This window comes from Streptomyces sp. RPA4-2, from assembly GCF_012273515.2.
Lineage (GTDB): Bacteria > Actinomycetota > Actinomycetes > Streptomycetales > Streptomycetaceae > Streptomyces > Streptomyces kaempferi.
The window spans coordinates 3326302-3383972 of sequence record NZ_CP050975.2 but is presented as its reverse complement, the minus strand read 5'-3'; the positions used below and the strand labels follow the sequence as shown (position 1 = coordinate 3383972).

At 72.4% G+C, this 57671-nt stretch carries 46 protein-coding genes and 4 pseudogenes (1 of these 50 running past the window's edge); 21 read left to right on the top strand and 29 right to left on the bottom strand.

Annotated elements, in window-relative coordinates; all coding sequences use genetic code 11:
- Positions 1–79 precede the first annotated feature (79 nt).
- Complete coding sequence (locus HEP85_RS14630; protein ID WP_168528159.1) at positions 80–1063, top strand: methyltransferase domain-containing protein; 984 nt, start codon at positions 80–82, stop codon at positions 1061–1063.
- Between the two features lie 176 nt (positions 1064–1239).
- Here the strand turns inward: HEP85_RS14630 and HEP85_RS14625 are convergent, their stop codons facing one another.
- The 14 genes from HEP85_RS14625 to HEP85_RS14560 all read right to left on the bottom strand — a co-directional run bounded on the left by HEP85_RS14625 (position 1240) and on the right by HEP85_RS14560 (position 20963).
- Positions 1240–2550, bottom strand: a complete 1311-nt coding sequence (locus tag HEP85_RS14625; RefSeq protein WP_356014442.1) for an FHA domain-containing protein — start codon at positions 2548–2550, stop codon at positions 1240–1242.
- Between the two features lie 73 nt (positions 2551–2623).
- A complete protein-coding gene (locus tag HEP85_RS14620) occupies positions 2624–3970 on the bottom strand; it encodes a VWA domain-containing protein (protein WP_168528158.1) in 1347 nt (448 codons plus the stop codon).
- Positions 3971–4108: 138 nt separating this feature from the next.
- Entirely contained in the window at positions 4109–5635 is a 1527-nt protein-coding gene (locus HEP85_RS14615) for a PP2C family serine/threonine-protein phosphatase (RefSeq protein ID WP_168533625.1), read from the bottom strand.
- A gap of 2 nt (positions 5636–5637) precedes the next feature.
- Complete coding sequence (locus HEP85_RS14610) at positions 5638–8208, bottom strand: tetratricopeptide repeat protein (RefSeq protein WP_329287913.1); 2571 nt, start codon at positions 8206–8208, stop codon at positions 5638–5640.
- Positions 8209–8227: 19 nt separating this feature from the next.
- A complete protein-coding gene (locus HEP85_RS14605) occupies positions 8228–9553 on the bottom strand; it encodes a hypothetical protein (RefSeq protein ID WP_168528157.1) in 1326 nt (441 codons plus the stop codon).
- A 114-nt stretch (positions 9554–9667) separates the two neighbouring features.
- Positions 9668–10684, bottom strand: coding sequence for a glutamate ABC transporter substrate-binding protein (locus HEP85_RS14600; RefSeq protein WP_168528156.1), 1017 nt, complete (start codon positions 10682–10684; stop codon positions 9668–9670).
- A gap of 14 nt (positions 10685–10698) precedes the next feature.
- Positions 10699–12153: a hypothetical protein gene (locus HEP85_RS14595; RefSeq protein WP_211117964.1), complete on the bottom strand. Its 1455-nt coding sequence runs from the start codon at positions 12151–12153 to the stop codon at positions 10699–10701.
- A gap of 882 nt (positions 12154–13035) precedes the next feature.
- Positions 13036–14049, bottom strand: coding sequence for an N-acetylglucosamine kinase (locus HEP85_RS14590; RefSeq protein ID WP_168528154.1), 1014 nt, complete (start codon positions 14047–14049; stop codon positions 13036–13038).
- A complete protein-coding gene (locus HEP85_RS14585) occupies positions 14046–15311 on the bottom strand; it encodes a 6-phospho-beta-glucosidase (RefSeq protein ID WP_168528153.1) in 1266 nt (421 codons plus the stop codon). The genes HEP85_RS14590 and HEP85_RS14585 overlap by 4 nt, the downstream gene beginning before the upstream one ends.
- 2 nt (positions 15312–15313) lie before the next feature.
- The gene (locus tag HEP85_RS14580; RefSeq protein ID WP_329294847.1) at positions 15314–16210 is read right to left on the bottom strand and encodes a carbohydrate ABC transporter permease; all 897 of its coding nucleotides are present in this window, start codon (positions 16208–16210) and stop codon (positions 15314–15316) included.
- Positions 16211–16230: 20 nt separating this feature from the next.
- Positions 16231–17175, bottom strand: a complete 945-nt coding sequence (locus tag HEP85_RS14575) for a carbohydrate ABC transporter permease (protein WP_168528152.1) — start codon at positions 17173–17175, stop codon at positions 16231–16233.
- 14 nt (positions 17176–17189) lie between these two features.
- Entirely contained in the window at positions 17190–18527 is a 1338-nt protein-coding gene (locus HEP85_RS14570; RefSeq protein WP_168528151.1) for an ABC transporter substrate-binding protein, read from the bottom strand.
- A 67-nt stretch (positions 18528–18594) separates the two neighbouring features.
- The gene (locus HEP85_RS14565) at positions 18595–19806 is read right to left on the bottom strand and encodes an ROK family transcriptional regulator (protein WP_168528150.1); all 1212 of its coding nucleotides are present in this window, start codon (positions 19804–19806) and stop codon (positions 18595–18597) included.
- 320 nt (positions 19807–20126) lie between these two features.
- Positions 20127–20963: a hypothetical protein gene (locus tag HEP85_RS14560; RefSeq protein WP_168528149.1), complete on the bottom strand. Its 837-nt coding sequence runs from the start codon at positions 20961–20963 to the stop codon at positions 20127–20129.
- Positions 20964–21447: 484 nt separating this feature from the next.
- Here HEP85_RS14560 and HEP85_RS14555 point away from each other — a divergent pair, with 484 nt between their 5' ends.
- From HEP85_RS14555 to HEP85_RS14540, 4 genes are all read left to right on the top strand, one after another.
- On the top strand, positions 21448–22023 hold the full coding sequence (locus tag HEP85_RS14555; RefSeq protein ID WP_168528148.1) for a hypothetical protein: 576 nt from the start codon (positions 21448–21450) through the stop codon (positions 22021–22023).
- A complete protein-coding gene (locus tag HEP85_RS14550) occupies positions 22016–22324 on the top strand; it encodes a hypothetical protein (protein WP_168528147.1) in 309 nt (102 codons plus the stop codon). Before HEP85_RS14555 ends, HEP85_RS14550 begins: the two co-directional genes overlap by 8 nt.
- Positions 22325–22540: 216 nt before the next feature.
- Positions 22541–22894, top strand: a complete 354-nt coding sequence (locus HEP85_RS14545; RefSeq protein WP_168528146.1) for a hypothetical protein — start codon at positions 22541–22543, stop codon at positions 22892–22894.
- The gene (locus HEP85_RS14540; RefSeq protein WP_168528145.1) at positions 22887–23138 is read left to right on the top strand and encodes a hypothetical protein; all 252 of its coding nucleotides are present in this window, start codon (positions 22887–22889) and stop codon (positions 23136–23138) included. Before HEP85_RS14545 ends, HEP85_RS14540 begins: the two co-directional genes overlap by 8 nt.
- Before the next feature lie 89 nt (positions 23139–23227).
- Here HEP85_RS14540 and HEP85_RS14535 read toward each other — a convergent pair whose 3' ends face one another.
- Complete coding sequence (locus HEP85_RS14535) at positions 23228–24337, bottom strand: mechanosensitive ion channel family protein (protein ID WP_329287905.1); 1110 nt, start codon at positions 24335–24337, stop codon at positions 23228–23230.
- A gap of 272 nt (positions 24338–24609) precedes the next feature.
- On the opposite strand from HEP85_RS14535, the gene HEP85_RS14530 reads away from it, so the two are divergent.
- Positions 24610–25146: an HNH endonuclease gene (locus HEP85_RS14530; protein ID WP_148014005.1), complete on the top strand. Its 537-nt coding sequence runs from the start codon at positions 24610–24612 to the stop codon at positions 25144–25146.
- A 63-nt stretch (positions 25147–25209) separates the two neighbouring features.
- Here HEP85_RS14530 and HEP85_RS14525 read toward each other — a convergent pair whose 3' ends face one another.
- The 6 genes and pseudogenes from HEP85_RS14525 to HEP85_RS14500 all read right to left on the bottom strand — a co-directional run bounded on the left by HEP85_RS14525 (position 25210) and on the right by HEP85_RS14500 (position 29939).
- Entirely contained in the window at positions 25210–25836 is a 627-nt protein-coding gene (locus HEP85_RS14525) for a hypothetical protein (protein ID WP_369657717.1), read from the bottom strand.
- On the bottom strand, positions 25833–26930 hold the full coding sequence (locus tag HEP85_RS14520) for a hypothetical protein (RefSeq protein ID WP_369657716.1): 1098 nt from the start codon (positions 26928–26930) through the stop codon (positions 25833–25835). Before HEP85_RS14520 ends, HEP85_RS14525 begins: the two co-directional genes overlap by 4 nt.
- 633 nt (positions 26931–27563) lie before the next feature.
- A complete protein-coding gene (locus tag HEP85_RS14515; RefSeq protein WP_168533621.1) occupies positions 27564–28316 on the bottom strand; it encodes an ABC transporter ATP-binding protein in 753 nt (250 codons plus the stop codon).
- A gap of 68 nt (positions 28317–28384) precedes the next feature.
- Positions 28385–29257, bottom strand: coding sequence for a zf-HC2 domain-containing protein (locus HEP85_RS14510; RefSeq protein WP_369658169.1), 873 nt, complete (start codon positions 29255–29257; stop codon positions 28385–28387).
- A gap of 2 nt (positions 29258–29259) precedes the next feature.
- Positions 29260–29328 (bottom strand): annotated as a pseudogene (locus HEP85_RS14505) (hypothetical protein); the annotation flags it as partial.
- A complete protein-coding gene (locus HEP85_RS14500) occupies positions 29325–29939 on the bottom strand; it encodes an RNA polymerase sigma factor (RefSeq protein WP_168528143.1) in 615 nt (204 codons plus the stop codon). The pseudogene HEP85_RS14505 and the gene HEP85_RS14500, both read right to left, overlap by 4 nt.
- 177 nt (positions 29940–30116) lie before the next feature.
- Between HEP85_RS14500 and HEP85_RS14495 the strand changes: the two genes are divergently transcribed.
- The 3 genes and pseudogenes from HEP85_RS14495 (at position 30117) to HEP85_RS14485 (ending at position 32806) form a co-directional block, all read left to right on the top strand.
- Complete coding sequence (locus tag HEP85_RS14495; RefSeq protein ID WP_168528142.1) at positions 30117–30392, top strand: hypothetical protein; 276 nt, start codon at positions 30117–30119, stop codon at positions 30390–30392.
- Positions 30393–32463, top strand: a pseudogene (gene malQ, locus HEP85_RS14490) (4-alpha-glucanotransferase).
- Between the two features lie 103 nt (positions 32464–32566).
- Positions 32567–32806 carry a hypothetical protein gene (locus tag HEP85_RS14485; RefSeq protein ID WP_168528140.1) on the top strand — a complete coding sequence of 80 codons (240 nt, stop codon included), beginning with the start codon at positions 32567–32569 and terminating at the stop codon, positions 32804–32806.
- Between the two features lie 224 nt (positions 32807–33030).
- On the opposite strand, the gene HEP85_RS14480 is transcribed toward HEP85_RS14485, so the two are convergent.
- On the bottom strand, positions 33031–33666 hold the full coding sequence (locus tag HEP85_RS14480; RefSeq protein WP_168528139.1) for a TetR family transcriptional regulator: 636 nt from the start codon (positions 33664–33666) through the stop codon (positions 33031–33033).
- A gap of 190 nt (positions 33667–33856) precedes the next feature.
- On the opposite strand from HEP85_RS14480, the gene HEP85_RS14475 reads away from it, so the two are divergent.
- The 4 genes and pseudogenes from HEP85_RS14475 (at position 33857) to HEP85_RS14460 (ending at position 37962) form a co-directional block, all read left to right on the top strand.
- A complete protein-coding gene (locus HEP85_RS14475; RefSeq protein WP_365224033.1) occupies positions 33857–35326 on the top strand; it encodes an FAD-dependent monooxygenase in 1470 nt (489 codons plus the stop codon).
- A 31-nt stretch (positions 35327–35357) separates the two neighbouring features.
- Positions 35358–35939, top strand: a pseudogene (locus HEP85_RS14470) (hypothetical protein); the annotation flags it as partial.
- Positions 35940–35970: 31 nt separating this feature from the next.
- A complete protein-coding gene (locus HEP85_RS14465; RefSeq protein ID WP_365224035.1) occupies positions 35971–36981 on the top strand; it encodes a sigma-70 family RNA polymerase sigma factor in 1011 nt (336 codons plus the stop codon).
- Between the two features lie 204 nt (positions 36982–37185).
- Positions 37186–37962 carry an SDR family NAD(P)-dependent oxidoreductase gene (locus tag HEP85_RS14460; RefSeq protein ID WP_168528137.1) on the top strand — a complete coding sequence of 259 codons (777 nt, stop codon included), beginning with the start codon at positions 37186–37188 and terminating at the stop codon, positions 37960–37962.
- Here the strand turns inward: HEP85_RS14460 and HEP85_RS14455 are convergent.
- Both HEP85_RS14455 and HEP85_RS14450 read right to left on the bottom strand, forming a co-directional pair.
- A complete protein-coding gene (locus HEP85_RS14455; protein WP_168533619.1) occupies positions 37937–39052 on the bottom strand; it encodes a hypothetical protein in 1116 nt (371 codons plus the stop codon). The two genes, HEP85_RS14460 and HEP85_RS14455, sit on opposite strands and share 26 nt — an antisense overlap.
- 119 nt (positions 39053–39171) lie before the next feature.
- Positions 39172–40569 (bottom strand): ThiF family adenylyltransferase, encoded by a 1398-nt coding sequence (locus HEP85_RS14450; protein ID WP_248001928.1) that lies wholly within the window; start codon positions 40567–40569, stop codon positions 39172–39174.
- A gap of 372 nt (positions 40570–40941) precedes the next feature.
- Between HEP85_RS14450 and HEP85_RS14445 the strand changes: the two genes are divergently transcribed.
- Positions 40942–42210 carry a M14 family zinc carboxypeptidase gene (locus tag HEP85_RS14445; protein WP_168528136.1) on the top strand — a complete coding sequence of 423 codons (1269 nt, stop codon included), beginning with the start codon at positions 40942–40944 and terminating at the stop codon, positions 42208–42210.
- A gap of 105 nt (positions 42211–42315) precedes the next feature.
- On the opposite strand, the gene pepN is transcribed toward HEP85_RS14445, so the two are convergent.
- Positions 42316–44886 (bottom strand): aminopeptidase N, encoded by a 2571-nt coding sequence (gene pepN / locus HEP85_RS14440; RefSeq protein ID WP_168528135.1) that lies wholly within the window; start codon positions 44884–44886, stop codon positions 42316–42318.
- A gap of 113 nt (positions 44887–44999) precedes the next feature.
- On the opposite strand from pepN, the gene HEP85_RS14435 reads away from it, so the two are divergent.
- A complete protein-coding gene (locus tag HEP85_RS14435; RefSeq protein ID WP_329287894.1) occupies positions 45000–45482 on the top strand; it encodes a DUF1203 domain-containing protein in 483 nt (160 codons plus the stop codon).
- Between the two features lie 173 nt (positions 45483–45655).
- Here the strand turns inward: HEP85_RS14435 and HEP85_RS14430 are convergent, their stop codons facing one another.
- Positions 45656–46672, bottom strand: a complete 1017-nt coding sequence (locus HEP85_RS14430; RefSeq protein ID WP_168528134.1) for an aspartate-semialdehyde dehydrogenase — start codon at positions 46670–46672, stop codon at positions 45656–45658.
- 302 nt (positions 46673–46974) lie between these two features.
- Here HEP85_RS14430 and HEP85_RS14425 point away from each other — a divergent pair, with 302 nt between their 5' ends.
- Both HEP85_RS14425 and HEP85_RS14420 read left to right on the top strand, forming a co-directional pair.
- Positions 46975–47496, top strand: a complete 522-nt coding sequence (locus HEP85_RS14425) for an RNA polymerase sigma factor (protein WP_168528133.1) — start codon at positions 46975–46977, stop codon at positions 47494–47496.
- A gap of 1 nt (position 47497) precedes the next feature.
- Positions 47498–48247, top strand: coding sequence for a hypothetical protein (locus HEP85_RS14420; protein WP_168528132.1), 750 nt, complete (start codon positions 47498–47500; stop codon positions 48245–48247).
- Positions 48248–48350: 103 nt separating this feature from the next.
- On the opposite strand, the gene HEP85_RS14415 is transcribed toward HEP85_RS14420, so the two are convergent.
- Both HEP85_RS14415 and HEP85_RS14410 read right to left on the bottom strand, forming a co-directional pair.
- Positions 48351–51662, bottom strand: a complete 3312-nt coding sequence (locus tag HEP85_RS14415) for a S8 family serine peptidase (protein WP_168528131.1) — start codon at positions 51660–51662, stop codon at positions 48351–48353.
- Positions 51663–51905: 243 nt separating this feature from the next.
- Positions 51906–52466, bottom strand: coding sequence for a CGNR zinc finger domain-containing protein (locus HEP85_RS14410; RefSeq protein ID WP_168528130.1), 561 nt, complete (start codon positions 52464–52466; stop codon positions 51906–51908).
- 130 nt (positions 52467–52596) lie between these two features.
- On the opposite strand from HEP85_RS14410, the gene HEP85_RS14405 reads away from it, so the two are divergent.
- From HEP85_RS14405 to HEP85_RS14390, 4 genes are all read left to right on the top strand, one after another.
- On the top strand, positions 52597–53058 hold the full coding sequence (locus tag HEP85_RS14405; RefSeq protein WP_168528129.1) for a VOC family protein: 462 nt from the start codon (positions 52597–52599) through the stop codon (positions 53056–53058).
- Between the two features lie 12 nt (positions 53059–53070).
- A complete protein-coding gene (locus HEP85_RS14400) occupies positions 53071–53949 on the top strand; it encodes a pyridoxamine 5'-phosphate oxidase family protein (protein ID WP_329287890.1) in 879 nt (292 codons plus the stop codon).
- A gap of 9 nt (positions 53950–53958) precedes the next feature.
- Entirely contained in the window at positions 53959–54471 is a 513-nt protein-coding gene (locus HEP85_RS14395; protein WP_168528128.1) for an NUDIX hydrolase, read from the top strand.
- Between the two features lie 200 nt (positions 54472–54671).
- Positions 54672–56444 (top strand): TIGR03767 family metallophosphoesterase, encoded by a 1773-nt coding sequence (locus tag HEP85_RS14390; protein WP_369657715.1) that lies wholly within the window; start codon positions 54672–54674, stop codon positions 56442–56444.
- Positions 56445–56619: 175 nt separating this feature from the next.
- Here HEP85_RS14390 and HEP85_RS14385 read toward each other — a convergent pair.
- Positions 56620–57671, bottom strand: a pseudogene (locus tag HEP85_RS14385) (hypothetical protein) (it continues 3 nt past the right edge of the window).

The window sequence follows — 57671 nt, the reverse complement described above, 5'->3', positions numbered from 1 at the left end:
GGCGCCCGCCAGGTCCGCGGACCCCCGATCAGCCCGGCCGGCACTCGCCTCCCGGCCCTCCCGGCAGCACAGTGGAGGTATGGGCGCGCACACACTCGACAAGGATCTGGACGACCTCGCCACCTCGGCGCGGGCCGCGCTGGTACGCGTGATCGAGGCCAGCGGGGCCTGGGACGCCGACCCGGTCTGGCGGGAGGCCTTCCAGGAGATCCCGCGCCACCTCTTCGTGCCCTACTACTACGTCGGTGCCTCGGACGGCTTCGAGCGGGTGTGGTGCGAGGACCCCGACCCCGGACAGCGGGAGCGCTGGCTGCGTGGCGCCTACGCGGACACCGCGCTGGCCACCAGGGTCCGGGACGCCGAGCTGCTCTCCTCCAGCAGCCAGCCGTCGCTGATGGCGATGATGCTGACCGCGCTGGAGATACGGGACGGGGACGCCGTACTGGAGATCGGCGCCGGGACCGGCTACAACGCGGCGCTGCTCGCCCACCGTCTCGGTGACGGCCTGGTGACCACGGTCGACCTCGACCCGGAGATCACCGAGTCCGCACGGCAGCACCTGGACACCGTCGGCAGGCATCCCACCGTCGTCACCGGCGACGGCACCCGCGGGGTTCCCGAGCGGGCCCCGTTCGACCGGATCATGGCGACCTGCACGCTGACCTCGATCCCGCGCCCCTGGCTGGCGCAGTGCCGTCCGGGTGCGGTCATTCTCACACCGCTGGCCACCGGCCTGATCGCGCTGCGGGTCCGGGACGCCGGGTACGCCGAGGGGCGCTTCCTGCACACGCCCGCCTATTTCGTCCCCCTGCGCGGCGACACCCGCCCCGACGACCCGGAGCCGCAGCACCTGGGCGGGCTGCCGCGCCGGGCCCGCGGCGACGAACTGTTCCGGTTCCTGCTGACGCTCACGGCGGGCAGCCTCGATCCCTACGAGGCGTTCACGCTGTGGGAGCGCGAGCGGCGGCCGGTGCGCGAGCGGTACGGGATCACGGTCAGCGGCGCGGACGCGTGGGCGTGGCTGGACGACCCCGAGGGGCCGCACGCCTGGCCGCTGCCGTAGAGCCCCGGAAACCGCCGCACAGGCGGGGGAGAGGCCCTGGCAGGCGCTCCGGAGTGGCTCCGGCAGGTGCCGGAGCGGTGGCTCCGGCAGGCGCACCGGAGTGAGCCCGTACGGGCACCCGGAACGACGAAGTACGCGTACGGGAGGACCCCCCGCACGCGTACGGGACGCGCCGCTCAGCCGAGCCTGATGGTGATCGTCGTCCAGGCGCCGACGTGCACCCGGTCGCCGTCCTGAAGGGGGACGGGTACGAAGGGCTGGATGGGCTCCTCGCCGCCGTTGACCGTGGTGCCGTTCGTCGAGTTCTGGTCGACGACCGCCCAGCTGCCGTCCGGCTGCTGGACCAGGACCGCGTGCTGGTGCGAGACCCCCGGGTCCTCCGGGGGCACCGCGAGGTCGACGTCGGGGGTGTCGCCGGTGGAGTGCCTGCGGCGGCCGATCGTCAGCTGGTTGCCGGTGAGCGGGCGCTGCTGCTCAGGGGAGTACGCGGGCAGGTTCAGGCCCGCGGCCTCGGGGCCGGAGCGCTGCATCATCGCCATGAAGTACTCGCGGTCGGGGCCGATCGTCACGGTCCAGGACAAGGGCTGCCGCTGCTGCTGGTAGCCGACGCCGGGAGGCGCCTGGGTCGCGCCCGGCTGCGGGTATCCGTAGCCGCCGCCCTGACCGGGGCCGGGACCGCCGGGGCGGCCGCCGGGACCGCCCTGGCCACCGGCCGGCGGGGAGATCACCCAGTCGTCGTCACCGCCGCCGAAGGGCGGGCCGCCGAGCCCCTGCTGCCCCTGCTGCCCCTGCTGCGGGAACGCGGGCGCGGCCGGCTGCTGCGTGAAGGCCTGTGGGGCACCGGGACCGCCGGACGTGGGCCCGGGCGGCGGTCCCTGACGGGAGGGGTCGGCACCGAAGCCGCCGTGACCACCGTGACCGCCCGGACCACCGGAGGGGCCGGGAGGGCCGCCCTGGCGCGACGGATCGCCGCGGAAACCGGAGGGGTCCCCCCCGTATGGCGGAATCGGTTCCGCAGGTCGGTTCATCTGCGAGGGCCGCGAGCTCTGGTAGTCGAACGCGTCGTGACCGGGGCCACCGCCGGGACCGGCAGGACCGCCGGGCTGTCCCGGACCGCCCGGCTGCCCCGGGCCGGACTGCTGGAACCGCAGCGCCGGATTGGGCAGTCCGGGCGCGGGCGCCTGCGGACGCGGCGCCGCCGGGGTGTACGAGGTCGCCGTGTTCGTCAGGAAGTTCCACCGGCACTCCTCGCAGAACGGCGCGCCGCCCTCACGGGGCGTGCGGCACTGCGGGCAGAGCTCCGGCTCGGCACCGGGCACGGTGGAGAGGTGCGGGCGTCCGCCGGGACCGGGCGGCGAACCCGGCGTCGGATAGCCGTATCCGGCCGGCGGTGGTGGGGGCGGAGGCACGGCACCGGCCATGCGGTGACCGCAGACCTCGCACCAGTCGTCGGAACCCGACTGGTGTCCGTTCGGGCAGGTCGGCATGTCGGCGCTTCCCCCTCTCCTCTTCCGGTCGTTCTGACCGGATTTCTCCGGCTCCCCACGGGAGCCGGGCTCGCTACTTCTTTACACGAACAGTCTTTGTGGACCGTGTCTCGAGCGTCATTTCGTCGGCCTCTTCGACCTTTGCCTTCAATCTGACAGTACCTGCCGCGGCGTCGACCACGTCCACCACCTTCGCAAGCAGTTTCGCAGTATCGGCGTTGCCGGACACATTCGCGAGCTGAACGGCGCGGCCCAGCTTGGCCGTTGCGCCGTCGACATCTCCCGATTTGCGAAGATCGAGCCCCTGTTGGATGACTTGTGCCAGTTCCGCCTGACCTGTGTAGTGCGCGACCTGCGAGTTGATCCTCGTCGAGGCCACCATGTCGTCGGTCCACACCGCCCGTACGAGACCCTGCGCGCCGAGGTTCTGCGCGCTCCCGTCGCCCTGCGGGATCACCAGCGAGACCCGGGCGGCCAGCATCTCCTGGCCGACCCCGGCCAGCGGGACCTCGACGCACACGTGGTAGTCGCGGGACTCGTCGCCCCAGGAACCCGTGGGATAGTCGCCGGCGCGGGGGCCTACCTCGGTACGACGGCCGGTCAGTTCCGCGACGGTGGGGGCGACTTGCTTGACGAACTTGATCGCCGTACCGACGGGCGTCCACAGCCGCAGCGAGACGTCCGCGACCTCCTTGCCCATCGCCGTCTCCATCATGTGCGTGAAGTCGGCGGACAGGGCGGCGGGGTCGGCGACGATGTCGGCGGTGCCGAGCAGCGCCGAGGCGATCCCCGTGACCTCCTTGACCTCCCAGTCGGTGCCCACTCCACGCGCGTCACAGGTGAACCGTCCGGCGCAGGAGTCCAGCGCGGCCTTCAGATCCTCCGGCGACTCGTGTTCGTTGCGGCCGTCGGTGAGCAGGATGCCGTGCCTGATCGACACCTCCGCCGAGGACAGCAGCCGGTCGGCGAGGCGCAGCCAGGTGCCGATCGCCGTACCACCGCCCGCGGTCAGCCTGCGCAGCGACTGTTTGGCCTGCTCGCGGGTGGTCGCGTCGGCCACCGCGAGCCGTCCGGAGCCCGGGTAGACCTCCTTGGCGACGTGGGTGCCGCCGATGACCGCGAAGTGCACACCGTCGCGCAGGGTGTCGATCGCGGCGGCCGTCGCGTCCCGCGCGTTGCGCATCTTGGTCTGCGGGTAGTCCATCGAGCCCGAGCAGTCGACCATGATCGCCACGGCCGCGTCCGGGCTCTGCCCCGCGGTGTACAGGTGGGGCGCGCCGACCGCGCTCCCCACGGTGCCGCCGCCGGTGGCGCTCACCGTGACGATCGCGTTGACCTCACGGCCGTTCTCGGGCAGGTACTCGTTCTGGTACACGTCGACCGAGAACTGCGGCACGTTCGACTTCGAGAAATTGGCCATGCCTTCTTCGTCCCCCTCAAGGCCTCCGGTGGTTGACGGAGGTGATGACTGTCCGCGGACCGGTCCCCTCCGGTCCGAGGCCGACCCCGTCGGAGTCGTTGACGCCGTCGGCGTCGTCGCTCGCGCGTCTTCGCGGCCTCAGGCCGATCCTGCCCCCTGCGACGGCGCGGGGAACGGCACGACGGCCACTGTTACGTTGTCGTGGCCCCCGCCGTCCAGGGCGTGGCCGACCATCACCTGGGCGCTGTGCAGCGGCCGTTCGGCGGCGTCGAGCGGGACGACCTCGGCCATCTCCTCCGCCGCCTCGGCGTAGTTCCACAGTCCGTCGGTGCACACCACGACCACCCCCGGCCGGTCCGGCTTGAAGGACGCGGTGTGCGGCTCCAGTTCGTACGCGTCCGCGCCGAGCCAGCCCGTGATGGCGTGGGCGCGCTCGTCGGCGTACGCCTGCGCCTCGCTCATCAGGCCGGCGGCGACCATCTGCGCCGCCCAGGAGTCGTCCTCGGTGAGCCGGGCCGGGGGCGAACTCCGGTCGACGGGGACCCAGTAGGCGCGGCTGTCACCGACCCAGCCGACGATCAGCAGGGCGGGGGTGACGACGGCGCCGACCAGGGTGCAGGCGGGCGCGTTCTGGTGCGGGGCGTGTTCGTCCTGGGCGGGAGGCGCCTCGGCCAGGGAGTTGACGGCCTCCGCGGCGGCGACGATCGCCTCGTGCATGGCCTGCTGCGGGTGGGTGCCCAGGGGCAGTGCCGCGAGGAGCGCCTCGGCGGCCACGCGGGACGCGGCGAGCGAGGCCTCGTCGGGGCGGGTCGCCGAGGAGACGCCGTCGCAGACGATCGCGACGACGGCGGGGGAGCCGTCGGGCAGCGCGGTCGAGGAGATCGCGAAGGCGTCCTCGTTGCGGTGGTGGCGCAGACCGCGGTCGCTGACCGCGGCGACGGCGGTCAACTCCTGCTCCATGTGGTCGCGTTCGCGTGGCTGGGCGTGACCGCAGTTCTCGCAGTAGCCGTCGCTGTCGACGTGGCCCGAACGGCAGGCGACGCAGAGTTTGGTGCCGGCGGGGGGCGTGCCGAGGTCCGCGGTCCGCGGATCGGCGAGGGGCCCGGCGGGGGCTTCGGCCGGGGCGCTTACCGGGGGAGCCAGCGGGTACTCGTCGGGCTCCGGGGGCCGGTCGAAGCGCACACCGGCGGGCTGAGCACCGGCGGGTTGAGGACCGGCCGGTTGCGCACCGGCGGGTTGAGGACCGGCCGGTTGCGCACCGGCGGGCTGAGAACCGGCAGGTTGAGGACCGGCCGGTTGCGCACCGGCGGACTGGATGCCCGGCGCCGGGGGCTGTGGGCCCGCGGATCCCGGCTGTCCGTGCCCGTGCCCGTGTTCGTGCGGGAGTTCGGAGCCACCCGAGTCGGTTCCCTGGATGTCGGCGGCCCGGTGCACGGGCGTGCCGGAGCTCGTCGGCTCGGGCGCGACGGGCCAGTCCACGGAGGCGACGGCCGAAGGCGGACGCGCCGGCGTGCCGTTCATGGTGATCGTGGGGTGGTCCTCGGGCGGTGCGGGCACCGCGGACAGGTCGAACCCGCACGCACCGCAGAAGCGGTCACCCGCCTCCAGGGGCTCCTCACAACTGGGGCACCGCGAAAGGGCCGTCGGCTGGGGCATCTGGGACATCATCACACCCACGTCCGGGGGCGGTAACGGTTGGCACGTTCCACCAGGTCGATCCTCTCCTCGCCGCCCCGCGCGAGCCGGGCCAGCGTGCGGTACGAGCGCTCCAGACCGAAGCGGAGACCGCGCTCGTCCAGCTCACTGCCGAGCAGCACCCGTCCGCCACCGGAGTGCGGGACGGAACCCTGGCTACCGGAGAGTACCCAGTCCAGGGCGCAGCCGAGGACTTCCGTCGACAACTGCTCGCGTCGCACGGCGTCCAGACCGTATCCGTCCAGCGCCTCGACCTGGCCCGCGGCGGCGGTCAGATCGTCCAGGAACGGCGCCGCCGCGGCCTCCTCGGCGAGCCGCTGCCGCAGCCGCGCCCGTACGGCCGCGACCCGCGCCGCCGTGTAGTGGATCGACGACTCCGGTACGGACTCCAGCGTGCGTACGGAGCCACGGCGGTCGCCCGCCGCGAGCTGGACGCGGGCCAGGCCGAACGCCGAGCTGACATGACTGGGGTCGGTCGTCCACACCAGGCGGTAGTACTCGGCGGCGTTGTCCAGCTGCCCCAGCACCTCCGCGCACAGTCCGAGGGCCAGCTTCGGCGCGGGCTCGCCGGGGAAGGCGTCGTAGATCGCGTCGAAGGACAGCGCCGCGATCTCGTGCTCCCCCGTCGCCAGCGCCGCGACGCCCCGGTACCAGACCACCCGCCAGTCGTCCGGATGGTCCGCCTCCAGGGCTTCCAGCGCCCCGGCCGCACCGGTCGGCTCACCCATCTCCAGCCGGGCCCGCAGTTCACGCAGACGCAGCTCCAGGGAACCGGTGGGAGCCGCCTGCAGCGCGGTGATCAGCTCGCTGGGCGCGGACGCCATCAGGCCCGCGAGGAAGCCCGCGTTGGGGTCGCCCGGGTCGACCAGGGGGACCGGCAGCGCGAGGGCCGTGGCGGCGGCGTTCAACGGCTTGACCAGGGTCGCCGGAGCGGGGGCCGGGGCCGTCAGGAGCGCGGGCGTACCGTCGACGCCCGGTGTGCCGGTCCGCGGTGCCGGCACGCCCTTTCTCCGTCTCACCGGGACCAGCCGCGCCCCCAGCCGCGACACGTCCCCGTCCAGCTTCCCGAACAGCTCCGTGTCCGTGAGCTTGAGCTCCGGCCCGAACAGCGTGGACAGGGCGGGGCGGGCGCGCCCCGTCTGGAGGGACACGACCTCCCTGAGCACCCCCGTCAGCTGCTCCGCCATCTCCTGCGCCGAGGCGAACCGGCGGACCGGGTCGGGATCGGTGGCACGGACCAGCAGCCGGTAGAACGACTCGTACTGGCGGAAGACCTCGATGGTGTCCGGGTCCGGCAGGGAGTCCACGAAGACGTTCGTGTACCCCTGGAAGTCGAAGGTGAGGACGGCGAGCGTGCGCGCGACGGTGTACAGGTCGGAGGCGACCGACGGGCCGACCTCGGCCACCTCCGGCGCCTGGTAGCCCACCGTGCCGTAGATGGCCGACTCCTCGTCGTCCATCCTGCGCACCGCGCCCATGTCGATCAGCTTGAGCTGGTCCTCGGTCTGGATCGCGTTGTCGACCTTGAAGTCGCAGTACAGCAGGTTGCGGCTGTGCAGGTGCCCGAGCGCCTCCAGGGCCTCGATCCCGTACGCGCAGGCCTGCTCCACCGGCAGCGGATCACGCTTCCCGTCCGCCGTCCGGCGTCCGTTGGCGATCTCCTTGAGGGACTTGCCGCCGACGTACTCCATCACGATGTACCCGTCCAGCGACCCGGTCCGCTGGTCCAGGTGCTCGACGAAGTTGTAGATCCGCACGATGTTGGAGTGTTCGATCTCCGCGAGGAAGCGCCGCTCGGAGATCGCCGCCTCCATCGCGTCCTGGTCGCCCGTGTCCAGCAGGCCCTTGAGGACCACCCACCGGTCGGAGACCGCGCGGTCGACGGCCAGGTAGACCCAGCCGAGGCCGCCGTGCGCGAGACAGCCCGCCACCTCGTACTGGCCGTGCACGATGTCGGCCGCCTGCAGCTTCGGCACGAACGAGTACGGGTGACCGCACTTGGTGCAGAACCCCTCGGTGCGCCCGGTCCGCTCGCCCCGCGAACGCCCCACCGGCGCACCGCAGTCGGAGCGCGAGCAGAACCGCTTGCGCTCGGGCACCTCCGGGTTCTCCAGGACCATCGCGCGCGGGTCCGGCCGCGGCACGTCCGGAACCTGCACGAGACCGGCGCCGAGCCGGCCGCGTCCACTGGAACCGGTGGTCGAACCGGAGCTGCGCACCGACACCGAGCGGCCGGTCGAGGTGCCCGACACCGAGCGCGACAGCCGGCCGGAGACCGAACGCCGGGACTGCGAGGAACGTGACGACGTACGGGAGCTGGCCGGCGAACCGGAGCGGGCGCTGCGGCTGCCGGACCCGCGCGAACCCCGCCCGCCGGCCGTGATCCCGGTCGGGGGCGAGCCCACCATGCCGGTCGCCGAGACGACCGGTGCCAGACCGCACGTGTCGCAGTACAGCTCGCCGTCGCCCATGTCCTCGTACGACCCCGGGCAACCGGGTCGCTGGCACGTGCGCCGCTCCTCGCCCTCAGGCTGTTCATTCATCCCGCATCACCTTCAACGCTCACGCCTGGGGCCCTCTCCGGTCGGTGGGCCCGCCCTGCTCCGGCACCCGCGGGCTCAACAGATCGGCCGCCGCGCGCTGATAGCGCAGCACCGCGTCCTCAGCGACGCGCAGATCGCAGGGCGCGCTCCACAGCATGCGCCGCGCCGCGTCGTAGCGCTCGATGAGGAACGGATCCTCCGCGAGGCCGTGCCGTGCCACCTTCGCCTTGTACGCGTCGAGGCGGCCGCGCAGTTCCGCGCGGATCGCCAGCGGCGCGGTGACCGCCGTCAACGACTCGCGGGCCCGCAGCAGTTCGTCCTCGGCCTTCTCCTCCAGGGCCTCCAGAAGGGGCGAGAGACGGTGCCACTGGGCGTGTCTGCGGTACTCCGCGGCCGTCGCCAACTGCTCCTGCAGCACCGTCGGCGGGCCGCTGACGGCGGGGACCTCGGACGCGGCGATCTTCGCCAGCACCTCACCGCGGGCGCTTCGCGCCTCCGCGAGGGTGCGGTCGGCACGGCTGAGCAGGTCGCGCAGCCGCACCAGTCGGGCCTCCGCGTCCTGCCGGACGGTGAGCACCGCGTCGATCTCCCGGCGCACGTCCTCCAGGGCGCGCGCCTCGCGGTCGTACGTCGTCGTGTCCGGGCGGCCGCCGCCGGGCGCCGAACTGCCCTGCGCGGGCACCCAGAAGGCCAGGGGGTCGGAGATGACGCGTTCGCGCAGGGTGGTCAGCGTCCGGGTGATCCGTTCCAGATCGTCGCCCGACGGGTGCTCACCGGGGCGCACGCCCACGGAGTGCGCGAGCTGGCGGGTGCGCTGGAGTTCCGCGGCCAGTAAATCGATCCGGGCGGGCAGCGCGGACCAGACGGCGTCCGCGGTCACGACCATGTCGAGCGACGACGCGTACAACTCGTTCATCCGCTCGACCAGGGCGGCCAGCGAGAACCGCTCGCTGAGCCGGCCCGCCCCGGACAGCGTCGGGGCGTTCGCCGTCGCGGTGGCCGAACCGGCGATCGTGACGCTCGCGCCGCGCAGCAGCTCGGTCAGCTCGACCAGGTCCTCACGGCTCGACCAGCGCCGCCGCGAACGGATGTCGCGGGCGGAGCGCAGCGCGTCCGTGTACGCGTCGAAGTACGCCCACAGCAGCGTGATCGACGCGTTCGCGGTCGTCCAGCGCTCCTTGGTCGTGCCCGTGAGCTCGGCGCCTTCGAGGAGTCTGCGGCCCGCGTGGTCCTGCAGGGCGAGGAGCGAGGTCTCGATGGCCTCGTGCTCCGCGCCGAGCCGCGCCAGCGCACGGTCCACCTCGTCCCGGTCCATCACCGGCTCGGGGGGTCCCGTGACGCCCATCGATCACCTCTCGCTCTCGGTCGTGTCCCGCGCGCCCGTCCGGTGCGCCGGGGTAACTCTCCAGTCGTATCAGCTCGGTCGCCCCCGCGGCTCGCCTCGAGGTGTCCGCCGGTGTCACGTCGTGGGTGGCTTCGACGACGGCGAGTCCGCGCCCAGGGTCGGGGACAGCCACTTGTCGTACGAGGCCTGCCAGCCACCGCTCTTGACGTAGTCCACCAGCACCTGGTTGACCCGGCGTACCAGATCCTCCGCGCCCCGCTTCATCGCCACGCCGTAGTACTCGGTGGTGAAGGTGCTGCCCTTCAGCTCGACCGTCGGGTCCTGCGCGGCCTGGCTCGCGGCGAGCGCGCCGTCGGTCACCACGGCGTCGACCTGGCCGAGCTGCAGCCTTACCAGGCAGTCGAGTTGGTTCGGCACGGTGGTGGAGATGTCGGCGGAGGAGGCGAGCTTGCCCACCTTCTGGTCGGCGGCCAGCTTCTCGTGGGCCGTGGATCCCGACGCGGTGCAGATCCGCTGCTTCGCCAGTGACGCGTCGTAGCCCTCGATGGCCGACGCCTTCGGGGCCAGTACCTGCTGGCCGGTGACGAAGTAGGGGGCGGAGAACGCGACGTCCTTCAGCCGGGCACAGTTGATCGTCATGGTGCGGACCACCATGTCGACCTGGCCGTTCTTGATCGCCGGGACGCGCTGGTTGGTGGGGATGGCGTGGAACCGGACCGCGGCCGGGCTGCCGAGGATCTCCTTGGCGATCTCGTGCGCGAGATCGATGTCGAAGCCCTCCAGGTCACTGCTCTTCTTCGTGCTGTTCGGATCGCGGTAGCCCCAGCGGTAGCTGTTCTGGTCGACGCCGACCGACAGATAGCCGCGCTCCTTGATGGCTGTGATCGCGTCGCCGCTCTCGTCACCGGACGGGGCCGGGCTCTTGTCCTGGGCGGTGCTGTCGGTGCACGCGTCGGCCTTCGCCTGGGTGGCCCGCGCCACTCCCTGGCCGCCGATGCCCGCACCGCCCTCCCCACGGGCGGTGTTCAGCGGCAGGAGCAGGGCGAAGACGGTGGTGACGACCAGGGCGAGGGCCATCGCTCCCACGCCGCCCCAGCCCTTCAGACTCGCCCTCAGGCGCCGTGCGGTCATCGCCGATCCCCCTTTCACCGGTACTCCGAAAGCCTGCGCCCGATGCCCAGCAGCGCGCCCGCGGCGGCCAGCACCGCGAGGGCCGCCGCGCCGGCCGGCAGGCCGGTCATCGCGCCCAGGCCGTCGCCCGCCGCCCGCTTGAACTCGCTCTCCTCGTGCGTCAGTGCCAGCGCCAGGTTGGTGTCGACGCCGTCGAAGCACTCGCCCGTCGCGCCCTTGGCGCCTATGACCTTGTCCAGCGCGCCCTGGTAGTTGCCGTCGTCGTCGGCCTTGCGGGCGTCCAGGTGACGGGCCTTCCAGACCTTCATGTTGCCGGTCGCCGCGGTCACGGGGGTCTCGCCCGCCTTGTCGTCGGCGAGGTCCGCCGCCAGGGCCAGACCTTTGGTGAGCGTCTTCATGTCCTGCTGGAAGTCGTAGTCGTACCGGTCCACGACCTCGGTGGGCGACACCTCCTTGGTCTCGGCACCGCGGCTGACCAGCGTCAGGTTCTCGTTGCCCCGGGCGTTCAGTGACGCGATCCGGGCGTCGTGCAGGACGTTCAGCGAACGGACGCCGTGGTCGTACGAGGCGTTCAGCTCGGCCCGGGCCACGGTGTGGCCGACCACGAGCCAGAGCAGGACGACCGTCGAGGCGGCGGTCGCGGCGACCATGCCCTGGTTCAGGACCCGGTTCGTGTGCCGGTACTGGCGGTGCTGGGCCCAGGCGAGTCCCGCCAGCACCAGCACGCCGAGGCCGATGGCCGCCCACGGGTACGGTTTGGCGTCCGCGTAGTCGGCGCTCAGCCGCGTGTTCTCCCGTTCGTAGAGGTCCTTGGCGGCCGGGAGCATCTCCCCCTGCATCTTCTCGTTCGCGTACCGCAGATAGGCGCCGCCCAGCGGGTAGCCCAGGCGGTTGTTGGCACGGGCCCGCTCGACCAGGCCCTTGTACTCGGGCAGCAGTTGGTTGAGCCGCGTGATGGTGTGCGCGGAGGGGGAGCCGGGGTCGGAACTGGCGGCGGCGGTGATCAGGCCCTGGGCCGCCGTCCGGATGTCCTTCTCGTACCGGTCGCGGGAGGCAGCCGTCTCCTGGCCACCCGCCAGGAAGCCGCTGGAGGCCGCGGTGTTGGCGTCCGCGAGGGAGCGGTAGATGTCCGCCGCGCCGGCGCTCAGCGGCTGACTGCTGTGCAGCACGTCATCCGCGGCCGCCGAACGCTCCGTCGTCTGCCAGGCCGTGACCGCGCCGAACGCGACGACCAGCAGGGCGAGTACGGCGCCGATGATACGGAGCCTGCCCGGCTCCGTCGTCGCCGCGGCGCGCAGCCGGTCGACGCCCTCGGCCCAGGCCGTGCGGCGCGCGGGCATCGCGTCCGGGCCCGTCACAGGCGGTCTCCCCGGCGGTGCGGGGGAGCCGGACTGCGGCGGGACGGCCGGCACCGTGGTCGCGGCCGTGGGCCGTGGTGGTGCCGTGCTGCCTTGCGGCGGGTGTGTCACGTGACCTCCCCCATGGTCATCCGTCGGTCACCGTCCCCCGCGCGCGCGGGAGCGCGAGGGGAGGTGCACGGCCGCAAGTATCGCCGCCGGGGCCGACATCCGCACAGGCCTTGACTGGATCTTGTTCGGATTACGACGGGGCGCTCCGCGGGATCCCCTGACCATGAATACGCGTTCGGTATCCGTTCGGTTCCCTTGCCGCTGGTGGCCGTACCTGGGGCTCCGCCCCGGACCCCGCCAAGGGGCTGCCGCCCCCTGGACCCCCGCATCGCCCGAAGGGCTCGTCCTCAAACGCCGGACGGGCTGGAGATGCGGGCCCGCGCTGAAAGGCTGACGCGTGAGGCCTGGCGCCTGACGGCTGAGGCGTGCCGCCTGACGGCTGGCGCCTGAGGCCTGAGGCCTGAGGCCTGAGGCCTGAGGCCTGAGGCCTGATGTCTGACGGCTGAGGCCTGGGGCCTGGGGCCTGACGCCTGACGGCTGAGGCCTGAGGCGTGACGCCTGACGGCTGGGGCCTGAGGCCTGGGGCCTGAGGCCTGAGGCCTGAGGCCTGAGGCCTGAGGCGTGACGCCTGACGCCTGAGGCCTGGCGTTGAAAGCCGACAGCCGACAGCCGACAGCCGACCGCCGACGGCCTGACTGCAAGGCCGGCAGACGGGCTGCGAGGCCGACGGCCGGACCGGAACTGTCCAGCGCCGGCCCGCATCTCCAGCCCGTCCGGCGTTTGAGGACGAGGCCCTTGAGGCCGAACGGAGGTCTGGGGGCGGAGCCCCCAGGTATGTGCCGAGCGCAGGCCCACATCCTCCAGCCCGTCCGGCGCTTGAGGACGAGGCCGTTCAGGCCGATGCGGGGGTCCGGGGGCGGCAGCCCCCGGGGGCGGGTGACCTCAGGAACCCTCGTAGAACCCCCGTACGCGGGCGTGGGCCTCGCCCGCCGCACCGATGTGATCCAGACCCAGCAGCGCGGCGCCGAGCACGGGGCGGGCCGTGACCACCTGGGGGACGGCCTTGGGGGCCCGCTCGGAGAGCAGTTCGCGGATGCGGTCGTCGAGTTGGGGATGGCGCGCGGCGAGAATGCTGCCGCCGAGCAGGACGGGAGCCTCCTCGTCCATGAGGTCCAGCCGCGCCAGCGCCACCGTCGCCATCGCGACGACCTCGTCGGCGAGCCGGTCGACGAGCGCACGGGCCACCGGATCCCCGTCCACGGCCGTGGCGAACAGCACCGGCGTCAGCTCGTGCCGCCGCGCCTGTCCGATGTGTTCGAGGTGCAGCGCCTCGATCAGCGCGTACATGGAGTCGAGCCCGAAGTGGCCGGGCAGCGTGCGGGTCAGCGCGGTCGGACCGCCGCGTCCGTCCTCGGCCCGCGCCGCGTGCCACAGCGCCTCCTCGGCCATCCCCCAACCCCCGCCCCAGTCCCCGGAGATGCGGCCCAGCGCGGGGAAGCGGGCGGTACGGCCGTCGGGCAGCATGCCGACGCAGTTGATACCGGCGCCGCACACCACGGCGACCCCGCGCGGCTCCGCGATCCCCGCGCGCAGGATCGCGAACGTGTCGTTGCGCACCTCCACGCCGGCGCCCCACGCACGCGCCCGCAGCGCGTCCGCCAACTGCTCTTCCTCCACCGGGAGATCGGCGTTGGCCAGACACGCCGAGACATGGGCGACCGAGTCGATCCCGGCGTCGGCGAAGGCCCGGCCGACCGCTTCGGCGAGCGCGTCCACGGCCACGTCGACACCGACCGTCGGCGGCCGGAACCCGCCGCCGCGCGCGGTGGCGAGCACCGTGCCGTCGGCCGCGACCACCGCGACGTCGGTCTTGCTGTTCCCCGCGTCGATGGCGAGCACCGGACCCACGGGGCCGGACCCGGAGGCCGTCCCGGCTTCGGATCCCGATGAGGTCATGCCCACGCGAGGTGCTCCCGGTTGTGCGCGATCAGCTGGTCGGTCAGCGCGTCGGCGTACGCGTACTGGCCGACCAGGGGGTGGCTGAGGAGGGCCCGGAAGACCCGGTCGCGGCCGCCGCGCAGGGCGGCCTCCAGCGCCAGGTCCTCGTACGCGGTGACGTTGGCCATCAGCCCGGCGTACAGCGGGTCCACCGGCTGCACCGGCATGGGTGTAGGCCCGTGCGGACCGACCGCCGCCTGCACCTCGATGACGGCGTCGTCCGGCAGGAACGGCAGCGTGCCCTTGTTGTACGTGTTCACCACCTGGTACGGACTGCCGCCCCCGCCGAGCAGCGCGGCCGCGAGATCGACGGCCGCCTCCGAGTAGTAGGCGCCGCCCCGCTTGGCGAGCAGCGCCGGCTTCTCGTCGAGGGACGGGTCGCCGTACATCTTCAGCAGTTCCCGTTCCATCTCGGCGACTTCGGCGGCCCGCGACGGCTTGGTGCGCAGCTCTCGCACGACCTCGTCGTGGGCGTAGAAGTAGCGCAGGTAGTAGGACGGGACGACGCCCAGCCGGTCGATGATGTCGCGCGGCAGGCGCAGGTCGTCGGCGAGGGCGTCGCCGTGCTCGGCGAGCAGCTTCGGCAGCACGTTGTCGCCCTCGGGGCCACCCAGGCGCACACCGGTTTCCCAGGTGAGGTGGTTGAGGCCCACATGGTCCAGATGGACGTCCGCCGGCGCGACGCCGAGCATCGCGGCGAACCTGCGCTGGAATCCGATCGCCACGTTGCACAGCCCGACGGCCCGGTGTCCGGCCTGGAGCAGGGCGCGGGTGACGATCCCGACGGGGTTGGTGAAGTCGATGATCCAGGCGTTCGGGTTGGCGCGGCGGACGCGCTCGGCGATGTCCAGCACCACCGGCACCGTGCGCAGCGCCTTGGCCAGGCCGCCCGCGCCCGTCGTCTCCTGGCCGACGCAACCGCACTCCAGGGGCCAGGTCTCGTCCTGCTCGCGGGCCGCCTGGCCGCCGACGCGCAGCTGGAGCAGTACGGCGTCGGCGCCCTCGACGCCCGCGTCCAGGTCGTCGGTGGTGACGATCCGGCCGGGGTGCCCCTGCTTGGCGAAGATGCGCCGGGCGAGGCCGCCCACCAGCTCCAGCCGTTCGGGGGCCGGGTCGACGAGGACCAGCTCCTCGACGGGCAGGGTGTCCCGCAACCGGGCGAAGCCGTCGATGAGTTCAGGGGTGTAGGTGGAGCCCCCGCCCACTACTGCCAGTTTCATAGTCAGCCCTTCACTCCGGTGAGCGTGACGCCCTCGACGAACGCCTTCTGCGCGAAGAAGAACACGAGGATCACGGGGGCCATGACCAGTACGGTCGCGGCCATGGTGAGATTCCAGTCGGTGTGGTGCGCGCCCTTGAACGATTCGAGGCCGTAGGACAGGGTCCAGGCGCCGGGGTTCTCGGAGGCGTAGATCTGCGGCCCGAAGTAGTCGTTCCAGGCGTAGAAGAACTGGAACAGGGCCACGGCGGCGATCCCGGGCCGTGCCATCGGCAGGACGATCTTCAGCAGGGTCCGCAGGTCCCCGCAGCCGTCGACCTTCGCCGCGTCGAGGTACTCGTTCGGGATGGTCATCAGGAACTGCCGCAGCAGGAAGATGGAGAAGGCGTCGCCGAACGCCATCGGGATGATCAGCGGCCAGAGGGTCCCGGACAGGTCCAGCTGCTTCGCCCAGAACAGGTACATCGGGATGATGACGACCTGGGGCGGCAGCATCATCATCGAGATGACCAGCATCAGCGACAGGTTCCGGCCGCGGAAGCGGAACTTGGCGAGCGCGTAGGCGACGGGGATCGACGACACGACGGTCAGGACGGTGCCGGCGCCGGCGTACAGCAGGGTGTTCTTCCACCAGGTGAGGAAGCCCGGGGTGTCGAAGACCTTCTTGTAGTTGCCCCACTCCCAGGTGTGCGGGATCAGGTCGCGGCTGAGCGCCTGGGTGTCGCTCATCAGCGAGGTGAGGAAGACGAACACGAAGGGGAGGACGAAGAAGAGGGCGGCCGCGACGCCGAGCGCGTGGACCGCGATCCACTCCAGGAGCGTCCTGCGGCGGGCGGTGCGTTCGGCGGGGGAGACGGTTCTTGTCCGCGGCTCCGCCGGCCGGTCGAGCACTCGGGACACCTGAGGTGCTTGGGTCATGGTCAGTCACCTGCCTGGATGAGACCGCCCCGGCGCCGCATCAGGAACGCGGTGAACACCATGGACAGGGCGAACAGCACGAGCGCGACCACACAGGCGGAGCCGTAGTCGAAGCGCTGGAAGCCGAGGTTGTAGACGAGCTGGGGCAGGGTGAGCGTCGACTTGTCGGGGTAGCCGGGTTCGAACTGCGTACCGGCGCCCTGGATGACGCCCGAGGCGACCTTCCCGGCGATGAGCGGTTGTGTGTAGTACTGCATGGTCTGGATCACGCCGGTGACCACCGCGAACATCACGATCGGCGAGATGTTCGGCAGCGTCACGTAGCGGAACCGCTGCCAGGCCGACGCGCCGTCCAGCTCCGCCGCCTCGTACTGCTCGGTGGGTACGTCGAGCAGCGCGGCCATGAAGATGACCATCAGGTCGCCGATGCCCCACAGGGCGAGCAGCGTGAGGGCGGGCTTGGACCAGCTGGGGTCGTTGAACCAGCCGGGCGCCGGGACGCCGACCTTCTCCAGGATCGAGTTGACCGGCCCCGTACCGGGGTTGAGGAGGAAGGCGAAGGCCATCGTGGCGGCGACGGGCGGCGCGAGGTAGGGCAGGTAGAAGAGGGTGCGGAAGACCCCCGTAGCCGTCTTGATCTTCGTGATGAGGAGTCCGACGCCGAGTCCGAAGACGACCCGCAGGCTCACCATGACCAGGACCAGCCACAGGGTGTTGCGCAGCGCGGGCCAGAACAGCGGGTAGTGCTGGAAGACGTAGGACCAGTTCTTCGTCCCGCTCCACGTCGGCGGTTTGAAGCCGTCGTAGTGCATGAACGAGAAGTAGACGGTGGAGAGCAGCGGGTAGGCGAAGAAGACCGCGAAGCCGATCAGCCAGGGCGACATGAAGGCGGCGGTTCTCAGGGCCGCCCGGCGTCGCTTGGCGCGCAGGGTGTAGGTGGCGCTCATGTCCGTACTGCTTCCTACTTCGCCTGCGCGATGTCCGTGTCGATCTGTGCGGCGGTCTTCTGGAGACCTGCCTTCAGATCCTTGGCCTTGCCGCTCTCGTAGTCGTATCCGAACTGCTGGATCGTCACGAGGTAGGTGCCGCCGTTGATGGACGCGGGGGTCGTCGTCGAGTTCGGGTTCGAGGCGATGTCCAGGAAGGTCTTGAAGCGCGGGTCGTACTTCAGCTTCGGGGACTTGAGCGCCGCGAGCGTGGAGGGGACGTTGTGGATGGCGTTGGCGAAGCCGACGACGGCGTCCGTGTCCGTGGTCATGTATTTGACCAGTTCCCAGGCGGCGTTCTGCTTCTTGCTGGTGGCCGCGATGCCCGCGATGGTGCCGGTGATGTAGCCCTTGCCGTACTGGTCGGCCTGGTCGTCGGGGACGGGGAGCGGGGCGACACCGATCTCGAAGCCGGGCTTGGCCTCCTCGGCCATGCCGAGCCGCCACTCGCCGTCCAGCTGCATGGCGACCTGACCGGTGTGGAAGGGGTGCTTGGGGCCCCATTCGTCACCGAGCTTGGACCGGTACTTCTCCAGCTTCTGGTAGCCGCCGAGTTCGTCGACGAGCTTCTTCTGGAGGGTGAACCCGGCCTCGAAAGCGGGGTCCTTGGCGATGCTGGACTTGCCGCTCTCGTCGAAGTACGTGGGGGAGAACTGGCCGAAGTAGTGCTCGGTGGTCGACTCCCAGCCGTGGTAGTTCGGCATGAACCCGAGCTGGGAGTAGGAGTCGCCCTTGGCGACGGTCAACTTCTTGGCGTCGGACTCGAATTCGGACCAGGTCTTCGGGGGAGTGGTGATCCCGGCCTTCTTGAACGCGGTCTTGTTGTAGTAGAGCCCGTACGCGTCACCGAGCAGCGGCACGGTGCAGCGGTTGCCGTCGAACTGGGTGTACTCGTTCATCGCCTTCGGGAAGGTCGTCGTCGCGTCGATACCGGCCTTCTTGAAGAAGGGATTGAGATCGACGAGCGCGCCCGAGGAGCAGAACTTGCCCACGTTGTTGGTGGTGAACGAGGAGATCACGTCGGGCGCCTTGTCACCGCCGGAACGCAGCGCCTGGTTGATCTTGTCGTCGGTCATGTTGGCGACGATGTTGACGTGGATGTTCGGGTGCGTCTTCTCGAACCCCGCGACCAGGGTCTTCACGCCCTGGACCTCGCCCGGCGCGCTCCAGGCGTGCCAGAAGTTGATCGTCGTCTCCTTGGAGGCGTCGTCGTTCGCGCTGGAGTCCGACTGGCCGGTACAGGCGCTGGTGAGCAGGGCGAGGGACGCGGAAGCGGCGAGTGCGGTGGCGACTTTCCTGGATATTCCGGGCATGGCGGTGTCTCCCTAGGGCAGGGCCGGGGCGGTGGTGTGGGCGGACGGGCGAGTGGGTCGAGGGGGTTCAGCGGGAGGTGTCGAACACCTCGTCGCGGGTGGCCGCCAGCGCGCTCTCCAACGCGCCGCGCAGCACGGGGTGTTCGTGTACGTCGCCGACCACGAGGCGCGGGCGGGACGCGGCCAGCTCCTCCAGCTCGGCCTGCACCAGGGCGCGCAGCGGTTCGCCGCCGGCGGTGAGCGAGGAGCCGCTGAGGACGACGAGTTCGGGGTCGAGCACGGAGACGAGTGAGGCGAGACCGGTGGCCAGGCCGGTCGCGTAGGTCTCCAGGAGCCTGCGGTGCGGGCCTTCGTCGCGGGTGGCGGCCTGGGCGACGAGGGCGGCGGCCACCTCGGTGGACGACCCGGCGGGAATCGGCTGGACGCCCAGCTCGCGGGCGAGTTTCGGGAGGGCCTGGGAACCGGCGAGTTCCTGGTAGCCGCCGCTGTTGGCCTTGGTCACCTGCCGTACGAGGGGTGCGCCGGGCACGGGCAGGAAGCCGACCTCGCCGGCGCCGCCGGTCCAGCCGCGGTGCAGCCGTCCGCCGAGCACGAGGGCGGCGCCCAGGCCCCCCTCGTTCCACAGCAGGACGAAGTCCTCGTGTCCGCGCGCCGCGCCGAGCCGCTGTTCGGCGATGGCGACGAGGTTCACGTCGTTCTCGTACTCGACCGGCATGGGCAGCGCGGCCGCGAGCTCGTCCAGGAGGCTCGGGGAGTGCCAGCCGGGCAGGTGGGAGGCGTACCGCAGCCGTCCGGTGTTGGGGTCGAAGGCGCCGGGTGTGCCGATGACGAGGCGGTGGACGTCGCCGCGGGCCAGCCCCGCCTCCTTCACCGCGCCGTCGAGGGCGTCGGTGACCTGGCGTACGACGGGCTGCGCGGGGCGCCGGCCGGGCGTCGGCAGCTCGTACTCACCCACGGTCCGGCCCGTCACGTCCGCGACGGCGGCGAGGATGCGCTCGGGGGTGACGTCCAGGCCGGCCGCGTGGGCGGCGACCGGATTCACCGCGTACAGCTGGGCGTTGGGGCCCGGCCGCCCCTCGCTGGTGCCGGTGGCGAGCACCAGCCCGGCCGCTTCCAGGCGGGCGAGGAGCTGGGAGGCGGTGGGCTTGGACAGCCCGGTCAGCTTTCCTATCCTGGTCCGCGAGAGCGGCCCGTGGGCGAGCAGCAGATCGAGGGCGGCGCGGTCGTTCATGGCGCGCAGGACGCGTGGGGTGCCCGGCGTACCGGCGGATCCTGCCATGTTGTCGACACCTGCCTTTCGACTGCCCAGTCGCTCAGCTTCCCAGGGTGGCCTCGGGGAAGTCCACTGCAAGATCATTGTTAGGAAGGTTTCCTATTGGTGGGAGGACCGTAGGCCGCAGGTCGCGGGGGCGTCAAGAGAAACCGCCCCCGAGGCAACAGAGTCGTTACCTACGAGGGCGGAGACCGGGGCTTTCTCGCTCGGCCGAGCCGGGGGCGGCGGGGGCGAAGCCCTGCCATCGGGGAAGGCCCACCCGGTGGGGGACGAATCCGTGCGCCGCGAGGGCGACTTGAGGTGAGTCGGGGAGGACCCGTCCTCGGTTACTTCACGTCGACGTAGTCGCCCGTGGCCGTGGCGGTGCCCGTGGTGGTCGTGCCCGCGAACAGGTAGCGGTACGTGCCGTCGGCCGAGGCCTTGACCGTGGTGGTGAGGGCGCCCGCCGTGCCCGAGGTCACCGTCCTGACCGTCTTGTAGGCGGTGGCGCCCTTGGCCTTGAACTGGAGGGTGACCGGCCGGCCCGCGTAGCCGGAGTACTTGGTGGTCTCCCAGTCGGCGCGGGTCAGGGCGCCCTTGACGGTGAGGGTCTTGCCCTTCTTCACCGGCTCGGGGGTGGCGTTGGTGGTGAGCTTGGCGGCGCGCTTGACCTGTGTGGTGCCGAGACCGCCCCACATGTCGTAGCCGTAGGTGAAGCTGATGTGGTCGTCGGAGTCGTCGTTGTCCGCGGTGCTGCGGCCGTAGAAGCCGGCCACCTTCCAGGTGCCGGCGTCCGCCGCGTCGTAGAGGTAGTCCTGGGGTGCGACGGCGATGACCTCGGCGCAGGACTGCGTGACCGTCGTGGCGGTCGTGGAGGTGGTGGTGCAGCTCGGGGCGTCGTCCGGCCCCATCTCGTTCCGCGGCTTGGAGAGCGACGATCCGCGGTACAGGGTGATGCCCGCGACGCTCGTCCTGCCGTCGATGACGAGGTCGACCGGGTGGGTCAGGGTGTACGTGACGGGAACCTTCACCGTGCTGGTGGTGCCGACGACGATCGCCTTGCCGTTGTTGACCACCACATGGGAGAAGGTGAGATCCGGCGTGGCGGCCGACGCGGACGGCACGGCCAGGGCGGACAGGGCCAAGGCACCGGAAACTGCGGCGCCGATGGCGAACTTGCGCATGGATTCCCCACATTCGAAGCGGCCCCCTGGGCGTGGAGCTCCAGAACAAGGGCCCGCTGTCGGGGCGACAGTAGACGCCCACCGGATGTGGCCGAAATATGGGGGGCCTGTGAAGGAGAGTTGACGCCGAGGGCGCCCTTCAGGCCCGTCACGGCTTCGTCACGATCGGCAGACGCGCAGGTGGGAGGGGGTGCGCGGCTTTGGGATGATCTGTGCCGTCGGGAACGGTGACGCGACATCCGAGGCGGATGGTGACGGCGTCGATATCCGGCCACCTTCACAGATTCCTGCTCGTAGGATCCGGCCCCATGAGAGCGAACCGTTCGGCGCGGGGCGGGGTGGCGGCCCGTGAGGCCGTGGCAATCACCGGGTCCTGTGGGGGTGAGCGCCACGGGTGTCCTACGGCCGCGCGTTCCGTGACCTCCCGCGTCGGGGCGGCCGCGGGCGCACCGACGCGCCCCCTGGTCCGCCGGGGGGTTCGCTCATGAGGATCGCGAACCTGCTGATGGCCTGCTGGCGCGCGGCCGCGGTCAGGTGCGTGTCGCTGGCGCTCACCATGACGTTCATCGACTTGGTGAACGACGGTTTCACCTGGGATTCCGTGAGCGGGGAACTGGTCTTCAGTCCTTTGACGTGGGGGATCCTCACGTTCGCGGTGGCGGTCGTCGGGGTGTGGTCGCTGCGGCGGCGGGCCGGTACGGCCGGGATTCCGCTCTCCGTCGAGGCGCTGGACGGCCGGCAGACGCACGTACTGCGCCCGGTGCCGGTCTCGGACGGGTGGCAGGAGCGGGTCCGCGAAAGACTGGCGGCATCGGAGCGGGCGTTCCTCGTCGCCGAGAAGGGCCACGAGGGGATCCACTTCCGGTGGCGTCCCGGACGGGGGCAGCAGTCCGTCCGGGGATCGATGTCCTTCGACGTGCCCTCGGGAGACGTCATCCTCGACGTCCGGGAGGGTGAGGGACTCCTGGGGGTGGCCGGACTGGGAAAGGGCTCCTCGTTCGCCGCGGTGTGCCAGATAGCCGGGGCCACCGGGCTGGAGTCCGGGACCGCTCGTGGATGAGCCGTCGTGGTACGGCGTTCGGTGTGTCTTCCGCCATCGTGAACTGGGCGTCTACGAGGAGCGGGTGACGCTGTGGACGGCGGGCTCCCTGGACGACGCCATCGGGCGTGCGGAGGCCGAGGCGCTGGAGTACTGCGCGGCGTTGGAGGAGGTCGACTACACGGGCTTCGCCGAGGCGTTCAAGATGGACGGGGTGCCGGGCGAGGGGGCCGAGGTCTTCTCGCTCATGCGGGAGAGTGACCTGCCGTCCGGCACCTATGTGGGAAAGTTCTTCGCGACGGGACGTGAGCGGATCAGCTGACGTCCGGGTGCGGGAGGATCCGCGCGGTCGAAGAACGAGCTGTACGTGGTGCTTTCGCCCTCGTTCTCCACCCAGACAGTAGTGACGATGGGGCTCCGTCTTCACGATCTTCGAGTTGGTCGCGGGCGGTCTGTGCGCGGGGGCGGAGGAGTGACAGGAATGGCGCTAGCGTGGGCGCGTGCCGAAAGGGCGCTGGACGAGCGGAAGGGGCGACCCATGACCATGCCGTACGCGGACGGGGACGGTCCGCTCATTCCCCGGCCCGAGCTCACGCTTCCGGCCCTGCGGCAGGCGGTGGCCACGGTCGCGCCGTCCCGCCTCCCCGAGTTCTTCGAGGATCTGCAGAAGTCCTTCGTACGGGCCGGTGACGAGGACAGTGTCGTACCGATCCGCATGTTCTACCGGCAGTGGGGCGTCGTCGTCGAGATCGAGCGGCACCCCGAGACGGCACGCCGTCTGCACGCCGCCGAGCAGGCGATCAGCAGCCCGGACCCGGTGAAGCGGGACCGCGCCATCCGCGAGGCCGGTGAGATCGTGCGGGCCGCGCACCGTGAGGTCGCCGGTGGCTGACTGGCGCTGGGAGCCGTTTCAGGACGACCTGCTGGACGGGCTCCCGGATGTGGCGCGTGTCGAGGTCGGGCGGCTGGCCAACGAGATCGCTGTCCGTGAATCGATGGTCTTCCTGGAGGGGGCGGCCTACACGGGACCGGGGCCGGGCGTGCGGACCGAGAGCAGGGGGCTACTCATGTTCGACTACCTGACGGATGTCCGCGGGGAGCGGATCGTGGTGGTGCAGGTGAGCTGGTTCGGCTGACGCCGGAGGTGTGGACTTGCTCGTACGCCGGGAGGGGCGGCGCCCGGGTTTCCGGTGCCGCCGCCTCCCCGCCCGCGTAGGGCCGGGGCCTACTTCGGAGTGTTCGAGGGAGCCGGGACCGGGACGGGGACCGGGATGGGGGTGGTCGCCTCCGACTGCGGGGACGCCGGGTTGCCGAGGGCCGACGGGGCCGCCACCGCGGCGGACGGGTCGACGGGCTCCTCCTCCACGGCCGCGGTGGGGCCGCCCACGATGCGGATGTCCGCGGCGTCGAAGGCGCGCTTGATGCGCCAGCGCAGCTCACGCTCGACGGAGAGCGCCTTGCCGGGCATCGTCCGGGCCGAGACCCGCACCACCATGGAGTCGAGGAGCACGCTCTCCAGGCCGAGGACCTCGACCGGGCCCCAGAGGCGCTCGTTCCAGGGCTCCTCCTTGCTCATCGCCTCGGCGACCTCGTTCAGCACGGACTGGACGTGGTCCAGCTCCTCGGAGGCGCGGACCGTGACGTCGACGCCGGCGGTGGCCCAGCCCTGGGAGAGGTTGCCGATGCGCTTGACCTCGCCGTTGCGGACGTACCAGATCTCACCGTTGTCACCGCGCAGCTTCGTGACGCGCAGACCGACCTCGATGACCTCGCCGGAGGCCACCCCCGCGTCGATCGTGTCGCCGACGCCGTACTGGTCCTCGAGGATCATGAAGACGCCGGAGAGGAAGTCCGTCACCAGGTTGCGGGCGCCGAAACCGATGGCGACACCGGCGACACCGGCCGAGGCCAGCAGCGGGGCGAGATTGATCTCGAACGTGCCGAGGACCATCAGGGCGGCCGTGCCCATGATCAGGAAGGACGCCACCGAGCGCAGCACGGAGCCGATGGCCTGGGAGCGCTGACGGCGGCGCTCGACGTTCACCAGGAGGCCGCCGAGGGCCGTCCCGTCGACCGCCTGGACGGTACGGGTCATACGGTCGATCAGCTTGGTGATCGCTCGCCGGACCGCCACTCTCAGTACCGCCGCGATGACCAGGATCAGCAGCACGCGCAGACCTATCGCGAGCCAGGTGGACCAGTTCTGCTCGACCCAGCTCGCGGCGTTGGTCGCGCTTTCCTGGGCCCCCTGGAGCGTGGCGACCGTAGGGTCCGTCGTCGCCGAGGGAGAAGGCGACGGACTGGACCCTGCGGCCCGCAGGACGGTCGAGAACACAGCAGGTACCTCCAGGCGTAGCGGTCTGCCCGCGGCTCGGGGACAGGCAGGGCGCCGCCGGGCAGAACAACCACACTAACGGGGCATCGTGTGTGGATCGTTGTGATGTTCGGGGGAGAGACAGTACTCACCTGGGGATGAACAGGATGTGGTCGAAAACACTCCCAGCCCGTTACCGGGACATGGTGGCGCTTCCACCAGGCAAGAGGGGAGACTGACTGCAGATCGTCCCGGCGCGAGCCACGCGCCGCCGGCGTACCAAGGAGGCATCCGTGCCGCATGTCCTGGTCCTCAACGCGTCGTACGAGCCACTCGGCGTCGTACCGCTCCGCCGCGCGCTCATCCTCGTCCTTGAGAACAAGGCCGTCTCTCTCGAGGAATCCGGCGCCTTCATGCACAGCGCGACCGTTACTGTCCCCGCACCCAGCGTGGTCCGGCTGAAGAGGTTTGTGCGGGTCCCGTACCGGGGGCCCGTTCCGCTGACCCGTCGGGCACTGTTCGCCCGCGACGGCGGCCGGTGCATGTACTGCGGTGGCGTCGCAACCAGCGTCGACCACGTCATCCCGCGCTCCCGCGGAGGTCAGCACGCCTGGGACAACGTGGTGGCGTCCTGTCGCCGCTGCAACCACACCAAGGCCGACCGCCACCTGGTCGAGATCGGCTGGCGCCTGCGCCATAAACCGGCCCCGCCGACGGGGCTCGCCTGGCGCATCATCGGAACAGGGCACAGGGACCCGCGCTGGCTGCCGTACCTGCAGCCGTACGGCGCGGAGGATGCGATGGCCCGGATCGACGGCATTTCCGCCTGACGATCCGGGCTTTTGTGCACCCCTGGCCCGGGTACACCGTGGCCCGCCCGGTGCGCCCCGTGGTCAGCCGCGGGGTCCCTCGGGGCGGGCGCCACGTGCCGCGTACAGCCCGGCGCCCAGCACGTACAGCGCGAGGGCGGCGGTCCACGCGCCGAGCTGGGGGCCCGCCTGCATGGGCCAGGCCAGAACCGTCGCCTGCCTCATGCGCGGCGAGGCGGCCGACAGGTACACGGCGCTGAAGTACAGCATCGTGGGCATCCAGGCGGCTCGCGCGCCGAACAGCACCGCCGCGAGCGCGGTGACGCCGACGGCACCCAGGGTGTTGCGGACCATCCCGACCGAACCGAACACCTGTGCGTCTCCGGGAACGGCGAGTGCGAGCACCGTGGCCGCGAGCGCGGTGAGGACCAGGAGATGGGCCAGGCGCCCGGGCCACCAGGGGCGCGCCGCGGTGTCGTCCAGGTCCCGCCCGTACACGTGCAGGCTCGTACCGATCGCCGCCGAGACCGCCAGCGGCGCCAGCGACAGCAGCGGGACCCTGCGGTACGGGTCGAGGAAGACGTCCGGGACGGTCGCCGCCCAGCGGGTGAGGAGGGCGGCGCAGACGAGGGCGGCCAGGGTGGCGGGGACGGCACGGGAGCGGGCGTAGAGGGCGAGGGGGGGCCGGGGGACTTCGCGCGGCGTGTTCACAGGGACGGGACCTCGTTCGCGTCGGGGTCGCATGCGTGGGCCGTGGCGAAGTACCGGCCGAGCCAGGAGCGGCGCTCGTCGTCGGTCAGGGCGGCGAGGCGCGCGTACGCCCGGTCCTCGGCGCGGAGCGTCGCCAGTTCCTTCGTGTCGCCGCGCTCCCGGGCCGATGCCACGGCGCGTTCGCGGTCGTCCTTCCCCGCGGAGTCCGGGGCCAGCCAGCGCAGCACGGCCCCGTCGGTGACCTGGACGCGCCGCGCGGACGGCGCCTCCTCGCACTCCCGGCGGACCAGGTTCACGGCGCCCTGCCGGGCGTACTGCTCCGGATCGTTCACCTTGCCGCGGACCGACCACCAGCCGAGCGGGGTGAGCATCGGCAGCTCCGCCTCGTCCTCGCGCGGGCGGCGCGGCAGGTCCTCGAAGCGGACCGGTACGTTCTGTACGCCCTTCAGCCGGCTGGTGACACCGGACAGCACGCGGACCGCCTCCGGCAGCAGGTCCGGGCGGGTGGCGTTGACACAGACGTGCGGGGTGGTCGAGTCGTCGCACACCTGGCGGTGCGCGAGCGGGTTGTCGCGCAGCATCCCGTCACCCGTGTGGACCAGGAGCACGGCCGCGGCGGAGGCGGCGGCGAGCGGCAGCAGCGCGGTGACGCGGCGGCGGGCGGATCGGGCCAGCACCGCGGCGGCGGCGAGGCCGGCCGTCCACAGGGCCGACACGAGGGGGTACCACCAGACCGGCAGGTCGCCGTCGCCGACCAGATGCAGAGAGGCGGGGGCCAGATGGGTGAGACCTGAGGAGCCGACGCCGCCGGCGGCCAGGACGTACCCGCAGATGGCGAGTGCCGGAGCCGTCAGCCGCCAGGGCATCACCCGCCCGGCGACCTGGCCGAGCACCGTGCACGCGGCGATCGACAGCGCGTCCCCGGCGAAGACGGCCGGGACCGGGCCGCCCGCCGACACGTAGGGCGCGCAGGCGAGCAGCGCGCCTGCCACCACCACCAGGTACGCCGCCGCCAGCGCGCACGCGAGCGGCAGGGCGGCCGTCAGGAACTGGGCGAGCGGCGTACGGGGACTCGCCGCCCGCAGCTCCGTCATCCGCCGCCGGCGCTCCCGGCCGCCCTGCCAGGCTCCCGCGGCGAGGCCGAAGGGGATGGCGATCAGCCCGGCCGCCGTGCTCAGCCTGTCCGTCGTCCCGCCCCAACTGCCCTGCCACTGCGCCGCCGTGGCGGCGAGCGGCCAGCCGAGAGCGAGCAGCAGGGCGGCGGCCGCCCAGGGGGTGAACCCGCGCAGGGACTCGGTGCGGAGGGGTGGGGCGCGCCCGCCGCGGGTGGGGCGCCCGCGGCACGGACGGGCACGTCGACCCGGGTAAGCGTGCCCGTCCCGGGGCTTTCGTGGGGCCGGGTGCGATGGTCTGCCGGGTGGTTGTCGCGGGGCTGGGGCCCTGCGGCGGCCGGGTGGTTGTCGTGAGGCGCGGTCTGTGGGGTGGCGGGGCGGTGGTTCGGGTGTGGCTCGGGGCGGTGGTCGCCGTTCGGCTCGGGGCGCCGGTGCGTCCGTGGGGCCTCGCGGGGCGGGGTGGGCGTGTCGGTCGAGGTGCCCGTGGCGGCCGCGGTGCTCGGGGTGTTCGGGGTGTCCGGGGTGCTCGGGGTGTTCGGGGTGCTCGGGTCGGCCGTGTCCGGCGCGGTGTCCGTGCTTAAGCCGGGCGGTCCTCGTCGGGCTGGATGCGTACGGTCATCGGGCCGCCCCCGTCGCCGCGCGGTGGCCGCGCAGGGCCGCGGTGTAGCCACGCTCGATCGCGTTGCCGTCGGACTCGTCGCCGTCCGCGCCGAGGGCGGCCAGCGTCCCGGGAGTGCCGCGATAGGCGACCCGGCCCGCCTCGATCAGCGTCACCTCCGTGCACGCAGCGGCCACGTCCTCCACCAGGTGGGTGGAGACGATCACCGTGGCCTCCTCGCCCAACTCCCGCAGCAGCGCCCGGAACTCGACGCGCTGCTCCGGATCAAGTCCCGCGGTGGGTTCGTCGAGGAGCAGGACGCGGGGGTCGTTCACGATGGCCTGGGCGATGCCGACCCGGCGGACCATGCCGCCGGACAGCGTCCGGAGCTTCGCGTCGATGCGGTCGGTGAGCCCGACCCGGGCCACGGCCCGCTCGACCGACGCCGGGGCGTCGCCGGCCGGAAGCTCCTTCAGCCAGGCCACGTACGCCACGAACTCCCGGACCGTGAATCCCGGGTAGTACCCGAAATCCTGTGGCAGATAGCCGAGTTCACGGCGGAACGCGCTGCGCTCCCGGTGCCGGCGCGGGTCGTTGCCCAGCATCTCCACGCGGCCCTCGGCGGGCTCGGCCACGGTCGCGAGGACCCGGATGAGAGAGGTCTTGCCGGCGCCGTTGGGACCGAGCAGCCCGTGGACGCCGGGACCGAAGTCCAGGTCGACCGCGTCGAGTGCGGTCGTCCTGCGGTGCCGGACGGTCAGCCCGGACACCCGTATCGCGGTGGATCCGGTGCGCGGACCCGGGTTCTTCGGGCAAGTGCCCTGCGGGGAGGGGGCGTTCACATCGTCTCCAGACGGTCGTACGCGGTGCGGCGGGCGGCGACCAGCAGGGCGCAGAGGGCGGCCCCCGCCGCCCATCCCCACTGCGCGGACGCGCCGGTGAAGTAGAGGGAGAGCTGCTGGGCGAGACGGTCCGTCAGGCCCGAACCGGTGGCCGTCGGTCCCGGGCCGATCGAGGCGAGGACCGGTGCCGTCAGCGCGAGCAGCCAGCCGCCGCCCACCACCGCGGAGCCGGTACGACAGCCCGTGTACCCGGACAACGCCAGCGTGGCCAGCGTCAGGGCGAGCCCCGGCAGCAGCCAGGCCGCCGCCATGGGCACCTGCGGCAGGCGGGGACCGGGGGCGGGGAGCAGCAGCCCCACCGCCGTCAGCAGCGGCACGCTCACCGCCAGTACGGCGGCCGTCCGGGTGAGCAGCAGCCGCAGTCCGCCGGAGGGCGACGCCGCGACGAGCTCGTACAGCGGGTCGGCGTGCCGGCCGTAGGAGAGGGCGACCCCGGCGACGGGGACCACCGGCGCGACGGCCAGCAGCAGCGGGCGCGCGCCGGCGGACCCGCCGCCGTACGCCAGCGCGAGCGCCCCCACGGCCACCAGCAGCAGGGCCCCGGTCCAGGCACCGCGCAGAGCGGGCCCGGCGGCCCAGACGACCCGCCCGAGCCGCCCCCCGGCGGCCCGGGCGCGCCGAGGCGCCGTGGGTGTGGGGGACGTGGGGGCGAAGGGGCCGCGAGCGGGGCCCGGACCGGGTGCGGGACGGAGTCCAGGACCGCGACCCGCACCTGCGCCAGTACCGGTCCCGCCGCCCCCGTGCGCGCCGCCCGCGACGCCCGCGCGGCGCAGGAACCGCAGCTCTCCAGGTGCTTCTCCAGGGACCATGCGTCCGGCTCCGGAAGGGAGCCGTCGGTGTAACGGGCGACGAGATCGTCGGCGGCGTGCCAGCCGGTCATGCCGGGCCTCCCAGCGGTGACGGGTCCCCGGAGGGGTCGAGGTGGGCGAGTGCCGCCCTGAGTTCAGCGCGTGCCCGCATCGCGCGGGTCTTGACCGTGCCCTCGGGGATCCCGAGCAGCCGGGCCGTCTCCCGCGTGGTCAGCCCGTCGACGACGGTGGCGCGCAGCACCTCGCGCAGTTCGGGGGAGATGCGGTCCAGGGCGGTGCCCACGTCCCCGTACTCCAGGCCCGCCAGCACGCGCTCCTCCGCGGAGGGCGCGGGCGCCGGCGCCGCGTACTCGGTCTGTTCGGCCCGTTCGACCCGTGCGGTCCGCTCCCGTGCCCGCCGGGCGTCGACGAGCCGGCGCGCCGCGATCGTCCACAGCCAGCCGCCCGCCTCCGTACCCCGGTGCCCGGCCGCCGACCGCCACACGGTCACGAAGGTGTCCTGCAGCACCTCCCGGACGACCTCGGGATCACCGCAGCGCCGGGTCAGCCGCGTGTGCAGCCATCCGGCGTGCCGGTCGTACAGTGCGGCCAGCGCCGCCGAGTCGCCGTCCGCGACGGCCCGCAGCAGTGCGGCGTCCGTGGCGTCCTCCCGGTGGCCCCTCACGGGGCGGAACAGTCTCACACCCCGTCTATCGACCCCGCCGGAGTCACCGGTTCACCCTTCACCCGGACCTGGCGGGGCCGAGGCGGAACAGAACGTGACCAAAAGCACATTGTTCGCCCGTGTACGTCTGCCGTCCCGCGCGTTGGGTAGGGCTGCGGTAACCCGCCCGCCGCCGTACCCGACAAGGAGGCCCCCGTGGCCGCATCGGCACACCTTCTGCTCTCGGCCCTCTCCAAACGTCCGACGGAACCGATCGCCGAACCCCACTTCTCCGCCGAGCCGCGCTTCTCCGCCGAACCCCGCTTCTGCCTCTTCACCGCGGAGGGCACCGCCGCCGAGCTCCCGCTCACCAGCGAACCGCCGCTCCCCGACGCCGAGCCGCTGACCAGTGAGCCGCCGCTGGCCGACGCCGCGCACCTGACCAGCGAACCCATCTCCACCGGCGCCGCCACGGATGCCTCGGGGGTCTAGATGCCGCTGTCCCGGCTCGCCGCACTGCACGGTGTCGCCACCTCCTACAGCCCCTCGCCCGGCCGGACCGTCGCGGCCACCGACACCGCGGTCGTCGCCGCCCTCGCGGCGCTCGGCGTCGACGCGAGCACACCGGATGCCGTCCGCGCGGCCCTCGCCGCCCGGGAGGCCGAGACACGGGACCGGCTCCTGCCGCCGACCGTGGTCTGCTGGGGCGGCCGCCCGCCCGACGCGCTCGCCGCGCTGCCCGACGGCACCCGTCTGCGCATCACCACCGAACAGGGCGAGACCCGTGCGTCGGCCGAACAACTCCCGCCCGGCGTCCACGCGTTACGCGCCACCGCACCCGACGGCCGCATCGCCGACGCCCACCTCGTCGTCGCCCCCGACCGGCTGCCCACCCCGCCCGGACACGCCTACGGACTCCTCGTCCAGCTCTACTCCCTCCTCTCCGGCCGCTCCTGGGGCATGGGCGACCTCGGCGACCTCGCCGAACTCACCGCCTGGGTACGGCCGGGCACTCGGTGCCGGATTCGTCCAGGTCAACCCCCTGCACGCGGCCGTGCCCGGCACCCCGACGGACCCCTCCCCGTACCGCCCCTCCTCCCGCCGCTTCCCCGACCCGGTGCACCTGCGGATCGAGGACATCCCCGAGTTCGCGTACCTCGACGACCGCGACCGCGTCCGTACGCTGCTGGAGCGCGCCGGGCGACTGCGCGCGTCCGTGCTCGACAAGGACGCGCTGATCGACCGCGACGCCGTCTGGGAACTCAAGCGCGAGGCGCTGGAACTGATCCGCGAGGTACCGCTCGGCCCCGGACGCCGGGCCGCGTACGTCGACTTCCTCGCGGAGGAGGGCGAGGCACTGGAGGACCACGTCACCTGGTGCGCGCTCGCCGAGGTCCACGGCCCGGAGTGGCAGAAGTGGCCCATGGGTCTGCGTGACCCCCGCTCACCCGAAACTGCCCGTGCCCGAAGCGAGTTGATGGACCGCGTCGACTTCCACGGCCGCCTCGCCTGGCTCACCGACTCCCAGCTCGCCGCCGCACAGCGCTCCGCGCGCGACGCCGGCATGCCCGTCGGACTCGTGCACGACCTCGCGGTCGGGGTGCATCCGGGCGGAGCCGACGCCTGGGCGCAGCAGGAGTACTACGCGGCGGGCATGTCGGTCGGCGCGCCCCCGGACGCCTTCAACGCGCGCGGCCAGGACTGGGGCCTGCCGCCCTGGCGCCCGGACCGGCTGGCCGCCTCGGGCTACGCCCCCTACCGCCGCCTGCTGCGCGCGCTCTTCCGGTACACGGGCGCGCTGCGCATCGACCACGTCATGGGCCTGTTCCGGCTCTGGTGGATCCCGCAGGGACAGCCGCCCACGGAGGGGACGTACGTCCGCTACGACGCCGAGGCGATGCTGGCCGTCCTGACGCTGGAGGCGTCGCGGGCCGGGGCGCTGGTGATCGGCGAGGACCTCGGCACCGTCGAACCCGGGGTGCGCGAGACGCTCCAGGAGCGCGGGGTGCTGGGCACTTCGGTGCTGTGGTTCGAACGCGACTGGGACGGCGACGGGCAGCCCCTTCCCCCCGAGCGCTGGCGCGCGGACTGCCTGGCCACCGCCACCACCCACGACCTGCCGCCCACCGCGTCCCGTCTCACCGGTGACCACGTCGAACTCCGCGACCGGCTGGGACTGCTGACCGGCGCCCTGGCGGACGAGCGGGCCGCGGCCGCGGCGGAGACGGGGGAGTGGCTGGCGCTCTTCGCCCGGCTCGGGCTGCTGCGCGGCTCCGGCTCCGCGGTGTCGGAGGAGGCCGAGATCCAGGCCGTGCACCGGTTCCTGCTGCGCACACCGGCCCGCATGATCGGCGTCTGGCTCCCGGACGCGGTCGGCGACCGGCGCCCGCAGAACCTGCCCGGCACCTGGGACCAGTACCCCAACTGGCGGCTGCCCGTCGCCGACGCGGCCGGACGCCCGGTCACGCTGGAGGAACTGGCCGCCTCACCACGGCTGTACGCCCTCATCGACGTGCTGCGGGGGCGTCCGGGGGACGGCGGGGGAGGTCACCCACAGCGCTGAGACACCTCTGAGGTACTGCTGAGACACCGCCGAGGCACCGCCGGGACCTCCGTACGGCACCCCCGGGCGCGCGGCGCGTTCAGGTGTTCGCTACGTTTGCACCGTGGACAAGAAGAACGCCCTGCGCGCCGGCGCCCTGGCTTCCGGTACGACGCTGATGATGCTGCTCATGTCGTCTCCCGCGCTCGCGCTGACCCGCGACGACGGTGACGACCCCGGCAAGGGCCTGAGCGTGATCGACACGGTCGGCCTCTACGTCGTCGCACCGATCCTGCTGTTCGCGATCATCGCGGGCCTCGTGATGGTCCTGGACAAGTCTCCCAAGCAGGCGAAGCGGGGCTGATTCCGGCTCTCTTCCGCCCTTCCGTCTCTCCGTCGAGGGAGTCCGCGCCCACCCGCCCCGGGTGTGCGGGGACTCCCTCGACGCGTTTCCAGGGGCGGAGCCTTCCGGGGGCTCCGGGGCTCCGGGGCTTCGGGGGCCCGGGGCGCCCGGTCCGGGAGCGTGGCGCGATTCTCGGGCGGGGTCTCCAGGGCGGGCCAGGCGTCGCGAGGCGGACGGGACAGCCCTTAGGGGTGCGGCGCCGTGAGGTACCGCTGCACCGTCGGCGCCAGCCACGCCACGATCTCCTCCCGCGGCAGCGCCACGGCGGGCGGGAAGCGCAGGACGTAGCGGGCCAGGGCGAGGCCCAGCAGCTGTGAGGCGGTGAGCGCGGCCCGGACCGGTGCCTGCTCCGGGTCGGGGCACAGGTGCAGGGAGATCGGCAGCAGCTGGTCCCGGAAGATGCCCTGCATGCGCTCCGCGCCGGCCGGGTTGGTGACGCCGACCCGCAGTACCGCGGTGAGCACCTCGTTCTCCTCCCAGAGGTCCAGGAAGTGCTGGACGAGGGCGTGGCCCACGTCCTGCCGGTTCAGCCGCTCCGGCGCCGGCAGCCGCAGATCGACGTCGAGGACCGCGGCGAACAGTCCCTCCTTCGAGCCGTAGTACCGCATGACCATGGACGGGTCGATACGGGCGTCCTTGGCGATGGCGCGGATGGTGGCGCGCTCGTAGCCATCGGCGGCGAAGCGCTCGCGGGCGGCGGTGAGGATCGCGGTGCGGGTGGTGTCGGAGCGCCGGGGTGAGGCCTGGGGCGGTGACGACTGGGGCGGTGGCGACTGCGTCGCGGGCTGGGGCGCGGCGGCCGAGGGTTCCTTGACGGGCATGCCAACAACCGTAGGCCAACACCTGTTGACAGTCCAGTGTGAGCGTTCTACGTTTGTCAACGAGCGTTGGCCAACAGGCGTTGACTGGACGTTGGCCGGCGGTCGCTCAGCATCACCCGGTGGGGATCGCCTGGCGGGAACGGTTGGTCAACGAGTGTTGGCCCATGATTGTTGGCATCAGGAGGCCGCCATGAACGGCACGACCCGCACCGCCGCCGCTCCCCGGACCGTGATCATCGTCGGCTCCGGACCCACCGGCCTGCTGCTGGCCGCCGACCTCGCCACCGCCGGCGTCCCGGTGACCCTCGTCGAGAAACGCCCGCACAGGATCAGCAACCTCTCGCGCGCCTTCGTCCTGCACGCCCGCACCCTGGAGCAGCTCGACGCCCGCGGTCTCGCCGACGAACTGGAGGCCCAGGGCCGGTCCCTCGACCGCATCCGGCTCTTCGACCGGCTCACCGTCGAACTCGACACCCTCCCCTCCCGCTTCAACCACCTGCTGGTGATCCCGCAGTACGAGGTGGAGAAGGCGCTGGAGCGGCGGGCGGCCGAGGCCGGGGTGCGGTTCGTGTACGAGACCGAGGTGACCGGGCTGCGCCAGGACGCGGACGGCGTGACGCTCGACGTCCGGCACCCGGACGGGGAGCCCGGGGAACTGCGCGGCGCGTACGTCGTCGGCACGGACGGGATGCACAGCGCGGTGCGCGAGGCGGTCGGACTGCCGTTCCCCGGCAAGTCGGTCATCCGGTCCGTCGTCCTCGCGGACGTCCGGCTGGCCGAGGAACCCGAGTCGGTGCTGACCGCCAACGCCGTCGGCGACGCCTTCGCCTTCATCGCACCCTTCGGCGACGGCTACTACCGCGTGATCGGCTGGCACCGCGGCCGGAACGTCCCCGACAGCGAGCCGCTCGGACTCGACGAGGTCAGGGAGATCACCCGGCTCTCCCTGGGCCGCGACTACGGCATGCACGACGCCCGCTGGATGTCCCGCTTCCACAGCGACGAGCGCCAGGCACCCGCGTACCGCGTCGGCCGGGTCTTCCTCGCCGGTGACGCCGCGCACGTCCACACCCCGGCCGGTGGTCAGGGCATGAACACCGGTCTTCAGGACGCGGCGAACCTCGGCTGGAAGCTGGCCCTGGTCGTCAACGGTCACGCGGCGCCCGCCCTGCTGGACACCTACCAGGCCGAGCGCCACCCCGTCGGCAGGTCGGTGCTGCGCAGCAGCGGCGGGATCGTACGGCTCGCGATGGCCAAGCGTCCGTGGACGCTGGCGCTGCGCGCCGCGCTCACCACGGTCCTCAACGGCGTCGGTCCGGCCGGCCGGAAGGCGGCCGGCCAGATCACCGGCATCGGCTACGCCTACCGGGCGCCACGCGGCTCGCACGCCCTCGTCGGCACCCGTGTCCCCGATGTCGCCCTGCGCGGCGGACGTCTCTACGAGGCCCTGCGGGGCGGCAGGTTCGTCCTCGTGACGCCGGGACCGGCCCCTCGGCCGTACGAGGCCGGCGACCGCAAGGACCGGCTCGTGGTGGAGAGCTGGGCGAGCGACCGGCGGACGACGCTGCTCGTGCGGCCCGACGGATACGTGGCCTGGGCCGCCGAGACCCCCGACGAGGCGGCGGTCGAGGCGGCGGTGACGGCCGCGGTGGGCGACTGAAGGTGCGCGACTGAGGGGTGTCGTCCGGGCCGTGCCGATCGCCTTCGCGAGGCGGGGCCGCGGCGATAGCGTCACGTCGATCCCGCGTGACGTGTCCCTTGGAGGTTCCCGTGACCGATGCCGTGTGCCGCAGTTGCGCCAAGCCCCTGGCCGGGCGGGCCGGGCGGACGGGGCGGAGCTCGGTGTACTGCTCCGCCGCCTGCCGGCAGAAGGCGTACCGGGAGCGGCGCGCTGCGCCGGTCGACACCGCGCGCGGGCTGATCGAGGAGGTCGGGCGGCAGGTCGAGGCGCTGGTTCCGCAGCCGCCGTCCGTCTTCTACTCCGGCGTGACCGACCTGGCCTCCTCGGTCGGACGGCTGCGCCGCATCGCCCGGGTCGCCCGGGACACCGCGAACGACGATTCCGTCACGCGGGCCGACGTGACGAAAGAGCCGGGCTCGCCGGTCCCCGGCGACGAACCCGCGACGGCGGACCACGACGCGCCGCAGGCCACCGCTCCGCGGACTTCCCCGGACCAGGGCTCCGGTCCGCGCGATTCCGTCACGCGGCCTCCCGCCGGGCGGACCTCCGCCGGGCGGACCTCCGTCACGCGGACTCCCGCCGGGCAGCAAGCCGTCACGCAGCCTTCCGTCACGCGGACCTCCGTGACGCAAGGCTCCGGCCCGCACGCCGCCCTCGGGGAGAGCGACTTCGCCGCGCTCGTCGAGCCGTACCGGCGCGAGCTGCGTGTGCACTGCTACCGGATGGCGGGCTCGTACGACGACGCCGAGGACCTCGTCCAGGAGACGTTCCTGCGGGCCTGGCGGGCCCGGGACGACTTCGCGGGGCGGGCGAGCGTACGGACCTGGCTGTACCGGATCGCCACGAACACCTGTCTGGACTTCCAGCGGCGCACCGCCCGGCGTCCCCAGCGGTACGAGCCGCTGCCCGGTATGAACCACGGCAGCGCCGAACCCCCGGCCCGCATCACCTGGCTCCAGCCGTACCCCGACGAGGACCTGCCCTCGGCCGACGACCAGCCGGACGCCCTCGCGGTCTCCCGGGAGACCATGGAGCTCGTCTTCCTCGCCGCCATCCAGCACCTGCCGCCCCGCCAGCGTGCCGTCCTGGTCCTGCGCGACGTGCTCGGACTCTCCGCGGCCGAGACCGCTGAGGCGCTGGAGATGACGGTGGCCTCGGTCAACAGCGCCCTGCAACGCGCCCGGCCCACCCTGCGCGACCGGCTGCCCCGCCGCCGTACCGAATGGACCGCGGAAGCCGGCGCCCGGGAACGAGAGGTCCTCGGGCGTTACATGGCAGCCGCCGAAAGCCTCGACCTGGCCGCGTTCACCGACCTGCTCAGCGAGGACATCAGGCTCACCATGCCGCCGAACCCGTACTGGTTCGTCGGCCGCGCCGCGCTCACCGAGTTCCTCGGGATCAGCCTCGACCCCGCGTCCCCGCTGTTCCTCGGCCACTGGCGCCACCTTCCGGCGCGGGCCAACGGGCAGCTCGCGGCGGGGGGTTACGTACGACGGCCCGGTACGACCGTGTACCGCGCCCAGGTCCTCGACGTACTGCGGATCGAGGGCGACCGCATCGTGGAGATCACCTCCTTCGAGCCGCACCTCTTCCCGGCGTTCGGACTGCCCCTGCGGCTCCCGGCCGACCGCTGAGCGACGGTCGATCAGCGACGGTCGATGAGCGGAGACCGATGAGCGACGGTCGATGAGCGGAGACCGATGAACGGAGACCGATGAGTGCCCGCCGGCGAGTGGCGACCGATGAGTGCGGGCGGGCGCGTACGTCTGCATGACCGACACGTTCGACGGACCCGTACGACGCACTCGTACGGCCGTACACCTTCAGGAGAGATCACCATGCTGCTCACCGACAAGACCGCGATCATCTACGGCGCCGGCGGTTCCATCGGCGGCGCCGTCGCGCGCACCTTCGCCCAGGAGGGTGCCCGCGTGCACCTGGTGGGGCGTACGGGCGAGACGCTGGACGCGGTGGCGAAGGACATCGTGGCGGCGGGGGGGCACGCCGAGACCGCGGTGCTCGACGCGCTGGACGAGGCGGCGGTCGAGGCACACATCGCCTCGCTGGACGCCGTCGACATCTCGTTCAACCTGGTCACGCGGGGCGACGTGCAAGGAGTTCCGCTGGTCGACCTGCCGGTCGAGGACTTCGTACGGCCTGTCGAGACCGGCATCCGCGCCACCTTCACGACCGCCCGCGCCGCCGCCCGGCGCATGGCCGAGGCGGGCTCGGGCGTGGTGCTCACGCTCAACAGCGGCTCCGCGCACGGCAGTCCGATGATGGGCGGCACGGGACCTGCCGACGCGGCGATCGACACGCTGGTGCGGAACCTGGCGACGGAGCTGGGACCGCGCGGACTGCGGGTCGTGGGCCTGTGGGCGGCCGGGGTGCCCGAGACGCTGACCCGGGAGAAGCTCGCCGCGGTCGACAGCCGTATGGACCTCGATGAGACGGCCCTTCAGGGACTGCTCGCGAACCTCGCCGGGATGCGGATGACCCGCCGCAACCCCACCCTCGCGGAGATCGCCGCCACCGCCGCGTTCCTCGCCTCCGACCGGGCGGGCGGCATCACCGGCACGTTCGTCAACGTCACGGGCGGGATGGTTCCGCACTGACTCCGCGCCCCCGCCACCAGGTGCGCGCCCACAGCAGGTGGACCCCGCCGAGCGCGACCACGACCGCCGCGGAGTCGAGGCGCTGCGCCGCGGAGTGGCCGGGGCCCAGCCGGGTCACCGCACGGGCGAACAGGATGACGTCCGCGGGCAGGGTGACGGTCGCGAGGAACGCGAGGCACAGCGTGGTGCCCACGACGAGCACGGCGCTGTACACCCGCACGGCCCGCCGTTCGTGGAGGGGCAGATCGAGGCTGGGGTCCGGGGCGGGCGCGCGTCGCAGCACGCGCCGGGCCGCGTACTTGGAGAACGCCACCCCGTCCCCGTACAGATCGCGGCAGCGCGTCAGGTCCTGGAGGACGAAGTACAGGTCGGTACGCATGAAGACCATGAGCTGGAAGGGCAGCGGGAGCAGGGCGAGCAGCGCGACGGCGGCGAGGACCCCGCGGGCCGTGCCGTCCGTGGTGCCCGCCGCGAGGGCGGCGAGCGAGGCGACGGACAGGTTGGTGGCGATGCCGGCCAGGTAGGCGGTCAGACGGTGGCGGCGCGGGGCGATCTCGATGCCGCTGATGTCCGTCTGCATGACCAGGAACTGGAGCCGCGTGCCCAGCCGCATCCGGCCGGGCACGCCGGTCGCGCGGGCGGCCACCAGGTGCGCGCACTCGTGGAGCAGCAGCAGTGTCCAGCCCACGCCCGCGCCGAGCGCGATCACCGCGCTGCCGTGCGGGCTCCACAGGAGGGTGCGGTAGCCGAGCGGAACGGGCGGCCGGGTGAGGAGGGCGACCGCGATCAGCAGCCCGACCAGGACGGGGACGACAGGGCTCAGCACCCAGCGCACGTGCCGGGGCCGGATCCGGGCGAACGTCGGCTTCGGCGGAGGCGGCGACTCGGTCGGCCGTCCGTCCACCTCGGCCACGAACCCGAGGTCCACCAGCGCCTCGACGAAATCGGGTACGTCGATGTCGTCGCCGGTCGCCTCCCGCAGCCGCCGCCCGACCTCGGCGGCGCCCAGCCCCTGGCCGAGCAGGTCCAGCGCCTGCTTGCCGACCTCGGGCAGCGCGACGAACCGGCCGGTCGCGAGGCGCCCGACGATCCATTCGTCCCCGTCGGGGCGCGAGTCGAGCCGGTGGAGGCGTACGTGGGGGGTGGGGCCCGGGGACGCCGGGGGGCCGGTGGGGCCGACGGACCCGTGACGCTCCCCGGCGGACCGGGTCACCGCTGTCCTCCGGCCCGCTCTCCGGCCTGTTCCCCGGCCCGCTCTCCGGCCCGCCGTTCGGTCCCGCCTCCGGCCCGTTCTCCGGGTGGTCCCTCGGCCCCTCCTCCGGTCTGTGACCCGGTGGGTTCTCTGGCGGGTTCTCCGGTGGGCCGGTCGCCGCAGGCCGGGCAGTCGGGCCGCCGCGGGGATCTCTCCAGCACCGGATCCCCCGGCAGCATCAGGTTCATCCCGAACCGGAAACCCGGGTCGAGCGCGGGCACGCCGGTGAGCAGGGCCAGGGCCGCGTGGGCGAGCAGCCCGCCGGAGAGACCGGCGGTGACCGCGCTCGCGGGGTTCCACGGCAGATGCGGGGAGGCGGCCTCCTCGTCCTGGCCCGGCGCCAGCCGCAGATCGCGGCGGGCGACCTCCGTGGCCCGCAGACACTCCCAGCAGGCTCCCCGGCCGGGCACGTGCACCCCGGCCGTCACCAGGGGACCCCGGTATCCGGCGTCGGCCCACGGCAGGCCCGCGGCCAGACAGACACGGTTCGCCCAGCGCCGGATGTCGTCCGGGCGGTCGGCGGCGAGAACGAGCAGGTCGTACGGCTCGGAGGCGCGCCGGGCCTCGGGCGGACGCGGGGCCCCGGGCGGATCCGGGAGCGGATGCGGGACCTGGAACGGACGCGGGACCGGGACCGGGAGCGGACGCGGGACCTCGGGCGCCCCGGAGCGCACCAGCTCCGCCAGATCCTCCGGCCCCCGCACCTCTCGCCGCTCCCCGGTCACCGTCACGTCCGAGTTCAGGGCCCGCAGCGTGCCGAGCGCGGCCTCCACCTTGGGACGGCCGAGGTCGGACTCGCGGAACAGGGGCTGGCGGTTGAGGTTCGACAGTTCGACCACGTCCGGGTCCACGCAGTGCAGGTGGCCGACTCCGGAGGCGACCAGACTCTGCGCGGCATGGCCTCCCGTGCCGCCGACGCCGATGAGCAGCACCCGGGCGCTGCCCAGCCGGAGCTGGGCGTCCCACGGGTTCGCCCGGGGACCGAGATCCATCCAGCGCAGCAGCGGCACGCCCCGGCTGTAGCGGACGCGCTCCCGCCCGGACACCGGCACGGGCGCTCCGGCGTCCTCCACGAACCCGGCGTCGAGCAGATCCGCCATCGCCTGACGGGTGTCCTCGTCCGTGAGAGCGGGGAGTCCGGGATGAGCCCGCAGCACCGCGTCGACGACCTCGGCCGGCCCCCGCGTTCCGTCCATCGCCCCGACCAGGGTCCAGACCCAGCCCTCCGGGTCCGCTATCTCCGCGCCGATGCCGTGGATGACGCTGCCGATGCGGACGTTGCCGTCGATCGTGCGGTAGGCCCGGTGCTCGGGTTTGATCCGGGGCCGGCGGAGCGTCTCGACCGTGACCGTCACCAGGACCCCTTCCCGTTACAGGTACATGCCTTGACACTCTGGTGCCCCGAGTCGAGCCTTGACAAGACGCGGTCGGCGATTGCGCCGCGATACGCAACATCCTTGCGAGGGGGAGGAGTTGGCGTGCCCACCAAGATCGTGATCCGTCCTTTGGACAAGAAGGAGACCACGGGTGACAGCAGCGGGGGCAACGGCGGCTGACCAGCCCGTCGTACCCGCTCGACGGCCCGGTACGGACCGGGCTCCGCTGTTGCGCACAGTCGGTTGTGAAGGAGAGGGGACCACATGGCTGCCAGGATCGTGATCCGTCCGCTGGACAAGAAGGAGACCACCGGGGCCAGCAACGCGAACGGCACCTGACCGGATCCCGGCATGCGGGGAACCCCGTATCCCACCCTGGACGAGTTGCTGCGAGGCGCTCGTGCGACGGTGGCCGCGCGGCCCGGCGACTTGCGTCTGCGCGACATCGGGACCTCGCGTGCCGGCCGCCCGCTGTGGCTGCTGTCGGCCGGACACGGCCCGCGCCAGCTGCTCACGGTCGCCGGCGCGCACGCCAACGAGCCGGTGGGCGGGGCCACTTCACTCCGGTTCGCCCGGTGGCTCGCCCGTGATCCCAGTGTCCTGGGCAGCGGCGACGGAGGGCTGGACTGCACCTGGCATTTCCTGCTCTGCCTCGATCCCGACGGTGCGCGTCTCGCCGACGGCTGGATGACCGCGCATTCCTCCGGTGTCCCGGACGCCGCCGCACCGCCCCTCATCGGGAGCTACTACCGGCGCTTCTACCGCCCCGCCTTCGCCGCCCAGCCCGAGTTCCCGCCCGTCGCGGGGGATCCGCGCGCACCGATGCCGGAGTCCGAGGCGCTGCTGGGGCTCATCGACGAACTGCGCCCCGTCGTGCAGTTCTCGTTGCACGGCGTCGAAGCAGGAGGAACCTTCCTGCAACTGACCCGCGCGGTGCCCGGAGTGCCGGCCGCCTACCGCCGGATCGCGGCGGACCTGGGCATTCCCCTGGAACACCGGCCCTTCGACGGCATGGGGTGGCTCGTCGAGGGACCGGGTGTGCTCGTCCTGCCGGACGGCAGTCCGGCGGAGGAACGGGACCCCTCGGGCTTCGTCTCGCGGGCCACCTGGCTGCACGCGATGCGCCACGGCACCGTCTCGGCCGTGGTCGAGGCGCCCTTCTGGAGCGTGGCGGGCGTCGGCGATCCGCGGCCGGTGGCGGAGCCGCGCCGTGAACTCGCCGACGTCAGCGAGATCCTGCTCGGCCGGGTCAAGCAACTGGAGTCCGTGGTCGGCGAGTTGGATTCGCGTCCGCCCGGAACAACTGACGAGCTGGCCCATTTCACGGCGGCCCGTGAACTCATGGACATCGGGTCCGGGGTCGTGGACACCTGGAGCGCTGCCGAACTGGCCACCACCGTCGGCAACTCCGTCTCGCTCGGTATCGCGGCCCGCCGCATCCCGCTGCGCGCGGCGGCCATGATGAGCCGGGCCCTGGGCGGCGCACCGGCGCTGGACACCCTCGTGGACGGGTGGGCCCGCGAGCTGGAGCGCACGTTCGACGCCCGCTGGGTGTCCGTCGCCGACCAGACCGCGCTCCAGGCCCGCACCATGCTCGTGCTCGCCCGCGCCCTGATGTGAGGGCGCCCCACGAACGGAGAGGTGAGGGCGCCCCACGAACGGAAAGGGGCGCCCGGCACAACGCCGGGCGCCCTCAGACCGTACCTATGCGCGACGTACGACGGGCTACGAGGCCGCCGCGTCCGCCGCCTGTGCCTTCAGCGCGCGCTCGATCCCGGCGCGGGACTCCGAGATCAGGCGGCGCAGTGCCGCGTTGGGCTCGGCGGAGGCCAGCCACGCGTCCGTCTTGGCGAGGGTCTCCTCGGAGACCTGGATCGACGGGTACAGGCCGATCGCGATCTGCTGGGCGATCTCGTGCGAACGGGCGTCCCAGATGTCCTTCACCACGGCGAAGAACCGGTCCGCGTACGGAGCGAGCAGCTCACGCTGGTCGGTCTGCACGAAGCCGCCGATCACCGCCTCCTGCACGGCGTTGGGGAGCTTGTCGGACTCGATGACCGAGACCCAGGCCTCCTCCTTCGCCTCCGCGGTGGGACGGCCGGCCCGCGCGGTGGCCGCGTGCCGCTCACCGGCCGCCGTCCGGTCTCGCTCGTACTCGGCCGTGATCTCCGCCTCGTCGTAGCGTCCGACCGCCGCGAGCCGCTGTACGAACGCCCAGCGCAGCTCGGTGTCGACGGCGAGACCCCCGATGGTCTCCCGGTCCTCCAGCAGACCCTCCAGGAGGTCCAGCTGCTCCGGCGTGCGGGCGGTGTCCGCGAAGGCGCGCGCCCAGGCGAGCTGGTGGTCGCCGCCGGCCTCGGCCGCGCGCAGGTGCGCGAGGGTCGCCTCGGTCCAGCGGGTCAGCAGCGCCTCGCGGGTGGCGGGGTCGGCGTACATCTCGATCGCCAGCTTGAGCTGCCGCTGCAGCGACTGCACGACACCGATGTCGGACTCCTTGCCGATGCCGGACAGCACCAGGGAAAGGTAGTCGCGGGTGGCGAGCTCCCCGTCGCGGGTCATGTCCCAGGCGGAGGCCCAGCACAGCGCGCGCGGCAGCGAGGACTCGAAGTCGCCGAGGTGCTCCGTCACGAAGGCCAGCGAGTCCTCGTCGAGACGGACCTTGGCGTACGACAGGTCGTCGTCGTTGAGCAGGAAGACGGCCGGACGGCGCTTGCCGGTCAGCTCGGGCACGGCGGTCAGCTCACCGTCGACGTCGAGCTCGATCCGCTCGTCGCGCACCAGCTTGCCGCTCGCGTCGAGGTTGTAGAGGCCGACCGCGATGCGGTGGGGGCGGAGCGTCGGCTCGCCCTTGGCGCCCGCCGGGAGCGCCGGGGCCTCCTGGCGGATCGCGAAGGAGGTGATGACCCCGTCCGCGTCCGTCTCGACCTCTGGGCGCAGGACGTTGATGCCGGCGGTCCGCAGCCACTTCTCCGACCAGTTCTTCAGGTCGCGCCCGGAGGTCTCCTCCAGCGCGCCCAGCAGGTCGGACAGGCGCGTGTTGCCGTACGCGTGCCGCTTGAAGTAGGTCTGCACGCCCCGGAAGAACTCGTCCATGCCGACGTACGCGACGAGCTGCTTCAGCACGCTCGCCCCCTTCGCGTACGTGATCCCGTCGAAGTTGACGAGCACGTCGTCCAGGTCGCCGATCTCCGCCATGATCGGGTGGGTGGAGGGCAGTTGGTCCTGCCGGTACGCCCACGTCTTCATGGAGTTCGCGAAGGTGGTCCAGGAGTGCGGCCAGCGGCTGTCCGGCGCGTAGGCCTGGCAGGCGATGGAGGTGTAGGTGGCGAACGACTCGTTCAGCCACAGGTCGTTCCACCACTCCATGGTCACGAGGTCGCCGAACCACATGTGGGCCAGCTCGTGCAGGATCGTCTCGGCGCGCACCTCGTACGCGGCGTCGGTGACCTTCGACCGGAACACGTACTGGTCCCGGATCGTCACCGCGCCCGCGTTCTCCATCGCGCCCGCGTTGAACTCCGGCACGAAGAGCTGGTCGTACTTCTTGAACGGGTACGCGAAGTCGAACTTCTCCTGGAACCACTCGAAGCCCTGCCGGGTGACCTCGAAGATCGCGTCCGAGTCGAGGAACTCGGCGAGCGAGGGACGGCAGTAGATGCCGAGCGGCACGCTCTGCCCGTCCTTCTCGTACACGCTGTGCACCGAGTGGTACGGGCCGACGATCAGCGCGGTGATGTACGTGGAGATCCTCGGCGTCGGCTCGAAGGCCCAGGTGTCGTCCTTGGGCTCGGGCGACGGCGAGTTGGAAATGACGGTCCAGCCGGAGGGCGCCTTCACGGTGAACCGGAAGGTGGCCTTCAGGTCGGGCTGCTCGAAGGACGCGAAGACGCGTCGGGCGTCCGGGACCTCGAACTGGGTGTACAGGTAGGCCTGCTGGTCGACCGGGTCGACGAACCGGTGCAGACCCTCGCCGGTGTTGGTGTACGCGCAGTCCGCGACGACCCGCAGGACGTTGCGTCCCTCCAGGAGGCCCGGCAGCGTGATCCGCGAGTCCTCGAAGACTTCGGCGGGGGCGAGGGCGTCCCCGTTGAGGACCACCTCGTGAACGGTCGGGGCCACCAGGTCGATGAAGGACTCCGCGCCGCTCTCGGAGACATCGAAGCGCACTGTGGTCACGGACCGGTAGGTGCCGCCCTCCTGCGCGCCCGAGAGGTCGAGATCGATCTCGTACGAGTCAACGGTGAGCAGCTTCGCGCGCTGCTGCGCCTCTTCGCGGGTCAGGTTTGTGCCAGGCACGCGGTCATCTCCTCGTTATGTGACGGTTGCGCCATCCTTCCACGGGACCAGCACGGAACGCGATGTCCGTATCCCGCCGGTGACCGGGGCTTTCGGGCGCGACTGTGGAGCGCATGACGACCTACACCGCACGCCCCATCGAACCGGAGGTCCTGAAGGATCTCCGCACAGCTGACGACGCGGGGCGCCCGATGGTTCCCTTCACGGACGAGGAGGGCGGCGCTCCGCTCCGCTGCTGTCTGCGCCGTGGTGAGCCGGGGGAGCGGATCGCCCTCGTCTCGTACGCCCCGCTGCGCCGCTGGGCCGCCGCGGCCGGCGTCGATCCGGGCGCGTACGACGAGCAGGGCCCGGTCTTCGTCCACGCGCGGGAGTGCGGGGGGCCGGCCGCGGACGTCCGGCCGTTCGAGGGCGCCCACCGCACCGTGCGGCGCTACTCCGCCGGGGGCCGCATCCTCGGGGGCCGGCTGGTGGAGGTCCCGGAGTGGTCCGCGTTCGAGGCGGCCTTCGAGGCGGCCTTCGCCGACCCGGCGGTGGAGCTGGTCCACGTACGGGCCGTCGAGTACGGCTGTTTCCTCTACGAGGTGCGCCGGGCGTGACGGGCGCGTGCCCCCGGAGGGGCGGCGGTCGGCCGCGGACAGGAGCGGACACCGCGTGAGCCGCGGCGGGCACGGCGTGAGCGGGAGGGGGCACGGCGTGACCAGGAGTGGTCAGGGCGTGCGAAGGGGCGGTCACCGTGCGGTGACCGCCCCGGGGGCGTGCGCGGTGGGCGTCAGCCCTTGAGGTCGGCCGCCACCAGCTCCGCGATCTGGACCGCGTTCAGGGCGGCGCCCTTGCGGAGGTTGTCGTTCGAGATGAACAGGGCGAGACCGTGCTCAACCGTCTCGTCGGCGCGGATGCGGCCGACGTACGACGCGTCCTGGCCCGCGGCCTCGAGCGGGGTCGGGATCTCGGAGAGGGCGACACCCGGGGCGCCGGCCAGCAGCTCGGTGGCGCGCTCCACCGAGATCGGACGCTCGAAGCGGGCGTTGACCTGGAGCGAGTGGCCGGAGAAGACCGGGACACGGACACAGGTGCCGGAGACCTTGAGGCCGGGGATCTCCAGGATCTTGCGGGACTCGTGGCGGAGCTTCTGCTCCTCGTCCGTCTCGTGCAGACCGTCGTCGACGATCGAGCCGGCGAGCGGGAGCACGTTGAAGGCGATGGGCCGCTTGTAGACCTGCGGCTCGGGGAAGTCGACCGCCCCGCCGTCGTGGGTGAGCCGGTCGGCGTCGGCGACGACCTTCAGCGCCTGGCCGTGCAGCTCGGCCACACCCGCCAGACCGGATCCGGACACGGCCTGGTAGGTGGCGACGACGAGCGCCGCCAGCCCCGCCTCGTCGTGCAGCGGCCGCAGGACGGGCATCGCGGCCATCGTCGTGCAGTTCGGGTTCGCGATGATGCCCTTGGGGCGGTCGGCGATCGCGTGCGGGTTCACCTCGGAGACCACCAGGGGTACGTCCGGGTCCTTGCGCCAGGCGGAGGAGTTGTCGATCACGACGGCGCCCTGCGCGGCGACCTTCTCGGCCAGTGCCCTGGAGGTCGAGCCGCCGGCCGAGAAGAGGACGATGTCCAGGCCGGAGTAGTCGGCCGTCGTCGCGTCCTCCACCGTCACGCCGTCCAGCACCGAGCCGGCCGAGCGGGCCGAGGCGAACAGGCGCAGCTCCGTGACCGGGAAGTCCCGCTCGACCAGGATCCTGCGCATGACCGTGCCGACCTGACCGGTGGCTCCGACGATTCCGACCCTCACGGCGACTCCCTTTGCGTGCGTTCTACGTGGTCCAGCGCTTCCATCATGCGTCTGACCCGTGCCGTTGTGTCCAATCCTTTGCCCACGCCGTTCGCGGAGCGGGACGGGCCCGGCGCGCGGCCGCCGGAAGAAAACCGTCCGGCGGACCCCGGCAACCGCAAGCCGTACGGTGCTCGCGTCCCTCCGGCCACGGTCCGGTGTGACGTACGACTCGATGCGACTCGGTGCGACTCGGCGGCGCGCGGCCGAACGTTTCGGCCCGCACCGGCGTCGTAGGGGAAACGCGGGAGGGGAGGGCGGCTGTGCTGCGCAGAAGGACACGCAGTGCCCAGGGGGTGGACGACCCGCTGGACGCGGCGCAGGAACGCCGGGTGCGGGCGGTGCTCGCGCTCGGCGGGGTACCGCAGGCGGACCTGCCGGACGGGGTGCAGCAGGTCCGCCTGCGGTTGCTGGAGCGCGCCGCGAAGGGGGACGAGGCACCGCGTGACGTGTCCGCGTGGGCGGCGGTCGTCGCCTCGAACCTGGCGATGGACTGGCACCGGGCCAAGCACCGCCAGCAGCGGCTCGGCGAGCGGCTGGCGGGGCTCCGGCAGCTGGAGCACCCCTCGGGCGAGGACTCCAGCGTGCTCTCGCTGGCCGTGGCGCAGGGGCTGGACGAACTGCCCGACGCGCATCGGCAGGTCCTCGTCCTGCGTTTCTACGCCGATCTCTCCGTGCGCGGGATAGCCGAGGAGCTCGGCATCCCGGAGGGCACGGTCAAGAGCAGGCTGCACTCGGCGGTCCGTGCCCTGCGCGCCCGCCTGCACGAGGACGAGGTGGTGTGACGTGGCCGGGTACGCCGAGCACGAGGACAGTGCGGCAGCGGACGCGCTGTGGGCCGCGATCACCGGTGAACCGCTGCCCGAAGGGGCCCGCGACGACCCGGAGGCGGTGGCGGAGCACCGGTCGGCGGTCGCGGACCTGGTGGTGCTGCGGGAACAGCTGGCCGCCATCGGGGGCGCACTGGCGGAAGCGGGGGAGGAGACGAGGCCCGTACGGGTTCCCAGGCAGCGTCCGCGCCGTCCGGCGGGGGCGCCGAGGAACCGGGGCCGCCGTCCCCTAGCCGTCGTCCTGGGCACCCTCGCCGCGGCCGTCGTCGCCTCGATGGTCGTCGGCATGGGCTGGCTGATCGCGCAGGGCGGGGGCGTGGATTCGAAGTCGTCGGCGGACAGCGGGGCGAAGGCGGCGGACAGCGCGAGCGGCTCGGCCTCGCTCAGCGGCCCCGGTTACCTCGCCTGCTCCCGGCTGCTGGCCGAGGGCGAGATCGCCGGGATCGAGCCGGTTCCGGGCACCGGGCGGGACCGGGTCACCCTCGACGTGACGCGCTCCTACAAACCGGCGAAGGGGAAGACGCGGGTCACCTTCCTGGTGGACCGGGAGGAGGCCGCTCCGCGCCGGGGTGAGCACGTACTGGTCGGCATCCGACGGGGCGCGGTGACCCCCGACCGGTGGACGACGGGGGAGAAGGACATCGCCCGCGACCGGGAGTGGATCCTCCGGGCGCTGCCCGCCTCCCGCTCCCTCACCTGCGAATGAGAGGGCTCGACCGGGAGGGCTCGACCGGGCATGAGAAGACGCGCAGAGGAAAGGGGGCGGGCGCCCGGAACTCCGGACGCCCGCCCCCTCACGGGCGCACGCGCTACGGCGTGACCTTCTCGATCTTCACGCTGCCGAGGCCCGCGGCGGTGCCACGGGCGTTCACCAGCTGTACCTGGCCGAAGAACTCGCGTCCCTCGGGGGCCGGGGCCAGGGCGGTGACCGTGCCGGACACCTGCGCCGTGCCGCCCGTGGAGAGCTTCACCGGCGTGGACGCGTCGACGACGACCGTGCCGAGCGCGGACGAGAAGAAGACGTCACGGTAGTCGTACGCGGTCGAGCCCGACGGGACCGAGTAGCCCGCGACCTCGATGGTGTACGTGCCCGCGGCGGGGCTGGGGATGGAGACCGCCTCCTCCGAGTCGCCGTCCGCGGACTGGGCGACCTGCTTGCCGGTGGAGTCGTACACCGTCAGGTCGAGGTCGGCGGCGGTGTCGGAGACGTTGCCGATGGCGACGTCCAGCGAGGCGGCGCCCGCGGGCACGTCGACCGTGGTGGTCTGCGTGGCGTTCTGGGCGATGGTCGGCCGGTCCGTCTTCGAGGAGCCGAGCGGGCCGCCCCGCAGCCTGCCGTCGATCGCGGCGAACTGGTTCGTCACCTTCCAGGAGGCGGTGACGGGCGTGCCCACCTTGGCCTCGGGCACCGTCACGGTCTCCGGGTCGAAGGCCGCGCCGAGCACGGTGGCCTCCAGCTTGTACGGGTTGTCGAGCAGCGGCGACGTGCGGCGCGCCTCGACCTCGACCTCCCAGACACCGGGCTGCGGGTCCGCGTACGCACGCACGTCGGGCTTGCAGCCGTTGGTGTTCGGGTAGTTGCTGTAGCAGTACGGCGTGCCGGTGTCCTCGACCGGGACTCCGTACGGGTGGATGGAGATGAACCGGGTCTGGCTCAGGCCCTTCAGCCCGCCGATGGCGACCTCGAGGCTCCTGGCGCCCTCGGGCACGGTCAGGAAGTACGACCGCGTGCTGTCACGCTGCACCGAACCCGAGTCGGCGTACGCGTACTTGAGCGGCGTCGAGACCACGACCGTGGTCAGGATCTGCCGGTCGACGCCCTCGGTCCTCGGGTCGTCGAGTTCGAGGATCGCGCTCTTGATGCCGGCCGAGGAGGCCTTCGCGGAGACCTTGACGGTGACCGGCTTGTTCAGTTCGAGCTTCACCTCGTCGGAGCCGACGATCCTGAAGGTGTCACCGGCGTTGTTCTCGAAGTGCAGCTCGTGGCGGATCGCCCGGTCCGGACCGGAGGTACGGGTGACGGTGATCTCGTACGTCTTCTTCACGCCGGCCTTGAGACCGCCCTCGCGGTCGTACAGTCCGGTGCCGAAGCCGGGGGTCTTCAGCGCGTAGTCGATCGCGGTGTCGACCGGCGCCTTCACGGTGTACTCGTGGGCGGTCGCGTCGTCCTTGACGGCCTTCCACGCGTCCACGATGTTGATGAGGCCCGCGCCCTCCTCGTACGCCTGCACACCCTTGATGTGGTCGGCGGTCGAGGTGAGGGCCGTGCGGAGGTCGGCGGGCGTCAGGGCGATGCCCTTCTGCTTGGCGGCGCTCAGCAGCAGCGCGGACGCGCCCGCGGCCTGCGGGGACGCCATCGAGGTGCCCTGGAGCATCGAGTAGCCGGCCGGCAGGGTGTAGCCCGACTCGGCGACCGGGGAGCCCGGCAGCCAGGTCTGGGTGGTGTTGATCGCGGCGCCGGGCGCCGTCAGCGTCGGCGTGAAGCCGCCGTCCTCACGCGGACCGCGCGAGGAGAACGGCATCATCGCGTACTTCTTCTCCACGACCGAGCCGTAGTTGGCGGCCCAGGTCTCCTTGGAGATGGACGCGCCGACCGAGATGACCTTGTCGGCGAGGCCGGGGTCGCCGATGGTGTTGGCACCGGGGCCGGAGTTGCCCGCGGAGATCACCAGCTGGACGCCGTAGGTGTCGATGAGACGCGTGTAGAGCTCGGAGCGCGCGTTGTTGCCGTCGTTCAGCGCGGGCAGGCCGCCGATGGACATGTTGACGATGTCGACGCCGCGGTTGACGACGAGGTCGATCATGCCCTCGGTGAGCGCGATGTTGGTGCAGCCGGGGCCGAAGACGCAGGCGCGGGACGAGACGATCTTCGCTCCGGGGGCGGCGCCGTTCATCCTGCCGCCGAACAGGCCGTTGGCGGAGGTGATGCCCGCCACGTGCGTGCCGTGCTCGCTGGAGATGACGCCGATGTTGACATAGTCGGCCTTGGAACCGGCCGCGTCGAAGACCACGTCCTTGCGGATCTCGACGACGAACGGGATGCGCTCGACGACGTCGGTCGCCGGGTTGTCCTTGCCGAAGTAGCCGACCTGGAAACCGTCCTTGTACGGCTTCATCGGCGCGTCGTCGGTGAAGTCGAGGTTGTCGTTCGCGTCGACCCGCACGGTTCCGGAGGCCGGGTCGTACAGCACGCCCCAGGCGTCGGTGGTGTCGCCGTCGCGGTTCAGGTCGCCCGCTTCGTCGCCGCCCGCGGTGGCCGACTCGTACATGTAGTTGAACTTGTAGGCGCCGGCCGGGGCCTTGAAGGACTCGGTGCCCTGACTGGCCGTCGTGATGGGGAAGGACGGGCCGGAGACCGCGCTGGTCATCCGCCGCCAGCTGCCGTCGCCGTCGTTGACCGGGTCGGTGGACGTGACCCAGTCGACGACCTTGCGCTCGCCGGTGGTGGTCTTCTGCAGCGCCGGGTGGCCCAGGTCCACGCCCGAGTCGAGGATGCCGATGGTGACGCCGCGGCCGTCCGCCTTCGGGTTCTTCTTCACGAAGTCGACGGCGCCCGTCTCGAAGGACGGGTTGTACGGGTTCTCGGCGGGGGTGTTCTTGCCCGGGGCGGAGCGGGTGACCGTGCCGTGGGCCTTGTCGGCGCCCTTGGCGGTGTCCGCGCTCGGGGTCGGGTCGTCCAGTGCGATGTCCTGGCGCAGGTCGATGCCGTGCACGGAGGAGAGCTTGGCGGCGGCGGCGATGGCCGCGTCCGCCTTCGCGGTCGGGACGGTGGCCCGGACGTAGCCGACCTTGTCGAAGGTCCGGCCGACGAGACCGCCCTGGACCGCGTCCAGTTGCCGGGCGACCTGCTCGGTCTGGCCGGGCGCGGTGGCGACCATCATCGTGACGTTCTTGGTGCCGTCGGCCTTGGCCTCGGCGAGGAGGGCCGCGTCGTCCGAACCGAGCTTGGCGCTCGCGGACTTGGTGCCCGGGTCGGGCGTGGCGGCGGGTGCGTGGTCCGCGGCGAGGGCCATGGGTATCGGTCCGGCCGCGGAGAGCGCGGCCACCAGGCCCGCGGCCACGGCTATGCGGACCACGCGTCTCGCGCCCGACAGAGGAGCGCGCTGGGGGTCGAGGGTCATCGGCATCCCTTGTAGGTAAAGGAACGAGCGTGGAGTGACCCGTCCCGACGTTCCTACGGGACGCGATCACATCAGTCCGGTATGTGAACCCGGATGACCGCTCAGCTTTACCCAAAGGGCAGTTATTTGGGGAGAGTTGACCGTGACGGGATGGAAGCATGGCGTACTTCCGCCATACGCCACGCCGGTGATAGCGCGGTATGGCCGGACATGCCGGGCTCCTCGAACCGCCTGGGCGCCGGCTCAGTTCTCTTTCGTGCGCGCGTAGTGGCGGGACGCCTTCGCCCGGTTACCGCAGCCCGCCATCGAGCACCAGCGGCGGGTGCCGTTGCGTGAGGTGTCGAGGAAGTGCAGGACGCAGGTCTCGTGGGCGCAGTGGCGGATGCGGTCGGGGGAAGCGCCCAGCAGCTCCAGGTAGTTGCGCGCGGCGAGCCAGCCGGGCTCCCATGCCGGGTCCTCGAACTCGGCGCGCTCGCCCGGCCCCTCGGGCGACAGGGTGACCCTGATGCGCCCGTGCGCGAGGACGGCGTCGACCCGCTCCGCCCCGGCCGAGGACGCCCCGTCCGCCTCTCCCCGCAGGTGCCCGTCCACTGCCGCCCGCAGGGCGTCGCGCGCCTGGAGGGTGTGGCGCAGCACGGTCTCGTCGGCCGGGAGGGCGAACCCGTTCGCGGCCAGCCACACCGCCAGCCCCCCGGTGTCCGTGAGCAGGTCCTGGGGCACCCCCTCGCTGTTCCAGCGGGTGTTCAGCAGGTCGAGCGCGAGCGGTTCCCCGGTGAGGGGGCGGGGGTCGGTGACGGCGGACACGGTGGGGCTCCCTTCGGCGGCTAACCGTTCAAGAGTAGGTGACTGGTTGACGTTACTCATTCTAACCCTTAACCTCGCTTACAGAGGTTAGCTCTCGATGTGGGGGCCGCCACCGTCCCGGAGGACAGTCATGACACCGCGCACCGGCCATGTCGGCCTGAACGTCACGGACCTCGACCGCTCGCTCGCCTTCTACCGGGACGTGCTCGGCTTCGCCCTCCTCTCCGAGGGCAAGGACGGTGAGGAGGGGGAACGCAGGTACGCGTTCCTGGGCTCCTCGGACGGGGACGGCCGTCCCGCCCTCACGCTCTGGCAGCAGGCACGGGGGCCCTACGGCGAGGACCGCGCCGGCCTCCACCACCTCGCCCTCGAAGTGGACTCGATCGACCAGGTCAGGACGTACGAGACGGCGCTGCGCGACCACGGCGTCACGTTCGCCCACGAGGGCGTCGTCGCCCACCGCGAGGGCTCGGCGTCCGGCGGCATCTTCTTCCACGACCCGGACGGCACCCGGCTGGAGGTCTACGCCCCGACCGGCGCCGAAGGGGCACCGGCACCATCCGAGTCCGCTCCGACCTGCGGTTTCTTCTAGACGGAGGGCGAGATGACCTACCACTCCGGCTCGCGCGCCGTCCAGGACCGGGTCGGCGTCCGTGATCTCGCCGACCACGTGGGACAGGCGGTCGGGCAGGGCATCCGCCCGGTGGCCGCCGCCTTCCTCGAACAGCAGCCGATGCTGGTGGCCGGGGCGGCCGACCCGGCCACCGGCGCGGTGTGGGCCTCACTGCTCACGGGCCCGCCCGGCTTCGTCCGGGCCACCGGCGTCCGGCAGATCTCGGTGACCGGCCGCCCCTCCGAGGACGACCCCCTCGCCGCCGCGCTCGCCGCCGAGGGCACCCTCGTCGGGACGATCGCGCTCGACCCGCGCACCCGCCGCCGGATGCGCCTGAACGGCCGGTCCCGGCCCACCGCCGGGGGGTTCGCCGTGGAGGCCGACCGGGTCTTCGCCAACTGTCCGAAGTACCTGCAGCGCAGGGAGTCCTACGAGACGGTCGGGCGCCGGCCGGGCGAGGCCCGCCGCTCCGGCGGGCTCTCCCCCCGGCAGCGCGCCCTCGTCGAGGCCGCCGACACCTTCTTCCTGGCCACCGTCCACGCGCACGGCGCCGACGCCAGCCACCGGGGCGGCAACCCGGGCTTCGTCCACGCCGACGGCCCCTCCGAACTGCGCTGGCGCGACTACCCCGGCAACTCCATGTTCCTGACCCTCGGCAACCTGGAGGCGGACCCGAGGGCCGGACTGCTCTTCCTGGACTGGACGTCGGGAACGGTGCTCCGGCTCACCGGCACGGCCCGCGCCGCGTACGCCCCGGACGGGGAGCGCACGGTCCGCTTCACCGTCACCGGGGTCGTCGAGACGCCCGAGGGCAGCCCCCTGCGCTGGTCGCCGCCCGAATACTCTCCGGCCAACCCCTCCCTGCCGTAACGTCTGGGCATGCCGAAGCAGTTGAGGGTGGCGGCCTACGCCGTATGCGTGCGGGACGGGCAGATGCTGTTGGCCCGGTGGGTCGCGGGCGACGGGACCAGGCGGTGGACCCTGCCGGGCGGTGGCATGGACCACGGAGAGGACCCCTACGACACCGTCGTCCGCGAGGTCGACGAGGAGACGGGGTACGCCGTCGAACCGGTCGCGCTGCTCGGCATCGACTCCCAGTTGCGCACCCACCCGCGCCGGATGGGCGGCGCCACCGACTTCCACGGCCTCCGGATCGTCTACGAGGCCCGGATCACCGGCGGCGACCTCCGCCACGAGACGGACGGCTCCACCGACATGGCGGCCTGGTACCCCCTCGACGAGGTGCCGTCGCTCGAACGGGTCGGGCTGGTCGACACAGGCCTGGAACTCTGGCGCGAGCGACCGGCGCTCGGGCGTGCGGCCCGGCCCGCGGGCCGGGCCGGGTCCGACCGCGGCCACGGTTCACTACCCCGGAAAATGAACACGGAGTGACCGCCTCCCGGCCGTCCGGGGAGAGCTCCATGGACGCGCAGGGTAGCCCAAGATCCACGTACGGTGATCGGTGTCGGGCGTTGCCGTCGAGTTAACGTCCAGGTCACCCCAGGTGCCAACGATCCAGAGTGAGCGGGGAGTTACCGCAACGAGCCCCCCGCGACCACTGTCGACGCGTTCGCACTCGGGGAGATCGCGCCATGCCGCGCATACGCTCTGTCGCCACCGCCGCCGCCATGAACCGCCGTACCCTCCTCGCCGCGACCGGGGCGGTGACCCTGTCCGCGGGCATCGGCTACGCCCTGCGGCCCGACTCCGAGGCTCACGCCGCCGACGCGGGCGGGGCGCATGCCGCCGACGCCGGCGAGGCCCCCGTCGCCGCATCCCGCAAGGCGCCACCCGCTCCCCTCGCGCCGTACGAGCGTGGCACCACCCTGCAGAGCGTCGCCGCGCCGCACACCGGCACCGGGGGTTACCAGCGGCTCGGCGACGGCCCCGCCTGGAAGCGGGTGGTGCGCGGCGAGCTGGCGTCGGCCAAGGCCGGCCGGGCCGAGCGGCGCACCGCGCTCGCCTCCTTCGTACAGTTCACCGACCTGCATCTGATCGACGTCCAGCATCCGCTGCGGCTGGAGTTCCTGCGCTCGGGCGCCGCGAACGCCTGGCGTCCGCAGGAGGCGCTGACCGTCGCGGGCGCCGTCTCGCTCGTCGAGCGGGTCAACTCGCTGCGGGGAGCCCCCGTCACCGGCTCCCCGCTGCACTTCGTGATCACCACCGGGGACAACACGGACAACAACTCCAAGACGGAGCTGGACTGGTTCCTCAAGGTCATGAGCGGTGGCCGCATCCGGCCCAACAGCGGTGACCCGCGCCACTACGAGGGCGTCCAGAACAGCGGCATCAAGACGTACTGGCAGCCCGACGGGACCGTCCGCGACGCCGACAAGCAGCGCGGCTTCCCGCACCTCCACGGCTTCCTGGCCGCCGCCATCCGCGAACTGCGCAGCCCGGGTCTCGGCCTGCCCTGGTACTCCACCGTGGGCAACCACGACGCGCTGCCGCTGGGCTGCTACCGGCACGGCGACTCCTTCCTCGCCGAGTTCGCCGTCGGCGGCAAGAAGCTGATGAGCCTGCCCGCCTCGCAGAGCGTCGACCTGCGCGCCGCCATCAAGAACGACAAGGACCCCAAGGGCACCCAGCTCCGGGACCTGCTCAAGGCGCACGCGCGGCAGCTCAGGTCGGTCACCCCCGACCACTCGCGCGCCCCCTTCACCCCCGCCGAGTACCTCAAGGCGCACCTCGACCCGGCGCACACCGGACCGGGCCCGGTCGGCCACGGCTACTCGGAGGCGAACCTCACCGAGGGCACCCAGTACTACGCCTTCCGGATCGCCGACGACGTCCTCGGCATCAGCCTCGACACCACCGACCCGGGCGGCCACTACGAGGGCTCCGTCGGCACGGCGCAGCTAAAGTGGCTGGAGCGGACGCTGACCGAGAACAAGGACTCGTACGCGATCGTCTTCAGCCACCACACCAGCAAGTCCATGCGCAACCGCCGCAAGGACCCCGCCCACCCCAGCGAGCAGCGCCACGGCGGCGAGGAGGTCGTCGCCGCGCTCTCCAAGCACCGCAACGTCCTGGCCTGGGTGAACGGCCACACCCACAAGAACGAGATCATCCCGCACTCCGCGCCGGGCAACGGGTCCTTCTGGGAGATCAACACCGCCTCGCACGTCGACTTCCCGCACCTGGCCCGCATCGTCGAACTGGTCGACAACAAGGACGGCACGCTCTCCCTCTTCACCACTCTCATCGAGTCCGCCGCCCCGCACCGCACGGACTTCTCCGACCTGAGCCAGACGGGCCTGGCGGCGCTCTACCGGGAGCTCTCCTTCAACGCGCCGGGCCGGAGCACCGTGCTGAGCGGCACCTCGGGCGACCGCAACACGGAGCTGGTACTGAAGAAGGGCTGAATCCCACTCAACCGTCCCAAGCCGCTCAGTCGGGGGACGGCGACGCGGTGATCGACGCGGAGTACTGCCCCGCGTAGCCGCCGCCCGGACCCGGGTCCGCGCCCGCACGCACGAGGAGGGGCCACCGGCCCCGGTGGCCCCTCCGCTCCCCTCCTGCCGCCCGGCCGGTCCCTCCCTACCGGGGCAGCACCACGACATACGCCGCGGGTTCACGGTCGCTCGCCGCCATCAGGGCGGTCCGGACGACCGTCGCCTGCTGCTGGATCGCGTCACGGAGCTTCTTCGGCGTGACGTGGACGACCGTGATGCCCAGACGCTCCAGGTGCTCGCGCTTGCGGGCGTACTCCGACCCGAGGGCGTCCTCGTCCTGGCGGGGAGCCCGGGTGTCCAGCTCCAGGGCCACCGCCTGGTCCGGCCAGTAGGCGTCGAGGCCGCCCAGGTGAGGGCCGCCCGGCAGATGGAGGTCCACGTTCCAGACCGGCTCGGGCAGACCGTGCTCACGGACCATCCGGTAGAGCCGTTCCTCCGCGACGGTGCGTCCCTCGGCCAGCAGGGAGTCGACGGCGCCCACCACGTGCGGCCGGCTCAGCAGCCGGGCCTGCGTCAGCTCCCGCACCACCACCGCCGGATCGCAGTGGCCGCCGCGTACCGCCTCGGTCAGCAGACGGCGTACCGCGTCCGCGTCCGTCAGCTCCGCCACCGCGTCGGCGAGGGCGCGCGGGACCGGGGCGACCGGGACACCGGTGACGTAGGAGGGGGCGGGAAGGGCGGCGGTGCGGACGATGCGGGCGCAGCCCTGCGAGCGCAGCCGGCGCAGCCGGGGCACCAGGACGTCGATCCTGTCGAGGGAGAGCAGGGACGGGGCCGACGTGAAGCCGTACAGGGTGAGGGCGGCGAGGCCGGTGATCAGCGCGTCCGTGTAGGGCTGGGGGGCGTGCGGCTCCTCGGCGCCCGGCTGGACGGGGATCGCGGTCGCGGGTGCCGTCGCGGGGGTGCGGGCGGCGAACAGCAGGACCGCGTGCAGGCGTTCCTCGGTGGTGGGCGGTACGGCGTGGAGGAGGAAGACACCCGGAAGGAACTGCTGCCAGGGTCCGCCCGGCTTAAGCACTGTTCGCTCGCCCCGGCGGCGGTGACGCCGCGGGCACGCAGCTGGGCGGTCGTCAGCACCCGGCGCCGGACGTCGGAGAGGTGACGCAGGGGGCGGGGGGAGAGCGGGGTGTTGTGGTT

Excerpts from the sequence above, each read along its gene's own strand:
- HEP85_RS14585 (WP_168528153.1), bottom strand. The coding sequence starts at position 15,311 with ATGAAACTGGCAGTAGTGGGCGGGGGCTCCACCTACACCCCTGAACTC.
- HEP85_RS14590 (WP_168528154.1), bottom strand. The coding sequence starts at position 14,049 with ATGACCTCATCGGGATCCGAAGCCGGGACGGCCTCCGGGTCCGGCCCC.
- HEP85_RS14630 (WP_168528159.1), top strand. The coding sequence starts at position 80 with ATGGGCGCGCACACACTCGACAAGGATCTGGACGACCTCGCCACCTCG.
- HEP85_RS14600 (WP_168528156.1), bottom strand. The coding sequence starts at position 10,684 with ATGACCGCACGGCGCCTGAGGGCGAGTCTGAAGGGCTGGGGCGGCGTG.
- HEP85_RS14400 (WP_329287890.1), top strand. The coding sequence starts at position 53,071 with ATGACCTACCACTCCGGCTCGCGCGCCGTCCAGGACCGGGTCGGCGTC.
- HEP85_RS14520 (WP_369657716.1), bottom strand. The coding sequence starts at position 26,930 with ATGACGGAGCTGCGGGCGGCGAGTCCCCGTACGCCGCTCGCCCAGTTC.
- HEP85_RS14395 (WP_168528128.1), top strand. The coding sequence starts at position 53,959 with ATGCCGAAGCAGTTGAGGGTGGCGGCCTACGCCGTATGCGTGCGGGAC.
- HEP85_RS14415 (WP_168528131.1), bottom strand. The coding sequence starts at position 51,662 with ATGACCCTCGACCCCCAGCGCGCTCCTCTGTCGGGCGCGAGACGCGTG.
- HEP85_RS14625 (WP_356014442.1), bottom strand. The coding sequence starts at position 2,550 with ATGCCGACCTGCCCGAACGGACACCAGTCGGGTTCCGACGACTGGTGC.
- HEP85_RS14475 (WP_365224033.1), top strand. The coding sequence starts at position 33,857 with ATGAACGGCACGACCCGCACCGCCGCCGCTCCCCGGACCGTGATCATC.
- HEP85_RS14555 (WP_168528148.1), top strand. The coding sequence starts at position 21,448 with ATGAGGATCGCGAACCTGCTGATGGCCTGCTGGCGCGCGGCCGCGGTC.
- HEP85_RS14460 (WP_168528137.1), top strand. The coding sequence starts at position 37,186 with ATGCTGCTCACCGACAAGACCGCGATCATCTACGGCGCCGGCGGTTCC.
- HEP85_RS14615 (WP_168533625.1), bottom strand. The coding sequence starts at position 5,635 with ATGTCCCAGATGCCCCAGCCGACGGCCCTTTCGCGGTGCCCCAGTTGT.
- HEP85_RS14620 (WP_168528158.1), bottom strand. The coding sequence starts at position 3,970 with ATGGCCAATTTCTCGAAGTCGAACGTGCCGCAGTTCTCGGTCGACGTG.
- HEP85_RS14510 (WP_369658169.1), bottom strand. The coding sequence starts at position 29,257 with ATGGTCCCTGGAGAAGCACCTGGAGAGCTGCGGTTCCTGCGCCGCGCG.
- HEP85_RS14435 (WP_329287894.1), top strand. The coding sequence starts at position 45,000 with ATGACGACCTACACCGCACGCCCCATCGAACCGGAGGTCCTGAAGGAT.
- HEP85_RS14575 (WP_168528152.1), bottom strand. The coding sequence starts at position 17,175 with ATGAGCGCCACCTACACCCTGCGCGCCAAGCGACGCCGGGCGGCCCTG.
- HEP85_RS14480 (WP_168528139.1), bottom strand. The coding sequence starts at position 33,666 with ATGCCCGTCAAGGAACCCTCGGCCGCCGCGCCCCAGCCCGCGACGCAG.
- HEP85_RS14605 (WP_168528157.1), bottom strand. The coding sequence starts at position 9,553 with ATGGGCGTCACGGGACCCCCCGAGCCGGTGATGGACCGGGACGAGGTG.
- HEP85_RS14565 (WP_168528150.1), bottom strand. The coding sequence starts at position 19,806 with ATGGCAGGATCCGCCGGTACGCCGGGCACCCCACGCGTCCTGCGCGCC.
- HEP85_RS14445 (WP_168528136.1), top strand. The coding sequence starts at position 40,942 with ATGCGGGGAACCCCGTATCCCACCCTGGACGAGTTGCTGCGAGGCGCT.
- HEP85_RS14545 (WP_168528146.1), top strand. The coding sequence starts at position 22,541 with ATGACCATGCCGTACGCGGACGGGGACGGTCCGCTCATTCCCCGGCCC.
- HEP85_RS14570 (WP_168528151.1), bottom strand. The coding sequence starts at position 18,527 with ATGCCCGGAATATCCAGGAAAGTCGCCACCGCACTCGCCGCTTCCGCG.
- HEP85_RS14390 (WP_369657715.1), top strand. The coding sequence starts at position 54,672 with ATGCCGCGCATACGCTCTGTCGCCACCGCCGCCGCCATGAACCGCCGT.
- HEP85_RS14405 (WP_168528129.1), top strand. The coding sequence starts at position 52,597 with ATGACACCGCGCACCGGCCATGTCGGCCTGAACGTCACGGACCTCGAC.
- HEP85_RS14610 (WP_329287913.1), bottom strand. The coding sequence starts at position 8,208 with ATGAATGAACAGCCTGAGGGCGAGGAGCGGCGCACGTGCCAGCGACCC.
- HEP85_RS14560 (WP_168528149.1), bottom strand. The coding sequence starts at position 20,963 with ATGCGCAAGTTCGCCATCGGCGCCGCAGTTTCCGGTGCCTTGGCCCTG.